Genomic DNA, 47,459 nt, shown 5'->3' with positions numbered 1-47,459 from the left:
ACGGCTATGACAAGTCGGTGGATGCAGACGCCATGGAGGCATACTGCGCCGGATATAAGGTTTATCTGGACCGGTCCAAGACAGAACGGCTCTGCGCTGCTGAGACGGTCCGGATGGCGGAGGAGAAGGGGTATCGCCCCTATGTCCGGGGAATGGACCTGAAGCCGGGAGATCGGGTGTATCTGTGCAACCGGGGGAAGAGCGTACTGCTGGCTCATATCGGGAAAAAGTCCCTGGCGGAGGGCACCCAGATCGCCGCGGCACACATTGATTCTCCCCGGCTGGATCTCAAGCCCAATCCCCTGTACGAGGACAGCGAACTGGCCTATTTCAAGACCCATTACTATGGCGGCCTGCGTAAGTATCAGTGGGTCACCATTCCGTTGGAGCTCCATGGCGTGGTGGCGCTGAAAGACGGTACGACGGTGGAAGTTTCTGTGGGGTCCGACCCGGGAGATCCCCGCCTGGTCATCACCGACCTTCTGCCCCACCTGGGAATGGAGCAGAACAAGAAGCCGCTGGGAGAAGCGATCCCCGGTGAGACGCTGAATCTGCTGCTGGGCAGCCGTCCCATCGGTGATGAGGAGGACACCAACCGGGTGAAGGTGGCTGTGATGCGGCTGCTGCACGAGAAGTACGGCATCGTGGAGGATGACTTTACCTCCGCGGAGCTGGAGGCTGTGCCGGCGGTGAATGCCTGCGACATCGGTCTGGACCGCAGCCTGATCGGTTCTTACGGCCACGATGACCGGGTCTGCGCCTATGCGGCGCTGAAGGCCCTGCTGGATCTGGAGGAGACGCCGGAGCGGACGGCGGTGTGTGTGCTGGCGGATAAGGAGGAAATCGGCTCCGACGGTGTGACGGGCATGCAGTCCGCGGCCTTTGATACCTTCCTGGAGGATCTGTGCGAGGGACAAAGCGTTCCTGTCCGTGCGTGCCTGGAGAAATCGTTCTGCCTCAGCGCGGATGTGACGGCGGCCTTTGACCCCAACTTTGCCGACGTGTTTGAAAAACGCAACGCCGCCTATGTCAACTACGGCATTGGCCTTTGCAAATATACCGGGGCCCGAGGCAAGTCCGGTGCCTCTGATGCCTGTGCCGAGACGGTGGCCTATGCCCGCAGACTCTTTGACGAGGCCGGGGTGATCTGGCAGATCGCGGAGCTGGGCAAGGTGGACGCCGGCGGCGGCGGCACCGTGGCCGTGTATATGGCAAACCGCAACATCACCACGCTGGATGCCGGTGTGCCGGTGCTCTCCATGCACGCACCCTTTGAGGTGGTGTCCAAGCTGGACTGCTACGAGACCTACCTGGGGATGAAAGCGATTTATCAGGCAAAATAAACAACAAGAGGAGCGGGGCCGCCTCAAAGGGCGGCCCCTTTTCTGCGGTAAAAGGCGGATATCCCCTGGACAGGCGGTAAAATTCGGTCATTTTGACCACGGATGGCGGACAAATGCCTTTTAGATTTCCTGTTTTCCCCAAAGGAATTTTTGGTATTTTCGTTGCATTGCCACAGAATGTATGGTAATATGGACGACATACAAAGACAAATGACCGTAGGAGGCGGACGTAATGGCGAGAGAAATCAAGTACTACATCGTGGCAGCGGACGCTCTGCCGGAGGTTTTCATCAAGGTGGCAGAGGCCAAGCGGATGATGCAGACCGGGGAAGTGGATACGGTGGGTGCGGCCACAAAGCTGGCCGGGATCAGCCGCAGCGCGTTTTATAAGTACAAGGATTCTGTACAGCCGTTCAATGATATGAAGTCAGAGCATATCCTGACATTTTACGGCATGCTCAAGGACAATACCGGCGTGCTCAGCCGGGTCCTTTCGGTGTTTGCCACTTCCGGAGCCAATATTTTGACCATCAATCAGAGCATCCCCACCAACGGCTGTGCGGCGGTGACCATTTCCGCCGAGACCAGCGAGATGGAGGAGAGCCTGGAGCAGCTCCTGACAGCTGTTTCCACGCTGGAGGGTGTTGTAAAGTTTGAGGTCCTGGCGGGCTGAGGGAGAGGAAGCATTGACATGGTACAGATCGCGATCATGGGGCTGGGCACGGTGGGGACCGGCGTAGCCAGGGTAGTGGAGGAAAATGCCGAACAGATTGCTCACAAGCTGGGAGAGCCCCTGCGGGTTAAAACGGTCCTGGTGCGGCATTTTCACGATGGTCCCTACCGTCATCTGATGACGGACGATTTCCGAAAAATCGAGGAGGACGAAGAGATCCGCGTGGTGGTGGAGACCATCGGCGGTGTGGGTGCGGCCTATACGTATACCAAGCGGGCGCTGGAAGCCGGGAAGCATGTGGTGACGGCCAATAAGCAGTTGGTGGCGGAAAAAGGCTGCGAACTGCTGGCAGTGGCAAGAGCGCACCACGTGCATTATCTTTTTGAGGCCAGTGTGGGGGGCGGTATCCCCATTCTGCACCCGCTGACAGAGTGCATGGCGGCAAACCGTATCGATGAGGTATACGGGATTCTCAACGGCACCACCAATTACATCCTCACCCGCATGGTCCGAACTGGAGCATCTTTTGCGGATGCGCTGCGGGAGGCCCAGGAGAAGGGCTACGCGGAGGCGAATCCCACTGACGACGTGGAGGGGATTGACGCCGGACGAAAGATCTGTATTCTGGCGGATCTGGCCTTTGGCCATCAGGTGGACCCGGGACGGGTCCCGATGGAGGGGATCTCCCGGATCTGTCTGCAGGATGTGGAGATTGCCCGGCAGGCGGGATACCGCATCAAACTGTTGGGACGGGCAGTCCGCGTGCCGGACGGCGGATGCAGCGCCTATGTGGCGCCGCACCTGATCCCGGCGGAATGGCCGCTGGCCAGCGTGGGAGATGTGTTCAACGCAGTGGTGGTCAAGGGAAATGCCACCGGTGAGGTCATGTTTTACGGGAAAGGCGCCGGAAGGATGCCGACCGCTTCTGCCTGCGTGGCGGATGTGATGGAGGCACTTCAGGCTGGCCCGGGCCGGGACGTCTCCTGGGAGCCTTCCGGCAAGTTCACAGATCCGCTGGAACTGCGTTCCCGGTACTACTTCCGTGTAGAAAGCGGCTCCCGGCATGACGCAGGACTCGGAACGGTGGAATCCCTCTGGGAGAAGGAGGGGCAGGCCGCCTTCCTGACAGACCGTATCAGCGGACAGCAGGCGGAAGAACTTTCCCGCGCCGTGCAGGCATACGCCTGCCTGCGGGTGATGGACTGAGGCTCCAAACGGAGGATTCCCGCGTATGATGAAGCGGGAGGGCAATTCAATCTGAGGCAAAGAAGGATTATACTATGAGTTTGATCGTACAGAAATTCGGCGGCAGCTCCGTCAAGGATGCCAAACATATCCGCAACGTTGCCGGCATCATCGCCGAGACCTACCTGCAGGGCAACGATGTGATCGTGGTTCTCTCCGCCCAGGGCGACACCACCGACGATCTGATCGCCAAGGCGGAGGAGATCAATCCCCACGCTTCCAAGCGGGAGATGGATATGCTGCTGTCCACCGGTGAACAGGTTTCCGTAGCCTTGTGTGCCATGGCGCTGGAGGCAATGGGGCTTCCCTGCGTGTCTCTGGCGGCGTGGCAGGTGAGCATCCAGTCCACCTCCGTGCACTCTGACGCCCGCATCAAAAAGATCGACAGTGAGCGGATTCAGGCGGAGCTGGACCAGCATCGGATCGTGATCGTGACCGGATTTCAGGGCGTGGACCGCAACGGTGACGTTACAACGCTGGGCCGCGGCGGCTCCGATACCAGTGCCGTTGCGCTGGCGGCGGCATTCCGGGCGGATCTGTGCCAGATCTATACGGATGTGGACGGCGTGTATACCACCGATCCCCGTCTGGTGCCCAATGCCCGAAAACTGGATGAGATTACTTATGATGAAATGCTGGAACTGGCCAGCCAGGGCGCGCAGGTGTTGCATAACCGCAGCGTGGAGCTGGCCAAGAAGTTCAGAGTGAATTTAGAAGTGCTGTCCAGCTTGGAGCGCAAGCCGGGCACGAAAGTGAAGGAGGTCACCAAAGTGGAAAAAACCAATATCGCCGGTGTTGCCAAGGATACCAGTATTGCCCGGGTCGCTCTTGTCGGGCTGGAGCATAATCCCGGCGTTGCATTCCAGGTGTTTGATCTGCTGAGCAAGCATAACATCAATGTGGACGTGATCCTGCAGTCCATCGGACGGGAAGATACCAAGGATATTTCCTTTACGGTACATAAGAAAGACCTGGAGGAGACGGTGAAGATCCTCAGCGACTCCAAGCAGACGCTGAAGTTTGACCATATTGCGGCCGACGATAAGATCGGCAAGGTCTCCATTGTGGGTGCGGGCCTCATGAGCAACTGCGGTGTGGCCGCCAAAATGTTCGAGGCGCTGTACGAGGCAGGCATCAATATCCAGATGATCAACACCTCCGAGATCCGGGTCTCCGTACTGCTCAATGAGGAAGATGTGAACAGAGCCGTAAAGGCGGTTCATGCTAAGTTCTTCGACGAGACCTGACTGCGTTTTGTAAAAGCGGTCCGTGTTTGGGAACATGTCGCGGGGCGGGGCGGGGGGGTCCTCCCGAAGCCCCCGCCTGTTCTGTCTCTTTGCCTTTTGGAATAGGGTGGAGAGAGGTGAATGGCACGATGAAGGACCACTTTGCATCTTTTGCCGCACGATATCTGACGGCCTTGCTGACAGGGCTGTTGCTGATGATGCTCCATGGTACGGTACAGCACGGCGTCTTGACGGCGGTTGTCCCCCAGTCGGACACTCCCTGGGAGCTTTCCAAGATCGTGTTCTGGCCGTTGGCAATCTGCGCGGCGGGACGGCTTCGTCATGGTTTCCGGGCGGTCTCCCGGGATTTGCCGGCCCTGGTACTGGCACCACCGGCAGCAGCACTGTTGTGCCGCGGCATTCAGATGCTGGGGGGCGATGGGCGGTCCTTTCTGGCGGTCTGGGCGGCAGTGCTGGCGGCGGCGCTGGCCTATGGCCCGGATGGAGGGCGGCTTTTCTATGTCTGGTCGGCTTTGGCGGTGATCCTGGCGGGAGCCTATGTCCTGCTGACACTCCAACCACTGCTGTGGCAGCCGCTTCTGCTGCCGGGCATTGCTTCCGCTGTCTTGTTTCTGGCGGATTGACGGTTTACTTTTTTGTGAAAGTGTGCTAAAATTTAAAAATTACAGCGATCAGGCGCTGCCGCCGAAGAAGGCTGAGCGGCCTGCAAGGAGGAGCATTTTTATGAACGCGATTGTCACTGTCGTGGGCGAGGACAAAGTGGGCATTATTGCCGCCGTTTGTGCCCTGCTGGCTGAGAACAACGTCAACATTCTGGACATTTCCCAGACCATCCTCCACGGTGCCTTTACCATGGTTATGGCTGTGGATGTGGGCGGTTCCAATGCGTCGATCGGTGAACTGCGGACGATGCTGGAGGCGCTGGGCGGAAAAATGGGCATCTCCATCCGCATTCAGCGGGAGGAGATTTTCGACGCGATGCATCGGATCTGAACAGGGGGCGGAGCTCCGTCTCAGGTTCAGATGTGCTCTGGCAGCGTTTTCTACCGGCGTGCATGCCGCTGGGAGCAGCTGCTGGAAAAGTCCGGCAGGACGATACAAATGTTCCCCCATGTGCGGGGGTTGCTTTGGAGGCAGTTTATGCTCAATCAGAAGGAAATTCTCTCCACCATTGAGATGATCGATCAGCAGCACTTGGATATCCGTACCATCACCATGGGCATCTCGCTGCTCAGCTGCTGTGACCCGGACCCCAAGCGGGCCTGCGAGAAGATCTATGAAAAGATCACCCGCTATGCGGAGAACCTGGTCAAGACCGGCGAGGACATTGAGCGGGAGTTTGGAATTCCCATTGTCAACAAGCGCATCTCTGTTACGCCCATGGCGCTGGTGGCCGGAGCCAGTGAGACGGAGGACTATGTTCCCTTCGCTCTGGCGTTAGATCGGGCAGCCAGAACCTGCGGCGTGAATTTTATCGGCGGCTATTCCGCCCTGGTACAGAAGGGAATGACGGTGGCCGACGAACGGCTGATCCGCTCCATTCCTGAGGCGCTGTCCCGGACGGAGCTGGTTTGCTCCTCTGTGAACGTGGGGTCCACCAAGGCGGGCATCAATATGGATGCGGTGGCCCTGATGGGCTGTATCATCAAAGACACCGCCAAAGCCACGGAGGCCCAGGATGGCCTGGGCTGTGCCAAACTGGTGGTCTTCTGCAACGCAGTGGAGGATAATCCCTTCATGGCCGGCGCCTTCCACGGTGTGGGCGAGGCGGAGAAGGTCATCAACGTGGGAGTTTCCGGTCCCGGCGTGGTGCACTCTGCACTGCAGGCGGTGAAGGGACAGCCCTTTGACGTGGTGGCGGAGACTGTGAAAAAGACAGCCTTCCGGGTGACCCGCATGGGCCAGCTGGTGGCCCAGGAGGCCAGCCGCCGGCTGGATACGCCTTTCGGCATCGTGGACCTGAGCCTGGCTCCCACGCCGGCGGTGGGGGACAGTGTGGCCCGGATTCTGGAGGAGATGGGCCTGGAGGTCTGCGGCACCCACGGTACCACGGCAGCGCTGGCCCTGCTCAACGACGCGGTGAAAAAAGGCGGCGTGATGGCGTCCTCCAGTGTGGGCGGCCTCTCCGGAGCTTTTATTCCCGTCAGTGAGGACGAGGGCATGATCGCCGCCGCCAAGGCGGGAACGTTGTGCCTGGATAAGCTGGAGGCTATGACCTGCGTCTGCTCTGTGGGCCTGGATATGATCGCCGTTCCCGGTGACACGCCGGCGGAGACCATTTCCGCCATCATTGCGGACGAGGCAGCCATCGGCATGGTCAACTGCAAGACTACCGCTGTGCGTCTGCTGCCGTCTCCCGGCAAGCAGGTGGGCGATACGGTGGAGATGGGCGGCCTTTTGGGCAGTGCGCCGGTGATGCCGGTGCATCCGGAGTCCAGTGCCGCATTTATCGCCCGGGGCGGCCGGATTCCCGCACCGCTGCACAGCCTGAAAAACTGAGAAATAAATGTGTGACAGGTTCAAATACTTGTCACGCGTTTCATGTACGGTCTGGATAAAACAGCACCCTCTGCGGAAGATCCACAGAGGGTGCTGTTTATTCTGCGAATTTTGCCTTGTCCCGGTCGATCTGCTTTTGATAGCGGTCAGCCTCAGAAAAAACGCAGCCGCAGTATTTCTGCATATAAAATCCAAGTTCCCGGGCCCGCTGGTTTCCGGCCCGGAAATTCGGGCGGAAGTCCCGGTAGAGGAATGTGACGCCGTACTGCCTGGCATAGCGCTCCGCCGCTTCAGCGATGGCCTCATGATTTTGATAGGTACTGGCCAGAAGTGTGGTGGTAAAGGCAGAAAAGCCATGCTCCGCAGCATATTTGGCGGTGCCTTCCAGCCGGTGGGAATAGCAGTAGGTACAGCGGTGATCGATGTCATCAGCCACATGACAGACAAATTCCCGCAGGCCGTAGTCCTCCTGAACCCGGACCTCCATGCCGATGGTGGGGGCGTATTCCAGCAGGCAGTCCCGCCGGGCCTGATATTCCTTCCAGGGGTGGATGTTTGGGTTGTACCAGAACGCCACCGGTTCGATGCCCTCTTCCCGCAGCGGGTCGATGCAGCTCAGGGAGCAGGGGGCACAGCAGCAGTGCAGCAAAACAGATTCCATAGTCAGTCTTCGCCTCATTTTTCTTTGAATGGGTCAAGTATATCATAAAAATGGCAGAAGGCAACCCTGGGAAAAACAGGAACCTTAACATTTTCTTTACATTCTTTCGGAATTTTGCCGATTGCACATTCGATTGGAAAAGAGTATCATACCAGTTAATATGGTATCTTGTGGGTTATTGGCGAAATTCGCCTCGTAACCGTTTTCCCAAAGGAGGAAAGAGCTTTGAAAGTAGGTCTCGACGTGGGGTCCACGACCATAAAATGTGTGGTTCTGGATGACACGGGCAATATCGTATACAGTACATATGAACGGCATTTCAGCCATATTTTGGAGAAATCGGAAGAACTGCTGCGCCGGATGGCGGAGCAGTACGTTCCCGGCGGACGGGCGGAGTTTGCCATCTCCGGTTCCGCCGGCATGGGCATGGCGGAGAGTGTGGGCGTCCCCTTCGTGCAGGAGGTCTTCGCCACCCGCGTGGCTGCTAACCGTCTGGTGCCCGGCACGGATGTAATCATTGAGCTGGGCGGTGAGGACGCCAAGATCTTGTTTTTGACCGGCGGAACGGAAGTGCGGATGAACGGCTCCTGTGCCGGTGGTACCGGCGCCTTCATCGACCAGATGGCGACGCTTTTGAAAATGAGCGCCGACGAGATGGACGCTGCCGCGCAGCAGGCAGAGAAGACGTACACCATCGCCTCCCGCTGCGGCGTGTTTGCCAAGAGTGACGTGCAACCCCTTATCAACCAGGGCGCCCGGGCCGAAGACATTGCCGCCAGCATCTATCAGGCGGTGGTGAATCAGACCATCGCGGGCCTTGCGCAGGGCCGGCCCATCAAGGGCAACGTCCTCTATCTGGGCGGCCCGCTGACGTTCTCCCGCTGCCTGCGGGAGAGCTTTGACCGCACGCTGGGCGTGACGGGCACCTGCCCGGAGAATAGTTTGCTGTTCGTGGCGCTGGGCGCCGCCTATTACTCCGACCAGAGCTTCAACCTGAAAGAAGTGGCGGACCACCTGCAGGAGCGGGGGGCCTCGGAGACCTATCGGTCTCAGCCGCCGCTGTTCAGCAGCCAAGAGGAGTATCAGGCATTCCGGGCGCGGCACGCCAAGGCAGCGGTGCCCCGGATGCCTTTCGGCGCGGACTATGCCGCGCCGGTGCACATCGGTATTGACTCCGGTTCCACCACGGTAAAAATGGTGGTCATTGACGAGCAGGCCCGGATTCTGTTCACGGATTACCGTCCCAATCTGGGCAATCCGGTTCCGCTGATCCGGGAGGTGCTCCAAAAGCTCTATGCGGAGCACCCCGCCCTCCATGTGGCCTCCGTCACCACCACCGGCTACGGTGAGGATCTTGCAAGGGCTGCGTTCCACGCCGATTACGGTGTGGTGGAAACGGTGGCTCACTTCACTGCCGCCCGGCATTTCCTGCCCAACGTGGACTTTATCATCGACATCGGCGGTCAGGACATGAAGTGCTTCAAGATCGAAGACGGCGCCATCAGCAACATCTTTCTGAATGAGGCATGTTCTTCCGGCTGCGGCAGTTTCCTGCAGACCTTTGCTCAGGCGCTGGGCTATGACGTCAAGGAGTTTGCCAAGTTGGGCCTCTTTGCGGACCGGCCGGTGGATCTGGGCAGCCGCTGCACCGTGTTCATGAACTCCTCCGTCAAGCAGGCCCAGAAGGACGGGGCCACCATTGAAAACATCTCTGCGGGCCTTTCCATCTCCGTGGTGAAAAATGCCATTTACAAGGTGATTCGGGCCTCCTCTCCCGAGGAGCTGGGCCGGAACATCGTGGTCCAGGGCGGCACGTTTTACAATGAAGCGGTCCTCCGGGCCTTTGAGAAGGAGATGGGGGTGGAGGTCATCCGCCCGGATATCGCCGGCCTCATGGGCGCCTATGGCGCCGCTCTCTTCGGACAGAGCAAGGCCCAGAGCGGACAGACCAGCACGCTGATCTCCCGGGAGGCGCTGGAGACCTTCCATCATGAGACCCGCAGCGAGGTTTGTGGCCGCTGCGGAAATAACTGCCAGCTGACCATCAACACCTTCTCCGATGGCAGCACCTATATCAGCGGCAACCGCTGTGACCGGCCCATTACCGGCAAGGCCAACACCGGCGGCCGGAACCTGTACGAGTATAAGCGCAAGCTGATTTTGAGCTATAAGCCTGTCCCCGGCAAGCGGGGCAAACTGGGCATCCCGCTGTGCCTGAATATGTGGGAACTGCTGCCCTTCTGGCATACGTTCTTTACGAAGCTGGGCTTTGCGGTCTATCACAGCCCCTTCTCCAGCCGGGATCTGTATCTGAAAGGACAGGGGACCATCCCCAGCGACACGGCCTGCTTCCCGGCCAAGCTGGCTCATGGCCATATCCACTTCCTTTCCAAGCTGGGGCTGGATGCCATCTTCTATCCCTGCATGACCTACAATCTGGATGAGGGGTTGGGCGACAATCATTACAACTGCCCGGTGGTAGCCTATTATCCGGAGGTCATTGCCGGCAACTGTCCGGAGATCCAGAACACCAAGTTCATCTATGACTATGTGGGTCTCCACCGGCCCAAGGACTTCACCAAGAAGATCTTCACCATCCTGCGCAAATATTTCCCTGATATCTCCAAGCAGGAGGTCCGTGACGCTGCCGATGCGGCTTATGCCGAATATGCCCATCACATGTCCCTCATCCGCAAGGAAGGGGAACGGATCATAGACCAAGCACGGTCGGAGGGCCGCCGTATTATCGTGCTGGCAGGCCGGCCCTATCACGTGGACCCCGAGGTGAACCACGGCATCGACACCTTGATCACCCGCTTCGGCGCAGCAGTGGTGACGGAGGACTCCATCTCCAACCGGGTGAAGAAATTCCCCACCACGGTCCTCAACCAGTGGACCTACCATGCCCGGCTGTATGCCGCAGCGAAGTACTGCTGTGAGCAGCGGGACATGGACCTGGTGCAGCTGGTGAGCTTTGGCTGCGGCGTGGATGCCATCACGTCCGACGAGACCCGGGAAATCCTGCAGGCAGGCGGAAAGCTGTACACCCAGCTGAAAATCGACGAAATCACCAACCTGGGTGCGGTGCGCATCCGGCTGAGAAGTTTGTTTGCCGCCCTGGATGAACAGGATGAGCGGCGGAAGAAGGAGGCGTGAGCGCAATGGAACTGGAATATATGAACTACCCCAAATTCACGCCGGAGATGAAAAAGACCCATAAGATCCTGATCCCCAATATGGCGCCGGTGCAGTTCCGCATTCTGGCCGCCGTGATGAAGCAGGCGGGCTACACCTGTGAGCTGCTGGAAAACTGCGGCAGCCAGGTGTGCGAGCTGGGCCTCAAGTATGTCCATAATGACACCTGCTATCCGGCCCTGCTGGTCATCGGGCAGTTTCTGGACGCTCTGGGGTCCGGCAAGTACGATCTGGACCACACGGCCCTGATCATCACTCAGACCGGCGGGGGCTGTCGGGCCTCCAACTATATCCACCTCCTGCGCAAGGCACTGGTGAAAGCCGGCTATCCCCAGGTACCGGTGGTGAGTCTGAACTTCTCCGGCCTGGAGAAGGACTCCGGTTTCCCCATGACGGTGCCGCTGATGCGCAAGCTCCTGGCCTGCATCTATTACGGCGATCTGCTGGTGACTCTCAAGGCCCAGACGGAACCCTATGAGACCCACAAGGGCGACGCCGCTGCCTGTCAGGAGAAATGGCTGGATACCATCTGCGGCTGGGTGCTGGAGGACAAGGGTTGGTCCGGCCGGGAGATCAAGGCCGCCATGCCCAAGATTGCCGCGGACTTTGCCGCCATCCCCGTCCACCGGGTCCCCAAGGTCAAGGTGGGCGTGGTGGGAGAGATCTACGTCAAGTACTCCCCCCTGGGCAACAATGATCTGGAGAAGTTCCTGGCCTCCCAGGACTGCGAGGTGAATCTGCCGGGCCTGATGGGCTTTGTGCAGTACTGCGCCTATAATCCTTCAGAGACTGCCCGCCTCTACGGTGGTACTTTCCTGGAAAAGCATGTCTCCGACGTGATCCTCAAGTATATCGAGAGCATGGAGAGCGTGATGATCCGTGTCCTGAAGGACAATGGTTTCCACGCACCGCTGCCGTTCCGGGAGCTGGTGAAGCTTACCGACGGCATCATCTCCACCGGTGACAAGATGGGGGAGGGCTGGCTCCTCACCGCCGAGATGATCGAGCTGGTGCGGGCCGGATATGAGAATATCGTCTGCGCCCAGCCCTTTGGGTGCTTACCCAACCACATCTGCGGCAAGGGCATGATCAACAAGATCCGGGAGCTGTATCCCCAGGCCAATATCACGCCCATTGATTACGATCCCAGTGCCACCCGGGTGAATCAGGAAAACCGCATCAAGCTGATGCTGGCGGTGGCCCGGGAGCGGCTGATGGAGAAGTCCGCGGCAGCTCAGCAGGCGGAGCTGCCCCAGGAAAATGACGCACAGCCGTCCGACTCGGCGGTGCCCGTATAATAAGCATTAAAAAAAGCGGCAGTCTCTGCGGGGACTGTCGCTTTTCTGTGCCCTGGAAGCCCTTCCAGTATTTGTGGCTTGAGATGCGTCGGAAGCCCCGGTAAAATGGAACACAAAGAGCGCATGCCATGCCATGTGACACCAACAACCAGAAAAGGAGCGTTTTTGAAGTGCGAACAGGATTCAAACGCGCCGCTGCAGGTCTGGCTGCGATGTGCCTGACATTGCTGGCGCTGAGCATCCCCACTGAGGCCGGCCTGAAGCGCGGTACATACGAGTTCAGCGGGGAAGTGGTGGGCTACTACGCGGGGTGGGCCGCTTACCAGGGGTTCACACCCGACCAGATTCCGGCAGAGGAACTGACCCAGGTCAACTATGCGTTTGCCCAGATCGATCCGGACAGCGGGACCATCATGCTGGAGGACCAGACTCAGGACAAAAAGAATCTGGCGGCGCTGCGGAAGCTGCGGACCCGGAATCCTCAGCTCAAGCTGCTGATCTCCGTGGGCGGATGGTCGGATTCCAAGTATTTTTCTGATGTTGCGTCCACCAAAGCCCGGCGGGAGACCTTTGCCGCCAGCTGTGCAGCTTTTGCAGCGGAATACGGCCTGGATGGTGTGGATCTGGACTGGGAGTACCCCGTCTCCGGTGGTGCGCCCGGGACCATCCATCGGCCGACGGACAAGCAGAACTTCACGCTGCTGCTCCGGGAGCTTCGCACCCAGCTGGACCGGCAGGGCCGCAGGGATGGCAAGACTTATTCTCTCACCATTGCCGGTGCCGCCGGCGCCTGGTATCTCAACCAGATTGAGGCGATGCAGGTAGCGGACATCGTAGATCACATTTTCCTTATGGGCTATGATCTGCACGGAACCTGGGACACGTACGCCGACCTCAACGCCCCACTGTATACGCCCTCTGCCGCATCTCCCCAGAGTAAAACCAGCATTTCTGCATGTGTTCAGTCCTACCTGAACAAGGGAATCCCGGCGGAAAAGATCGTGCTGGGGATGCCTTTGTACGGGTATGCGTATCAGGGTGTCAGCAGCAAAAACAACGGCCTGTACAGTGCCTATACCGCAGGAAGATCCGTCAGTTATAAAATCATCAAAAAAAGCTATCTGAGCCAGAGCGCCTACCGTCAGCTGCGGCATGAGGAGGCACAGGTGCCGTATCTGTACGGGAAGAACACATTTGTCTCTTATGATGATGTAACTTCCATTACCGCCAAGGCGGAGCTGGCCCGGTCTTTGGGCCTGGGCGGCATCGGCTTTTGGGAGCTCTCTCAGGATGACGGAGGAGAGCTGGTCTCTGCTGCCGGTCAGGTGATGCGCAGCACCTGGGAGAATCCCTTCCGGGACGTAAAGCCCGGCGTTTGGTATGAGGATGCGGTACAGTACGTCTATGAGAATGGGCTGATGCAGGGAACAGCGGGCAATGTATTCTCTCCGGCTGCTGCCTCCAACCGCGGCATGATCGCCGCCATTTTGTACCGGCTGGAGGAAAGCCCCAAAGTCGGAACACCGCCGTTTACCGATGTACCGTCGGATGCCTACTGTGCCGATGCCGCGGCCTGGGCGGCGAAGAAGGAAATCGTCCAGGGATATGAGGATGGGACCTTCCGCCCCAATACCCCCGTCACCCGTCAGCAGCTGGCGGCGATGCTGTTCCGGTATGCCGTCAGCGTGGATGCAGCGGGAAATGGCCGGGCGAATCTGACTGGTTATCGGGACGGCCATCTGGTAGAGTCCTACGCCCGGGAGGCCATGGAGTGGGCAGTGGATGCGGGACTGTTCCAGGGGCGCACCGACGGCCGTCTGGACCCGGGGGGATATGCCACCCGGGCGGAGCTGGCGGTGATTCTCCATCGGTTTTGTGAGTCCGCAGGAAAGAAATGATATGCAGACAGAGGGAGGCTGCCAAAGGGCGGCCTCCTTTTGCTTGAAAACTGGTGTGAAGCCCTATGGAAGAGCTCCCGGCATATCTGTGCCGGGAGCGCTTTGCATGATCGGCCGGGTTCCCTGTGGGAAAGCAGGTTCCGAGCGGAAAAGGAATTGACGAACCTGCCTGCAAAGAGGTATAATATCATGTATTTTTATGTAGACAGCACAATGGAGGAATGGCTATGTGGATCGCGGAGGATTGGAAGGACTACGAGCTTCTGGACTGCGGCGGAGGAGAAAAGCTGGAGCGTTGGGACAAGCAGTTCCTGGTACGGCCGGACCCGCAGGCAATCTGGGAGACGCCCCGGAAAAATCCGGCTTGGAAGCGGGCAAATGCCCGGTATCTGCGCAGCCAGACCGGCGGTGGACACTGGGAGAAAAAGGCGTTGCCGGAGAGCTGGAAAGTTCATTATAAAGACCTGACCTTCCAGGTCAAGCCCATGAACTTCAAGCACACGGGACTCTTCCCGGAGCAGGCGGTGAACTGGGACTTCGCCATGGAGAAGATCCGCTCCGCCGGGCGGCCCATCCGGGTGCTGAATCTCTTTGCCTATACCGGCGGTGCTACGGTGGCCTGCGCCAAGGCAGGGGCCAGCGTGTGCCATGTGGATGCGGCCAAGGGAATGGTGGCTTGGGCGAAGGAAAACGCCAAGCTCTCCGGCCTGGAGGACGCCCCCATCCGCTGGATCGTGGATGACTGCGCCAAGTTTGTGGAGCGGGAGATCCGTCGGGGCAAGACCTATGATGCCATCATTATGGACCCGCCCAGCTATGGCCGGGGGCCCGGCGGAGAGGTTTGGAAACTGGAGGACAACCTGTACGGCTTCGTCAAGCTCTGTGCCAATGTCCTCTCGGACAAGCCCCTTTTCGTGCTCATCAACTCCTATACCACAGGTTTGGCACCCTCGGTTCTGGGGTATCTGCTGCACCTGCTGGTGGCGGAGAAGTACGGCGGAAGATGTACCTGGGACGAGCTGGGACTCCCTGTCACGGAGACCGGCATGGCCCTGCCCTGCGGCGCCACCGGCCGCTGGATGAGTGAGTAACGCCCATGGGGCACACGGGAGCCTATCTTGTGACCATGCTGGCAGGAGCCCTTCCCGCACTGGCGGTGTTTGGGGGTCTGCAGTTCCGGCGAAAGCGCCGCCTCGCGGCGGTGGGAAGGAGCAGCCCCGTACTGCGAACTGCGGCAGAGGCCCTCTTCTGGATGTTCTGCGGCGGCATGGCGGCGGTAACGCTGACGCCCCGGTGGGTGATCTGGTCGGTGGTGGATCTTCTCCACGGATATGGCTGGAACGCAGCCGGGTATCCCTTTTTTGAACGGGGAACAGTAAATCTGATCCCGTTTCAGACCTTTGCCCCGGACGGCCATTCCCTGTACATCCTGGCTGGCAATCTTGTGATGTTCCTGCCGTTCGGATTTTTTACCGGCCTGCTGCGCAGCGCCTGCAGCTGGAGATGGGTGCTGGCGGAGGGCTTGTGCATCACGCTGGGAATCGAGTGCTGGCAGCTCCTGATCGGCCGGGCCTTTGATGTGGACGACCTGCTTTTGAATACGCTGGGCGTCCTCTGCGGCTATGGATTGGTACGGCTGCTGGGCCGCCTGGCACCGGGATTTGTACAGCGGTTTCATCCGCAAGACGATCTTCATGAAAAGCGAGAATGAACAATGACAACGATGATCGAAACGGAAAATCTGAAATATGCCTATCCCGCCGATGAGGACGGGAAAACGGTGTTTGCCCTGCGGGGCGTGGACCTGTGCATCGAGAAGGGAACCTTTGTGGTGGTACTGGGGCATAACGGCTCCGGCAAGTCTACCCTGGCCAAGACCTTCAACGGCGTGTTGCTGCCGGCCGGCGGCCGGGTGTATGTGGAGGGGATGGATACCTGTGACCCCAATCTGCTGCTGGCCATTCGCCAGCGGGTGGGCATGGTGTTTCAGAACCCGGATAACCAGATCGTGGCCAACGTGGTGGAAGAGGACGTGGCCTTCGCACCGGAGAATCTGGGTGTGCCCAGTGAGGAGATCCGAAAACGGGTGGATGATGCCCTGGCTGCCGTTGGAATGAGCGAATTCGTCCGCCATGCGCCCCATCTGCTCTCCGGCGGTCAAAAGCAGCGCATCGCCATTGCGGGCGTGCTGGCCATGGAACCGGCGTGCATCGTGCTGGACGAGGCCACGGCCATGCTGGACCCGGTGGGCCGGCGGGAAGTGCTGGGCACCATTCACCGCCTCAACCGGGAAAAAGGGATCACGGTGGTACTCATCACCCACCACATGAATGAAGCCGAGGAGGCGGACCGGGTGGTGGTGATGGACGACGGTCAGGTGGCTATGGACGGCACCCCGCAGGAGGTCTTTACCCGAGTGGAGGAGCTGCGGGCCATGGGGCTGACGGTGCCGGACACGGTGGATCTGCTGGATCGTCTGCAAAAGGACGGATTCAACGTACCTCTGACGGCCCTGACAGTTGAGCAGTGTGCCGATACCATTGTACAGGCCATGCGGGGAAACTAATGTGGAGGGACAGGAAACATTGGAACCGATTTTAGAAGTCAAACACCTGACCCATACTTACGGCGTAGGCACGCCCTTTGAGCGCAGCGCCGTGGAGGATATGAGCTTTGAGGTGGAACGGGGAGAATTTCTGGGGATCATCGGCCATACCGGCTCCGGAAAATCTACCCTGATCCAGCATCTCAATGGCCTGCTCAAGCCTACCTCCGGACAGATCCTGCTCAATGGGCGGGACATATGGGAGGACCCCAAAAAGATCCGCAGTGTCCGTTTTCAGGTGGGGCTGGTGTTCCAGTATCCGGAGTATCAGCTCTTTGAGGAAACCGTCTACAAGGACATCGCCTTTGGCCCTGCCAACATGGGAAAGACCGGAGACGAGCTGGACCGCTGTGTACGGGAGGCTGCCAAACTGGTGGGTATCCGGGACGACCAGCTGGACAAATCCCCCTTTGAACTCTCCGGCGGACAAAAGCGCCGGGTGGCCCTGGCGGGCGTCATCGCCATGGAGCCTACGGTGCTGATCCTGGACGAGCCCTCGGCGGGACTGGACCCGGCGGGCCGGGAAAACCTGCTGGCCAACATCCGAGATATCCACCGCAACCGGGGCACCACCATTTTGATGGTCAGCCACAGCATGGACGAGGTGGCCCAGAACGTGGACCGTATCCTGGTGCTCAAGTCCGCCCATGTGCTGATGAGCGGCACTCCTAAGGAGGTCTTTGCCCGGGCGGATGAGTTGCTCTCCGCCGGACTGGACGTGCCCCAGGTGACGAGAGTTGCCATGCGGCTGCGCCAGCAGGGACTGCCCATTGACCCGGCCGTTTACACGGTGCAGGATCTGGAAAAGGAGCTGCTGGCGGTGCGGAAAGGCGGTGCGGCATGCTGAAGGATATCACGCTGGGCCAGTATTTTCCCGGTGACACCGTTGCTCATCGGCTGGACCCCCGGACCAAGATTTTGCTGGTGACGCTGTACATCATCGCCCTGTTCTGCGCAAAGAGCATCGTGACCTATGCTTTGCTGGCTCTGGTGCTGGCGGTGTGCGTGCGGATTTCCAAAGTGGGCATCCGGTCCCTGGTGCGGGGCCTTAAGCCGGTGCTGTTCATTATTATTTTCACCGGCATTTTGAACCTGTTCTTTACCCCCGGCGACCGCTATCTGGTGGAGTGGGGGGCTCTGCGCATTTCGGATGCCGGCGTACGCAACGCCGTCTTCATGGTGCTGCGGATCATGCTCCTCATCATGGGGACCTTCCTCATGACGTATACCACCAGCCCCATCAGCCTGACTGACGGACTGGAGCGGCTGCTGGGCGGACTGAAAAAACTCCATGTGCCGGTCCATGAGCTGTCCATGATGATGTCGATTGCCCTGCGGTTTATCCCTACCCTTATTGAAGAGACGGACAAGATCATGTCTGCCCAGAAGGCCCGGGGCGCGGATTTTGAAAGCGGCAACCTGATCCAGCGGGCCAAGGCCATGATTCCCATTCTGGTGCCGCTGTTCATCAGTGCCTTCCGGCGGGCTGACGAACTGGCCACCGCCATGGAGTGCCGCTGCTACCACGGCGGTGAGGGCCGCACTAAGCTGCATGTGCTGAAATATGCTCCACGGGACTGGATGGCCCTGACGGCAGGCATCGTCATTACGGTGGGTGTCATCGTGCTGGGTCGGTTTGGACTGTGAAGCAAAAACACATTACAATTATTGCTGTATGTCTGTTGCTGGCGATTTTGCTGCTGACAGCCCTGGACTCCAGACTGCGGATCGTTACATATGAAATCTCCAGTGAAAAGATCCCAGCGCCGGTGCGTCTGGCAGTTTTGACAGACCTCCACAGCTGTGATTACGGGGAAGGGCAGCGCGATCTGCTGGACGCTGTGGCAGCGCAGAACCCTGACGCTGTAGCTCTGGTGGGGGACATCGTGGACGATGTACTGCCGGAGGAGAATGCCTGGACGGCGGTGTCTGCGCTGGCGGCAGAGTGGCCCTGCTTTTATGTGACCGGCAACCACGAGTGGTGGTCCGGAGACGCGGAGCGCATCTGCAGGCAGATGGAGGCACTGGGCGTACAGGTGCTGCGGGGCGATCAGGTGACTGCGGATCTCAACGGACAGCAGATCACATTTTGTGGGATCGATGATCCGGATTCCGGCAGCAGTACGCAGCAGTTGTTACAACTTGAGACGAGAGAAAAGGAGAATAACTTTACAGTTTTTTTGGCACATAGGCCTGAAGAAATTGATTCGTATTTGAACGGCTCTTTTGATCTGATTCTCTCCGGCCACGCCCATGGCGGGCAATGGCGGATTCCCGGGATTCTCAACGGGCTGTACGCCCCCAATCAGGGACTGTTTCCGGCCTATGCGGGGGGAGAGTATGGATTGGATGGCACTGTGTTTCTGGTCAGTCGGGGCCTTGCACGGGAGAGCACCCGCATTCCCCGGATCTTCAACCGGCCGGAAGTGGTAATTGCGGACATCGTGCCGGAGAACCGGTGAGTGTATTTGTCCCGCAGAAGAGAAGAAAGTGTAGGAAGTTTGTATGCGCAACATTGCCCTGAAACTCATGTATAACGGTACTGCCTACCACGGCTGGCAGGTGCAGAAAAACGCGGTTACCGTCTGCGGGACACTGGAGAAGGCCCTGGGTGAGATTACCGGAGAGCGGGTACATCTAACCGGCTGCGGCCGGACGGATGCCGGCGTCCACGCGGAGTACTACGTGGCCAATTTCCGCACGGAGTCCCGGATTCCCCTGGACCGGCTGCCCTTTGCCATCAACACCCACACGCCGGAGGACATTGCCGTGCGGGAGGCACTGGAGGTGGACGAGGGGTTCAACGCCATCGGCTCCTGCCACAAAAAGGAGTATACGTACCGGATCTATAATTCCCGCTTCAAGAATCCCTTCTATGTCAACCGTGCCTACTTCTATCCCAAGCGGCTGGACGAGGAGTTTCTCAACCGGGCGGCTCATATGTTTGTGGGGACTCATGATTTCCGGGCGGTCCGTTCCGTGGGAACGGAGACGAAAACCACGGTCCGTACGATCTACTGGTGTGATGTGACCCGGAACGGGGACCTGCTGGAATTGAAGGTCTGTGCCAACGGATTTTTGTATAACATGGTACGGGCCATCACAGGCACGGTGCTCTATGCGGCGGAGGGAAAGTTCCTTCCTGAGGATATTCCCGCCATCCTGGAGAGCGGGGACCGGACCTTGGCGGGACCGACGGTGCCCCCCGGCGGATTGTACCTGACAAGACTTTGGTATGAGGATGAGCGACTCAATGGCTGATACGACAAAGGACATCTGGAATGATGACGACGGCGAGGAAGCACTGCAGAAGAAGAGCCATCGGTTCCGCCGCTTTTTGATCTTCTTTGTGGTGCTGGTAGTGGTGCTGGCAGTGGTTCTGCTGGCTGCGTACCGGGATGGCACCGGCTTTGATGTGCTGCGCCGCTATTTTACGTATGGGGAAACCAAGGCGGAAAGCGATTCCGGGTACCAGTACGATGCGTCTTCCAACAACCGCTTCGCGGTGCTGGGGGACCGGCTGGTGGTACTGTCCAATACGTCTTTGCAGGTCCTCTCGGCGGATGGCGGTGAGATCTGGTCCACCAGTGTAAAGATGAACACACCGGCGCTGGCAGTGGGCGGCGGCCGGGCCGTTGCCTACGATGTGGGGGGCACGGAGCTGCATGTGGTGGACAGTGACGGGGAGCAGATGAACCTGACGGCAGACCCGGCAGAGCCGTTTCTGGCCGCGACGCTCAACGATAACGGGTGGCTGGCGGTCACTGCGGAGCGGGACAACTGCAAGGGGGCCGTGGACGTATACAACGCCAAAGGCGAGCTGATGTTTACCTTCCGCTCCTCCCAGCGGTTCGTGACCGATGCCTATGTGACGGATGACGATGCATACCTGGCGGCAGTAACACTGGGACAGGAGGAGAGCGTTTTTGTCAGCAACATCGTTCTCTACGACCTGACAGAGACGGACCCCGTTGCAGATTATGATGTTTCGGACGGCCTGGTGCTGGAGATCAGCGAGCAGGACGGAAAGATCGTGACCGTATCGGATACGGCGCTGACACTGGCGGACTCCAAGGGCACGGTGGAGGGAAGTTATTTCTACGGCGACGAGTATCTCCGAGAGTATGACACCGCCGGAGATGACTTTACCGTGCTGCTGCTCAACCGTTACCAGTCCGGCAGCCTTGGCCGGTTGGTCACGGTGGATGAAAAAGGGGAGGAGATCGCCTCTCTGGACATCAGCGACGAAGTTGTGGGCCTGTCGGCAGCCGGACGCTATATTGCGGTGCTGTACATCGACCATCTGGAGGTGTACAATCAGGACCTGCAGACTTATGCGACGCTGGAGGATACCGGATATGCCCGGGATATCCTGATGCGCAGTGACGGCTCGGTTTTGCTGCTGGCATCGGAATCTGCCCGGCTGTTCCTGCCATAAGCGGCAGAAATTGAACAGACGTTCACAAAAAGTTTTCACGGCAAAAGGTAGGCAAGTATGACTACATCTGTTATAATGGACATGATCGTGGCAATCGTTTTGGTCACTTTCACGATATTTGGTGCCCGCCGGGGATTGTTTCGGGCTCTGGCAGGGCTGGTTGCAGTGATTGTGGCTCTGGTGGGGGCTGGGATCATTGCCAATACGCTCTCGGCACCGGCGGCCAAACTGATTACGCCGCTGATCCAATCCCATATTGAGGAAAAGGTGGATGACGCCGTAGCGGTACAGGCCGGTGAGGCTCCTCAGGTGGACGGGGTGCCCACCGACCCGACAGACGAAGAAGTGGACGGAGATGCGTTTGGCATTGAAGACCTGCTCAGTCTGATGGGACTGGATCAGGATGTGCGGGAATCCCTGGCGCAGCAGGCACAGAAGAAGGTACAGGACACTGGAGTGTCCATCGCGATGGCCGTGGTGGAGAGTATGGCCCAGTCCATGATCTACAGTGTTTTGTATATGCTCTCCTTCACGCTGTTGCTGTGGGGGCTGAAGCTGCTGATCCGAGCGACGGACCTGGTTTTGAAGCTGCCGGGACTGCACTTTGCCAACAGTGTCGGCGGCGGAGCCATCGGCTTGATTGAGGCCGCATTGCTGGTGTTCCTCGTGATCTGGGTTGCCCGTCGGCTGGGGATTTCCTTTGAGACGGACACCGTGGCCGCGACACATCTTCTCAGATTCTTTACGACCCACACGCCTTTGAGCGCGTTGTCGTTTCTGCAATGACGGGCGGAGAAACCAGACCGCCCGGCCGGCGGGCAGCGCCGGCTGACCTCCCGACAGGGAGAGCTGAAATTTCGAAAGGCGCCGAGGGCGCATGGAGGTTACACAATGCAGCCTACACTTTGTTCCAGATGTAAGAAAAATGTGGCGGTGGTCTTTATTTCCAAAATAGAAGGAGACAAGACCATCAACGAGGGCCTGTGCTTAAAGTGCGCCAAAGACCTGGGACTGCCTCAGGTAGACGATATGATGAAGCGGATGGGCATCTCCGACGAGGATTTGGATACGCTCAATTCCGAGATGATGCAGGCCATGAACGGCGTGGAGAACATTGAGGATCTGCCCGGCGGAGATGCTGAGGGCAGCGACGAGGAGGAAGACGGCAAGACCGCCACTTTCCCGTTCCTCAACCGGCTCTTCTCCGGCGAGAGCGGCCGGGAATCCGCCGGCGGGGAGGAGGGAACTTCCCGTGGCCGGGAAAAAGAACCCCGGAAGGACCCCAAAAACGGCAAGCGGAAATACCTGGAGAATTACTGCATCTCTCTGACCCAGAAGGCCAAAGAGGGAAAGCTGGACCCGGTGATTGGCCGTACCGAAGAGATCGAACGGGTGGTGCAGATCCTCAACCGCCGCCAGAAGAACAACCCCTGCCTGATTGGTGAGCCCGGCGTGGGCAAAACTGCCATCGCTGAGGGACTGGCCCAGCGCATTGCGGACGGCAACGTGCCCTTTAAGCTGCGGGATAAGGAAGTGCATCTTCTGGACCTGACGGCACTGGTGGCCGGCACCCAGTTCCGGGGCCAGTTTGAAAGCCGTATGAAGGGATTGATCGATGAGGTCAAGCGGCTGGGCAATATCATCCTCATGATCGATGAGGTCCACAATATCGTGGGAGCCGGCGACGCCGAGGGCAGCATGAACGCTGCCAATATTTTGAAGCCCGCCCTGAGCCGGGGGGAGATCCAGGTGATCGGCGCCACTACGTTCAATGAATACCGCAAGTCCATTGAAAAGGACACGGCCCTGGAGCGCCGTTTCCAGCCGGTGACGGTGAACGAGCCCTCCATTGATGATACGGTCCAGATCCTCAAGGGCATTGCCCCCAAGTACGAGCAGTACCACGGCGTGAAGATCTCCGATGGGATTCTCCGCCAGGCGGTGGTGCTCTCTGAGCGCTACATCACAGACCGTTTCCTGCCGGATAAGGCCATCGATCTGATCGACGAGGCATGCTCCGATTTGAATTTGAAGGATGCGGACATCTCCCGCCGCATGGAAATCCAGCGGGAACTGGACGACTACGAAAAAGAGCGGACCATGCTGGAGGAGAAAGAGGAGAAAGCTGAGGGCGATTATGCCCGTATGGCGGAACTCAAGAGCAAGGAACTCCAGCTCAATACAGAGCTCAACGCTTTGCTGGAAAAGGGCGATCCCCAGCTGTCCATGGAGAATCTGGCCCATGTCATTGAGCTTTGGACCAAGATTCCCGCCTCCAAGATCCGGGAGCAGGAATTCCAGCGCCTGAGCCAGCTGGAGACCCGACTCAAGTCCCATATCATCGGTCAGGATGAGGCCATTGCAGCGGTGTCGGCGGCCGTCCGCCGTAACCGGGTGGGCATCAGCCCCAAGCACAAGCCGGTCAGTTTCATTTTCGTGGGTCCCACGGGCGTGGGCAAAACGGAGCTGGTCAAGCAGCTGGCCAGTGACCTTTTCAACACCCCGGATGCACTGATCCGGCTGGATATGTCGGAGTTTATGGAAAAGCACTCCGTCTCCCGCATCGTGGGTTCACCTCCGGGCTATGTGGGCTATGACGAGGCCGGCCAGCTGACGGAGAAGATTCGCCGCAAGCCCTATGCCGTGGTGCTCTTCGACGAGATCGAAAAGGCCCATCCCGATGTTTTGAATGTCCTTCTGCAGATCCTGGATGACGGTGAGATCACTGATGCCCATGGTCGGAAGGTGAATTTTGAAAATACTATCATCGTCATGACCTCCAATGCCGGCAGTGCCACCAAAGAGGGTACTGTGGGCTTTGGCCGGACCGCCAACGAGCAGGATGCAGACCGGGCTATGAAAGCATTGCAGCAGTTCCTGCGGCCGGAATTCATCAACCGGGTGGATGCAGTGATCACCTTTAACCGGCTCAGTGAGGAGAACTTCCAGTCCATTGCCCGGATCATGCTGGGCGAGCTGGTCGACTCTTTGAAGGACAAGGGCATCGCATTTACCTATGACGATGCACTGGTGGTCTGGCTGACCCAGAAGTCCTTCTCCCGGACCTATGGCGCCCGCAATCTGCGGCGTACTATCCAGAAGGAGCTGGAGGACCCCATGGCCACCAAGATCATCGACAGCTATGAGTCACCCATCACCCAGATCCGGGCCACCGTGGAGGACGACAAGGTCCAGCTCTACGGAATGTGAGCATGGTGTGTTTGAGGGGGAATTGGAATGCTGTTTCGCAAAAACATTGAGCCTCGGTGTGCATACTGTCAGCGGGGCCAGCAGATCAATGAGCGGGAAGTGGCCTGCGTGAAACGAGGGATCATGCCGGTAGAGGATCATTGCCGGTCTTTCAAGTATGATCCCATGAAACGGGTGCCGCCCCGTCCGGCATCTCTGGATACCGGAAAATTGAACGAGGCTGACTTTTCTCTTTAAAAAACGCAGGCGTCCTGCCGGGGCGCCTGCGTTTCCTGCATCTATACAAAAGAGAGGGAGAGAGCGTATGGAGATTCAAAAGGTCTGGGCGGTTTACTGGAGTCCCACCGGTGGCTGCCGCCGTGTGGTGGAGACGGTGGCGGAAGCCGCCGCTGCACAGCTGGAGGTAGCTTGGGAGAGTGTGGATACCACGCTTCCTGCAGCGCGTGAACAGGTTTATCACTTTACAGAAAAAGACTTGGTGGTGGCAGGGACGCCCACCTATGCGGGCAAGGTTCCCAACAAGTTGCTGCCCTGGCTGCAAAACGGTCTGCGGGGAGACGGCACTCCGGCGGTAGCTGTGGTGGCCTTTGGCAACCGCTCCTATGACAACGCTCTGGCAGAGCTGTGTGCCACGCTGGTGGGAGACGGATTCCGTCCTCTGGCAGCCGGTGCCTTTGTGGCCCAGCACGCTTTTACGGACGAACTGGCCTACGGGCGCCCCGGCTGGAGCGACCTCTTCGAGGCCAAGGATTTCGCCGCCCAGGCAGCGGACAAGGTCCGGCAGGCGGCGGGCGTCCCGGAGATTGTTCAGGTGCCCGGTGACCCGGCGGCGCCCTATTACGTGCCCAAGGGAACGGACGGTCAGCCTGCCAAGTTTCTGAAGGCAAAGCCCAAAACAAAGGCCAGCCGCTGCAACGGTTGCGGAGCCTGCGTCCGCATGTGTCCCATGGGGGCTATTGATCCGAAGGACCCGTCCAGCGTACCCGGTACCTGCATCAAGTGCCAGGCCTGTGTCCGCAAGTGCACCAAGCAGGCCAAATACTTTGATGATGAGGCGTTTTTGTCGCACGTGGCCATGTTGGAGGCTAACTTCACCGACCCCAAGGAGAATGACACGTTCCTGTAAAGAAATCAGGATTGAGAGGGGGAGAGAGATGGGCTGTGTTTCTCTCTTCTGGTGATGCTGACTGTGTCCAATCTGGTGGCGAAAAAGGCACGCGGATTTTAATAAATGCAAAGCGGACGTCTCTCCTGGGGAGACGCCCGCTTTTTGCACGGTATACGCGCTGTACCGGTAATCAGGGCCGGTGGGAATTACCTGTCGGGGAAATGCAGATCAGATGGATTACACCAGAGGTGCAAATGCGTGCAGAATTCCCAACCAGATCTGCTTGAGCCATCCGATACGGCCCAGATCTTCCGGGTGCATTTCCTGGCTGACCGCCTGCGTTTGCAGAAAATCTTTTTTGACGTCATGGACGGCGCTGCTGCGGTACATCCACACCGCATCCTCCACGTGCAGATAGAGACTGCGGTAGTCCAGGTTGATCGTCCCTACGATAGCGTATTCGTCATCGCAGACCATAGTCTTTGCATGGATGAATCCGGGGGTGTATTCATAGATGTGGACACCGGCTTTCTGCAGCGGTGCGTAATAGGACCGGGTCAGGAAAAATACCGTCTTTTTGTCTGGAATATGAGGCGTAATGATTCGTACGTCAATGCCGGCTTTGGCGGCGGTGCACAAGGAGGTCATCATCTCATTGTCGATGATCAGATAAGGCGTGGTGATATATACGTATTTTTTTGCCCGGTGAATGAGGTTCAGATAGGCGGTTTCGCCTACCAGCTCATCATCCAGTGGAAGGTCCGTGTAGGGGAGAACCACACCATCATGCGGAATGGATTCCGCCCATCCGATGGTAGGACGGTAATGGGAAAATGCATCCACACGCCCACTGGCAAATCCCCACAAAGCGAGATACTGCACAGTCATGCCCCATACGGCACTGCCCCGGAGACACACACCGGTATCTTTCCAGTGGCCATGCTTTGCATAGGCATTGATATATTCATCTGCCAGGTTGATGCCGCCTGTGAACCCGGTCTTGCCGTCGATGATGCAGATCTTACGGTGATCCCGATTATTGAACCGAGGGGAGAGAATGGAGTTGAAGGGATTGAAAACGCAGACCTGCAGTCCCTTTTCCCGCAGCTGGCGGTCGTAGTGGCGGGGCAGAGTGAGCAGGCAGCCCAGGTCGTCATACATCAGCCGGACTTCCACGCCCTGCTTGATCTTCCGCTCCAGAATCTCGAGGATGGTGTTCCACATGGTGCCTTCCTCAACGATAAAATACTCCAGAAAGATAAAGGACTCCGCTTTTTCCAGCTCCCGCAGGAGTGCAGCAAAGAATGTCTCACCAATCGGAAGATATTCTGTTTGGGTATGGCCGCTGGGCGGAGACCCGGAGGCACGCAGAAGATAACGGACCTGGATGGCCGCATCTGGCACCTGCAGTCCCAAACCTTCCATAGCGGCGTGTTCCGGTTCCATGATAGAGGTGATCTGTTCGCGTATTGCCCGGCTGGCGGCGCGCTGTTTCCGGGTCATCCGGTATTTTCCAAACAGCAGATACAGCAATCCGCCGAAGATGGGGAAGAGGAGAATGGGAATCAGCCAGGCAATTTTGTAGGCAGGGTTGCTGGTGGTGTTGTTCAGAATGTGAATCGAGGCTCCCAAGGAAAGAAGCATGCAGACAATATAGAAATAGGCGAACTGATCCCGGAAGAAGAGAAACATAACGATCAGTGCCGCTACTTGGATCGTGACAAACAGTGCCACGTACAGGAGCTTTCCCAGAATCCGATACAAACGCTTGCCCATGATGAACTCCTTTTGGTTGAGATAAAATAATTGTACCCTTTTTTGACAAAAAGCACAAGGAGGGAAACGCGAGTTTCCATCAAGCGGTTTTTTCGGGAACTACAGGAAAATTTGATGGTGTCCCCACATCATCTTGAACAGCTTTTTGGGGTGCAGCCTGCAATTACCAAACGGCGGACATTTCCCGGCGCGGGGCAGAAAATGGCATAAAATAGTACGGCCATCCTACGCAGCGCAGAAGGGATGGTCTGTGGGCTTTTTCACCGCTTACAGCTCATTTGCATCATGCTCTGTATGCAGTAAGTGATGAGACAGCTCACCAAGAGGCTTCTTGAGAAATTCACTGTACAGGGCTTGTACATCCGGATTTTCATGTGAAAAGCGAATTTCTGATTTGGCGTCCAGCTTCCAGAGCAGGTTTCCCCGGGATGTAGCAAGCTCTGCTCCCTCGCGGATGGGCTGCCCTCCGCCGCCGGCACAGCCGCCGGGGCATGCCATAACTTCTACAAAGTCATAGTCTGCCTTGCCGGAATCCACGGCCTCCATCAATTTGCGTGTATTGGCAAGGCCGCTGACAACCGCGACGCGGATATCACCGGCACCAGGAATTGTGAATGTTGCTTCTTTCCAGGGTTTGCAGCCGCGAATCTTGGAAAAAGCATCCGGGTTCGGGTTTTTTCCGGTTACCAGATAGAATGCGCTCCGCAAGGCGGCATCCATAACACCGCCGGTGGCGCCAAAGACCGCAGCTGCGCCGGAACTGGTTCCCAGGGGGCTATCAAATTCCTGCTCCTCCAAATCTGATGGAATCATGAGGTCGCTTCGGAAGAGCCGGTTCATTTCCCGTGTTGTCAGCACAACATCCACGTCGGGGTCTCCGCAGGCATCTTTCATGGAGGAAAGCTCACTTTCTGCTTTTTTGGCAGAGCAAGGCATGATGGAAACGACGAAGATCTTATGCGGGTCGAGATTCATCTTTTCTGCAAAATAGCTTTTCACGACCGCACCAAACATTTGCTGCGGGGATTTTGCAGTGGAGAGATTTCCTGCATAAGACGGATATTGTGTTTTTACAAACCGCACCCAACCGGGACAACAGGAAGTAAACATCGGCCATCGGTACTTTCCACGGTGTGTAAACCGCTCGACAAATTCACTGGCCTCTTCCATGATGGTCAGATCAGCGGCAAAGTTGGTATCGAACACATAGTCAAACCCAATCCGCTTGAGAGCAGCGACAAGGCGTTTGGTGGTAGCCAGTTTGGGGGAGAGGTTAAACGCTTCTGCCCAAGCGGCCCGGACGGCAGGGGCAACCTGGACAACCGTTGTCATTTCAGGATCGGCGAGTGCTCTCAAGACGCGGTTGGTATCATCCCGCACGGTCAGGGCGCCCGTGGGACAATGGGTCACGCACTGTCCGCAGTAGGTGCAGCTTGTGCTTTTCAGCGTGCGGTTATAGGATACATCCACAGTCGTCCGGGAACCGGTGCCGGTAACGTCCCAGATGTTCATTCCCTGGATTTTATTACAGACCTGGACACACCGCATGCACTTGATGCATTTGCTGGCCTCCCGGACGATAGGAGCCGTCAGATCCACATGTGATCGTTCCAAATGAACCGGATAGGGCTGAAAGTGAATGTTCAGGTCATGAGACAGTTTTTGAAGCTCACAATTTCCGCTACGGACACAGACGGTACAGTTTGAATTGTGCTGAGAGAGGATTAAACGTAAGTTGGTTTTTCGGGCTTGGCGGACCCGGGGAGAGTTGGTGTGAATGACCATACCTTCCATGGCCTCTGTGTTGCAGGCGGGGACGAGCCTTTCTGTTCCCTCAACTTCTACAACGCACATTCTGCAGGCTGCGATCTCATTGATCTCTTTTAGAAAGCAAAGATGCGGAATTGGAATCCCGGACTGTTCCGCTGCTTTCAGGATCGTAGTACCGCTGGTTACGGACAGGTCTTTTCCGTTCACATTGATGTTTACCATTTTTCCACTCGACCTCCCTTAAAACTACCATATCCGAAATGATCACAGCGAAGGCAGCGGGAGGCTTCCTGTGTTGCTTCTTCCTCGGTCATGCTGCACTCAATGCACTGGAAGTCACCTTTCCGCTCATACGCATCCCGTTCATTGGCGTTGACACGGCCTCTGGGGCGTAAATCTGCAAAGCTGGGGACAGGAACCTGGACGCTTGTCTCGATATCGTGGTGAAAGCCCAAGTATTCATCAATATTGGCAGCGGCAACTTTACCTGCCGCAATCGCCCGGATCACGGTAGCGGGGCCGGTGACACAGTCGCCACCGGCAAATACGCCATCCACGTCCGGCATCTGTGTGTCAGGCGCGGCTTGCAATCTTCCGCCGCGCTGGATTTTAATGCCGCTTTGTTCGAACCCGTGGGTTTCGATTCCCTGCCCGATCGCCACGATAATGGTATCTGCCGGGATTCGCGAGGGAGCCTCAGAAGAAGCGGTTGGACGCGGGCGGCCCTGCTGGTCCATTTCACCGGCGATTTGCGGCTGTGTCCAAAGAGCGGTTACGTGTCCTTGCGCATTTGCCTCAATTCGCAGGGGGGCTTGCAAGGTTAGAATAGCGGCGCCCTCAGCGATGGCCCCTTCCACTTCCTCCTTTTGGGCGGTCATATCTTCCGTCCGGCGCCGGTAAACGCAGGTAACCTTTGCGGCACCCAAGCGAATGGAGCTGCGTGTTACATCCATAGCGACGTTCCCGCCGCCGATGACGACAATATTTTGACCGGTGAAATCCGGCATTTCATCATCTCCGATTCTACGCAGCAGTTCTACGGCAGAGATGACACCCTGACTGTTTTCCCCTTCTATGCCGGTTTTTTTGTCCGTATGGGCGCCAATGGACAGATACAGGCAGTCGTATTTTTCTTTCAGCTGATCAAAAGAAATGTCCGCGCCTACGGTAATGTTTGTGTGGACCTCAATTCCCAGAGATAGGATGGAGGAGATCTCCGCGTCCAGCTTTGCACGGGGAAAGCGATAGCTGGGGATGCCGTAGCGCATCATGCCTCCCAGTTGTTTTTGCTTTTCATAAACCGTTACCTTGTGCCCCATGATTGCCAGATAATATGCGGCCGAAAGTCCCCCCGGTCCACCGCCGATGATGGCAACGGACTTTCCGGTGGGAGCCATTGGCTTTGGTTGAGGAACATCGCCGGCGTGATCTACCGCATATCGTTTCAGTCCCCGGATGTTGATGGCGTCATCTACCATGCTGCGTCTGCAGCGGGCTTCACAGGGGTGCTCGCAGATGTAGGCACATGCGGTGGGGAAGGGATTGTCCTTGCGAATCAGCTGCACTGCGTCAGTGTATCTGCCTTGGCGAACCAGTGCAATGTAACCCGGAATATCCACACCGGCGGGACAAAGTGCCACGCATGGTACCGGATTGTGCAGGCTGCCCAGACAGCGATGGTGAGAAATATGTTCTTCATAGTCGCTGCCAAATCCATGCAGCCCCATGAGAACCAATTGGGCGGCGTCGATTCCGATGGCACAGTCCGCGGTATCTGCGATGACCTGAGCCGTTGTTTCGATTCGGCGCAGAATACTGAGGTCCGGTTCTCCGTCCAGTACCTCACGCAGCATGCCGGACAGCTGCGCCAATCCGATGCGGCAGGGGACGCATTTCCCGCAGGTCTGTGCCTGGCACAGGTTCAAGAAATTCAGTGCCATATCTACCGGGCACAATCCGGGAGGGCTGGCAGAAATGCGGCGTTCCATATTCCGGTACAGCTGCTCAACAACTTCCTGAGCATGCCCTGGTATTTTTACTTCCAATCGACTCATCGTGCATACTCCTTTGCCAAAGTCTGTGGATTATCGGCTCAATTCCATGGGAGAGACATCTTGCTGGCGTGTGTTCTGTGCAGCGAATAGGGCATCTTCCCATACCTGCTGGAAGGGGACGGATGTCTGGCGCGCAGCGTTTGCAACATCCTCATACTCCGGCTTTTCCCGGTGGATTCCCGCTCCATCCGCACATTTTATGCGGATGGAGCCGTAGTTTGTTTCGATTGTACGAATGGAGGGGGTTAAAATGTACTTGCTGCAATGACGAACACGGATGCCGCTGGTGCTGGTTTCCCGCAAAACTGCGTGTGCGATCCGTTCCTCATCTGCCGGCTTGCAGAGGACCGTGAACAGGATACCGGCGCGGCCTTTTTTCATCACTAGGGGAGCGGATGTGACATCCAGAGCGCCCAAAGCAAGAAGCCGTTCACCAGCATAGGCCAGTGCCTCTGCTGTCATATCATCAATATGGCAGCACAACTCTACAATCGCCGGCCTGCCCTGATCGTTGCGTTCTCCCCAAAAGGCGCGGACACAATTTGCTGCGGGATATTTCCTTGTCCCCATACCGCAGCCGGTTGAAAGCAGCGTCATTGGGGGCATGGCGCAGAATTCTTTTCCAAACCGTGCCAGCAGAGCGGCACCCGTCGGGGTGCAGAGCTCCCCCTGAATGTCTCCGCAGTAACAGGGAATTCCCTCCAGCAATTTCACGGTGGCCGGCATGGGGACAGGAACCATGCCGTAAGAAGTACGTACCTGTCCGTTTCCAAGGTGGATGGGGGAGACGACAATACCGCCCAGCACCAACCCTGCTCCCGGAGAGATCATGGACTTCAACTCCACCATCTTTGCAGCCATGGTTGCGGAATTTGGCGGGGTCCCCAAGGTATACCCCATTACGAAAGACTGTCTGGAGGAGATCCAGCGCCGCGTGGAGCAGGCGGCACAAGCGTGCGATATCGTACTGCTCAACGCCGGTTCCTCGGCCGGACGGGAGGACTACAGTTGTCAGGCCATTGAGAACATCGGGAAAGTCGTGTGCCATGGAATTGCCATCAAACCCGGGAAGCCTGCGATTTTGGGGTTGAAGGGAGCGGTTCCCATTTTGGGTGTTCCCGGATATCCCGTTTCGGGGATTCTGATTCTTCGGGAGATTTTGCAGCCGCTGATGGAACACCTGACCGGACACAGTCAGGTACAGAAGGACCGGGTGGAAGCCGTGCTGTCGCGAAGTGTGTTGTCAGGGCTCAAATACCAGGAGTTTATCCGGGTTCGCATGGGAAATGTAGGAGGGAGGCTCATGGCTTCGCCGCTGAACCGGGGAAGCGGTGTGGTGACGTCCTTTGTGAAGGCGGATGGGATCTTGGAGGTGCCTCAGGGAACAGAGGGCTATGAGGCCGGCCAGACGGTGGAGGTTCAGCTTCTGCGGCCCATGGAGGAGTTGCAGCGGACACTGGTGGCCATCGGCAGCCACGATCCTCTGTTGGATGAATTGGCAGATTTGTTCCGACAGGATGGGGCATGCTTTTTGAGCTCCTCGCATGTGGGTTCCATGGGAGGCATTATGGCTGTCCGCCGGGGAGAAGCACATATGGCTGGAGTACATTTGCTGGATGAGCGTGACGGCTCCTACAATTCGTCCTTCATCAGAAAATACTTCCCTCAGGGCGGCGTTCGTCTTGTGGAGTGCGTGGGACGTACGCAGGGGCTGATGATTCCGGCGGGCAATCCCAAAGGCATTGAGAGATTCTCTGACCTGGGGCGGGACGGAATCTCCTATGTCAACCGTCAGAAGGGGAGCGGAACCAGAATCCTGTTTGATTTTCTCTGTAAGAGAGAGGGGCTGGAAGGTAAAACGATATATGGATATGACCGGGAAGAATTTACACACACGGCTGTGGCGGCGCAGATCGCATCCGGAAGCGGAGATGCTGGTATGGGCATTTGGTCGGCGGCCAAACTATATGCCTTGGAATTCCTTCCCATTTGTACCGAGCAGTATGACCTGCTGATTCCGGACAGTGCGTGGGATACGCCAATGGTTCAAAAGCTGATTGCCTTACTTCGGAGCGAGGAATTTCAAAGAAGACTGGAATCGCTGGGGGGATATACCATTGATCGCCCCGGTACGGTGCGGGAGCGGCTGGAAGTGCGGTACTACTGGAACTTTCGCATGGGCTATTCCTATTACTATCTGGATCAGGAGGGCAGGGCTCTTCGTTACTTTGAAAAGGCATTGGAGGCCCGCCCAGGTGACGAGGACACCATGGAACTGATCGACTCGTGCAAGAAGGGCATCTCCCTGCCGCAGTTTTCGGAGTGCTTCCGGGAGCGGACAGAGAACTGGTGGGAAACCTTTGCCGAGATGGAAGCAGAATTGCGCCAGATGATGGACGAGGACAAAGACCATACCCGCGGCGCAGAACTCGTGGCCCAAATGCAGGAAACCCTGAATCTGGTTTTTGATGAAATCTCTTTTGAGATGGGCTTCAACGGCGAGAAGTACGAGCTGATCCTCACCCCGGAGGGTGACAAGGTCAAGCTGTTTGAGCTGGTCTACTTCCAGAAGCACGCCACCAAGGAGGTGCTGGAGCACTGGAACATCCTTGTGGGCCGTCAGCCCTCCCAGAACATCGGCCTTCGCACCGACGATGGCTGGGACATCTCTGGAGATGATGTGCAGATCTGGCTGGAGGAACAGGGCGAAAACAGTTTCAACATCTCCGCCTACTGTGAAAAGCTGCTGCCTATGCTCCGGGAGGCGGAAGGCCGAGTCTGGTGGATGCTCACCACCCTCACCGATCAGATACTGGGCGAGATTCCCCACATGAGATAGTGAAGGGTATTTTAAGACCCTTCTGAAAATCAAACGCTGAAACTGGCACTGATCAAGTGTACCTCGAAAATTAAATATCCGACAGCGAACAACATCAGTTTGCGGGCCCCCTGATAAAAAAGGGGGGAAGCGATGCGGCGGGTGCGCGAAGACCATCTGTAGAACAGCAAAAGATTTTTTCCTCTGCCTGTTCTATAAACGACGGCAAAAAGGTGCAAAGCGGGTCCACCCAGCCAAAAACAACCTTGGCAAGTTGTCTTGCAATGACCCCGCAAACCTATAATGGTACTCTATGTTCATCCAGAAATGGTGGCATCTCGGAGCGATCCTCGGAGGGGTGGGATTCCCGGAGGGCGGAGCCAACCGCCGGTTCGTACGTCGCCCGCAGCTCGGGGAGTAGTGTCGAATAGGGCTGAATTGCATGTTACATAATTCCATTCAGTCATGATCAGATCAGGAAGTGTAATGAAACTTCAAAAAAATTACGGTCATGGCTGAATGTTATCAAAGGGGCGAGGAACCCTTGTTCCTCGCCCCTTGAAGTATGGCATATGAAAATGAACGATTGAATGAAAAAGAAGGGAGCTGGGCAGCTTGTCAAATCAATGCTACAAGTCCATCGATGAATTACCGATTATGCTTACGATTCCGCAAGTAGCTTCGGCCCTCAATATCTCCCGCTCCAGTGCATATGAGCTCGCGCATCAAAAGAAATTTCCTGCCATGCTGGTCGGCAGCAGAATTGTAGTTCCCAAGGACAGGCTCCTTTCATGGATCGATGAAAGAGTTACCTTGGGAGTCTTTTAAAGACTAGGAGGCTGAAACAATGGCAAGGAGAAGAGCTCGGGGAGAAGGAAGCATACGAAAACGTAAAGATGGGAGATGGGAAGGCCGATATACAGTCGGAAGAGACGAAGAAACCGGAAAGTTCATATATCGGAACGTCTTGGCCAAGACACAGACTGAATGCAAAAATAAGTTGCGTGAAGCGATGCAATTGCAAGAACAGCAACAAAGTCAAGAGGAAGTGCCGGCTGAAAAAAAGATAGCTTCACAGCAAATGCAGGAGACTGCTGATCATGGATTGGTCGAGAAAAAATCGTACACAGTAGGTGAGTGGCTGGATCTCTGGTATGAGATCTATTCAAAACCAAACCTTCGGAAGAGCACCCAAATTCAATACAAATACTTTCTGAAAGATATTGTGTCTCCAAGAATTGGAGATTTGCCAATTGAGCAGCTCACCGGACTTCGGCTCCAGCAGCTCTATCAGGATCTGCGAATAAACGGCAAAATCCGCAAGCCGGGAAACTTTGACCCCGGATTAAGTTCCAAGACCGTCAGAAGCATTCATATGCTGCTGCACTGTTCTTTCAGTCAGGCGGTAAGGGAAGGAATCATTCCAAAGAACCCTACTGATGACTGTAAACCGCCCAAGATTGAAAAAAGAGAGATGAAGGTCATTCAGCCAGACCAAGTTTCATCTTATCTACATGCAGCAGCAGAGCACCATGTATTACCCATGTTTTATCTGGAGTTGACCAGTGGGCTGCGCAGGGGAGAGTTACTTGCGCTTCTGTGGAGTGACCTGGATGTCAAACAATGCAGCATCTCAGTGACAAAATCAGTCTCCAGAAGAGATGGAGAAATCGAGGTGGCTCCACCGAAGACCCGTAACTCTATTCGCCGAATTGTGGTCCCCAAGCAAGCCGTAGACTTATTGCTGGAGGAACACAGTCAACATCCCAAAAACCCATATATGTTTCCGTCGCCTGTAACCGGAACCATGTACGATCCGGATGCAGTTGGCAGAATCCACAAAAAACTGCTGAAAGAAGCTGGTTTGGAAGACTGCCGGTTTCATGACCTGCGGCATACATTTGCCACGCTTGCTCTGCAAAATGGTGTAGACATCAAAACATTGTCTGGAATCCTGGGACACAGTTCATCAGGATTTACACTCGACACATACACACATGTCACGACGAAGATGCAGCAGGAGGCTGCAAATAAAATGGGTCAATTTATGAAAATGAAGCTGTAGTTCCAGGCTTAAATCGTCCGATAGTTCCGGCTGGATTTTTTCGCGAATGGGTCATTGAATGGGTCAAAAAAATCGAAAGACTCAAAAAAGTTGCAAAAAACCCGCCGATTTCAAAGAAATCAGCGGGTTTTCTGGTACGCCCTGAGGGATTCGAACCCCCGGCCTTCTGGTCCGTAGCCAGACGCTCTATCCAGCTGAGCTAAGGGCGCGTACCGCATGTCTTACAGACAGCTTAATTATAATAGCATGCCTTGTTTTGAAATGCAAGCTTTTTTTGAAAAAATTTGAAAACTTTTTTCGGATTTTTGCAAGGCTTGTAAATAGACCCATTCTGTGCTAAAGTGACTTTGAAATATCAACTGGAAGAAAGCGGTGGATCAATGGAGAACAACACCTTTAAAAGTGTCGCCTTTGGCGGATTTGCCAAGCAGGACGTCATCAATTATATAGAGGAGGCCGCCCGCGAAGCAACTGCGCAGCAGGAGCGGCTCCAGCAGGAAAATGACAGCCTCCATACGCAGCTTGAGGATTTGCGGACACAGCTGGAGCAGGCACAGGCGCAGGTGCAGGAGCTGAGCGCTCAGCGGGATCAGATGGAAGAGGCGCTTGGGCGTGAGTGTGCGGCCCGAGAGGCGTTGGAACCGCTCAAGCCTGAGGTGGAACAGTTGAGCAGGGAAAAGGATCAGTTGGAAAAAGAGGTGCAGGCGCTGCGGCCTGACGCCGAGGCATATGCTCAGTTCCGGGAACAGATCGGTGCCATTGAGTGCGAGGCCCGGAAACGAGCCGCTGATCTGGAAAGTGAGACCGTTTCCAGGCTGGAGCGGATCACAGAGGATTTCCGCCGCCGGTATCAGGAATTGATGACCATCTTCGATGCCACGGCGACCCATGTGACCGGGGAATTGCGGAAGGTCGAGGTCAATCTCACGCAGCTTCCCAGGGCCATGGATCAGGCGGGGAAAGAGCTGGAGGCATTGGCTGCGGAATTGGAACGGTCAAAACAGCAGGATTGATATGCGGGCGGTTCAGGGAAGCTGAGCCGCCCGTTTTTTCCAATCCTATGGTATGAGGCCTGTGGGAGCGGTTACAATAGCAAATGCACCAGCCTGAAAAACAGAAAAATTTTTTATAACCAAAAAATTTTTTTATTTTTGTGAAAAAGATGGATTTCCGTAAAGGAGACGCAAAAATTTCTTGCATTGGTTACTGGGCTGACCTATACTAAAACCATACGGGGAGCTGGCAGACTGAGGTCGGCGGCTGGCTGCCGGCTGATTCCTGGGATAAAAGGACTTTCCACGGAATCAGGGTGACAACGCATCAACAATCAAAACAGAAGATTTGCATGGCGGGAGAGAAGGTGAGAACAATGTCCCTGAAAGCAGTCGAGAAAGTTACGGAAGTCGAGCGGAAAAACAAGGAGCGCAGGGCTGCCGCGGAAACTGAGGCAAAGCAGATGCTGGCCTCGGCCCAGCGGGATGGTCTTGCGCTCTTGGAACAAATGCGCGCAGAGGAGGCCGCCAAAGGAGCGGAGCTTCTGCGGCAGGCGGAGGAGCGAGCTGCACAGCGGTCCGCGCAGATCGCCGCTTCTGCGAAGGAGGACGGCGACGCCCTGCGCCGGGCAGCAGAGAGCCGTTTGCAATCTGCCGCCGAGTTTATTGTCGGAAGGATAGTGGAGGACTGATATGGCCATTGTAAAAATGAAAAAGCTCCGCGTCATGGCCATGGCGGACCGGCGGGAAGCGCTTTTGCGGGCGCTTTTGCGTTTGGGCTGCGTGGAGATCAGCGAACCGGACGGCCTCCTGGAAGACCCGGCCTGGTCCGCACTGCTGCAGCGAGGCTCCTCCCGTCTGGCGGACACCAAAAGTGAAATCAACGATGTGAACACTGCATTGGATGCCATCCGACGCTATGCCGGGCTGAAGGACGGACTGTTCATCAAGCGCCATCCCATCTCGGAAGAGGCGTTTCTCAGCGCCGGGACGGCGGAGCGGGCCCAGGCGGTCAGCCGGGAGGTCGGGGAGCAGCTCCAGACGCTGACCCGCCTCCAGAGCGAGGAAAACCGTCTGGTTGCACGACAGGCGTCTCTGCTGCCGTGGCAGGCCATGGACATGCCGCTGGAGCTGTCCGGTACGGAGCATGTGTTGTTCCGCCCGGGTGTGGTGCCTGCGGGTGTCAACGTGGGTGAGCTTCAGGTGTCTTTTGGAGATCTGGCGGCGGAGCTGCTGGAGATCAGCAGCGATAAGCAGCAGAAGTACTGTTTGTTGGTGTGTCTCCGCCAGGATGAGGAGGCCGTGATGGAGTGTTTGCGGCCCTTCAGCTTTAGCGCCGTCTCGTTCCAGGGGCTTACCGGTACGGCGGACGCAAACCTGACGTCTGTGAGCCAGGCACTGGCGGAAAACCGCAAAGCACAGGAGGATGCGGCGGCGGCTATCGCCGCAAACGGTGAAGCGCGGGACGCCTTGCGGGTGTATGCAGATCGTCTGGCGGCGGAGGCGGCGGAGGAGACTTCCGCCCAGCGGATTCTGACGGATGGAACGATCGCTTTCTTTGAAGGATGGGCACCTGCGGCCAGCATGCAGAAGGTGCAGGCCCTGCTGGAAAAGGAGGGATGTGCCTGGGAGGCGGAAGACCCCACCCCGGAGGAGTATTCGGAGGTTCCGATACAGCTGAAAAACAACTGGCTGACCCGCCCGCTGAATATGGTGACGGAGATGTATTCGCTGCCGGCTTACGACAATGTGGACCCCAACCCGCTGATGGCGCCGTTTTTCATTTTGTTCTACGGCGTGATGATGGCAGACATGGGGTATGGATTGTTGATGATTCTGGCCGGAATTCTTATTACCCGCACTTACCGGCCCAAGGGAACTGCCGGGAATCTGTTCAACCTGATGACGCTGTGCGGTGTTACCACATTCCTTATGGGAGCGGTCACCGGCGGCTTTTTCGGAGACTTCCTGACGCAGCTGGTGAAGCTGGCCACCGGACGGGATTTTGCATTGCCGGCGCTGTTCACACCGCTGGATGATACGCTGATGATTCTGGTGGGTGCCATGTGCCTGGGCTTTGTACAGATCGTCACCGGCATGGTCATCAGCTTCGTACAGAAGCTGAAAAAGGGCCAAGTCCTGGACGCAGTTTTTGAGGAAGTCACCTGGTGGGTGGTGTTTGCGGGCATCGCTCTGATGGTTTTGAAGGTCACGAACCTGGTGCTCTATGCCGGCCTTGTGCTGGTGGTGGCGGGACCGCTGATCACCGGCAAGGGATTTGGTAAGATCACGGGAATCTTTGCCTCGCTGTATAACCATATCACCGGGTATTTCGGAGACATTTTGTCCTACTCCCGTCTGATGGCACTGATGCTGGCGGGCAGCGTCATTGCCCAGGTGTTCAACACTTTGGGCGCCATTCCCGGCAACATCGTGGTGTTCATTATCATCTCCATGGCGGGCAACGCTTTGAACTTTGCTCTGAACCTGCTGGGCTGCTACGTCCATGACCTGCGGCTCCAGTGCCTGGAGTATTTCGGAAAGTTCTATGAGGACGGCGGCAAGCCCTTCCGTCCCCTGGCAATCAATACAAAATACGTGGACATTGAAAACGTCTGAGGAGGAAATTCATCATGGGATTCTTTGAGGCATTCGGTGGTTTGGCTCTGGCGCTGCTGGGCGCTGGTTTGGCGGCGGTCCTCTCTGGTATCGGTTCCGCAAAGGGCACCGGCATCGCCGGTGAGGCGGGCACTGGCCTTTTGTGCCAGGACCCCAGCAAGTTCGGTAAAGTTATGATCCTGCAGGTGATTCCCGGCACCCAGGGCCTGTACGGCCTGGTGGTGTGGTTCTTCGCCATTTACAGCATGGGCCTCCTGGGCGGCAACGGCCTGCCGGATCTGACCGTGCAGCAGGGACTGCAGTACTTCGCGGCGTGCCTGCCCATGGCACTGGGCGGATTGTTCTCCGCCATTGCCCAGGGCCGTGTGGCTGCCGGTTCCATCAACATCCTGGCCAAGAAGCCGGATGACTGGTCCAAGGGCATGGTGCTGTGCATCACCGTGGAGTTCTACGCCATTTTGTCCCTGCTTGCATCTATGCTGATGATCATCAATATCAGCGGCTGACCCCGGGGAAAGGGGAGACCACAATGAACGGAATCGAAAAAATCACGGCCCGGATCGACGCGCAGACCCAGGAGGAGATCGACCGTCTGCTGGCGGATGCCAAGGAGCAGGCGGAGCAGATCACCGCGCAGTACCGTGCCCAGGCGGAGACGGAGCGGGCAAGCCTCACAGCCCGCAGCGAGAAAGCCGCCGCGGAGCGGGAGGAGCGTCTCGTGAGCGTGGCCCAGATGGAGGCCCGGAAGGTGACGCTGGCCGCCCGCCAGGAGATGGTGGAGCAGGCTTATGAACTGGCTCTCAAGACGCTTTGCACGCTTCCCCAGGAGCAATACACAGATGTGCTGGCGGATCTGCTGGTAAAGGCGGCACCGGACGGCAAGGGCAGCGTGATCTTTGCCCCCGGGGACCGGGAGCGGGTGGGCGCCGCTGCGGTGAAGGCGGCCAACAGCCGTCTCAAGAACGGTGCGCTGACCCTGGCAGAGGAGACCCGGCCCATTCAGGGTGGCTTCATCCTGGTCAATGGCCGGGTGGAAATCAACTGCACCTTTGATACCCTGGTGCGCCTGCAGCGGACTGAGACCGCGGGCGCAGTGGCGAAGAAGCTGTTTCCGGAGGGATGACGAGGAGGGTGTTTCTTGTCTAAGAAAATCAAAGACACCGATTACCTGGTGATCTCCGCCCGGGTGAAAGCGATGGAGAGCGGCCTGCTGACCCGGGAGCGGATGGAGCAGGTGCTGGAGGCCAAAAGCAACGAGGATGCGGTGAAGATCCTGCAGGAGTGCGGGTATCCGGAACTGGACCCGGCGGACCCGGCGGCAATGGACGCCGCCCTCTCCGCCGCCCGGGAGGAGACGCTGAAGGATCTGGCCGACGGTGCGCCGGACCCCAGGTATATCGACAGTTTCAAACTGAAGTATGACTATCACAATGTAAAGGCTCTGCTGAAGGCGGAGGCCATGGGCACCGATGCCGATTCCATGCTGATGGATCTTGGCCGCGTGCCAGTGGCGGAGTTGAAAGAGGCGGTGCGCACCGGGCAGCTGGATGCTCTGCCGGCCATTCTGGCGGAGGCGGTTACTGAAGCCCGGGAGGTACTGAACACTACCCAGGACCCGCAGCTGAGCGACATCGTGCTGGACCGCTGGTGCTACCGGGATCTGGCCGAGGTGGCGAAATCCACCGGCAGCGCCTTCCTGGAAGGCTACGTCCAAACCCAGATCGATGCCGCCAATTTGCGAACGCTGGTGCGGACACTGCGAATGGGCAAGGGTCCGGAGTTTTTGCGGGGTGTTCTGCTGGAGGGCGGCGAGCTTTCGGCAGATCAGCTGCTGGAGGTCTCCGCCAACCGGGGCGCGGGCCTTACGGAGCTGTATGGCCCGACCCGCTTCCAGAAGGCGGCGGAAGTTGCTGCGGAAGCTGTGAAGGGCGGAAGCTTGACAGAATTTGAAAAGCTTTGCGATGACGCCGTTTCAGATTATCTGGCGGACGCCCAGTTTGTCCCCTTTGGAGAAGCGCCGCTGGTGGGATATCTGGCGGCCCGGGAGACGGAGTATACCAACCTGCGCATCCTGCTGATGGGACGCGGGGCGGGGCTGCCCGCCGAGGTCATCCGTTCCCGGCTGCGGCAGAGCTACGTGTAAGGCGGTGTGCGTATGGCAAAAACGTATCAGATCGCCGTGGTGGGCGACTGGGAGTCCGTAATGGGGTTCCGGGCGCTGGGCCTGAGCACCTATCCCGTCACTTCTGTGGAAGAGGCGAAGAAAACGGTGCACGACCTGGCCAAGGCTGACTGCGCGGTGATTTATCTGACAGAACAGCTTGCAAAGGATATGCCTGATGTGCTAGAGCGGTATAAGGACGACCTGCGGCCGGCCATCATCCTGATTCCGGGCCGGGAGGGTTCCCTTGGCATCGGCCGGGACAATATCCAGCGGGCTATTGAGCGTGCTGTGGGCGCGGATATCCTGTAAGAGAGCAGAGCCGCCGATGCCTGTTTGCGGGCATTTTTCTGGCGGCAGATCCACAGAGGAAAGCAGAGGGCCCCGGCTGTAGTGGGGGGAGAGCCGGCTTTCCGATTCCTTCTGGCGAATTTATCCTGAAAGAAGGTCGAATCAATTTGAGCGGTAAAGTTGTGAAAGTATCCGGACCGTTGGTGGTTGCCACGGGCCTGGCGGACGCCAATATGTCCGACGTGGTCCGTGTCGGCCCCCAGCGGCTGATTGGCGAGATCCTGACCATGAAGGGGGATTCCGCTTCCATCCAGGTATATGAGGAAACCTCCGGACTGGGCCCCGGCGCCGAGGTGGTCACCACCGGCGCCCCCATGAGCGTGGAGCTGGGCCCCGGCATGATCGAAGGCATTTACGATGGCATCCAGCGTCCGCTGGAGAAGATCGTGGAGAAGGTGGGCCCCAATATCACCCGCGGCGTGGAGGTTCCGGCCATTGACCATGACAAGAAATGGCCCTTTACACCTGTTGCGAAAGTCGGAGATAGGGTCATCGGCGGTGACGTTTTGGGTACGGTTCCCGAGACCGAGGTGGTGCTCCATAAGATCATGGTGCCTCCCACGATGCACGGCACCATTACCAAGATTGCCCCGGCGGGGGATTACACGGTTCTGGAGCCCATCGCTACCTTGACCACGGATGACGGCCGGGAAGTGGAACTGCCCATGATGCAGAAGTGGCCTGTCCGCGTGGGCCGGCCCTATCAGCATAAATATCCCCCCAAGCGGCCGCTGTGCTCCGGCCAGCGGGTCATTGACACCATGTTCCCCATTGCCAAGGGTGGTACCGCAGCCGTGCCTGGCCCCTTCGGTTCTGGCAAGACGGTGGTGCAGCATCAGCTGGCTAAGTGGTCCGACGTGGATATCGTGGTCTACATTGGCTGCGGCGAACGCGGCAACGAGATGACCGACGTCCTGCGGGAATTCCCCGAACTGAAAGACCCCCGTACCGGAGAGTCTTTGATGAAGCGGACAGTTCTGATTGCAAACACCTCCGATATGCCTGTGGCTGCCCGTGAAGCCAGTGTGTACACCGGCATCACCATCGCCGAGTATTTCCGGGACATGGGCTACGACGTGGCCGTTATCGCCGACTCTACCTCCCGCTGGGCTGAGGCCCTGCGTGAGATGTCCGGTCGACTGGAGGAGATGCCCGGTGAAGAGGGTTACCCCGCTTACCTTGCTTCCCGCCTTGCGCAGTTCTACGAGCGCGCCGGCTCTGTGGAGTGCATCGGTTCTGACGAGCGCCGGGGCAGCCTGACCGCTGTGGGTGCCGTATCCCCTCCGGGCGGCGACCTCTCTGAGCCGGTCTCCCAGGCCACCATGCGAATCGTCAAGGTGTTCTGGGCGCTGGATTCCTCCCTTGCCTACAAGCGGCATTTCCCCGCCATCAACTGGCTCAATTCCTACTCGCTGTATCTGGACTCTCTGAAGCCCTGGTTTGATGAGAACTTGGGACCGGAGTTTATGCAGAACCGCACGGCGGCCATGAGCCTGCTGCAAAGCGAGGCCAGTCTGAATGAGATCGTCCAGCTGGTGGGCAAGGATGCCCTGTCTCCCTCCGACCAGTTGACGCTGGAAGTGGCCCGGATGGTCCGGGAGGACTTTTTGCAGCAAAACGCCTTTATGGATGTGGACGGCTATTCCAGCTATGACCGGCAGGAGAAACTGCTGGCCATGATCCTCCACTATGAGAAGCTCTGCCGGGACGCCATCGCCAAGGGCGCACCGGTGATGGCCCTCTTCCAGATCCCTGCACGGGAGAAGATCGGCCGTGCCAAGAGCGTGGAGGCCGAGGAGTACCCGCAGGTCTATCAGCAGATTGAGCAGGAGATGGCCCAGGAGATCGAGGCCGTGGTTGCCCAGGGAGGTGAGGAAGCATGATTCGAGAATATCGCACGGTTGAAGAGATCGTCAGCCCTCTGATGATGGTCCGTCAGGTGGAGGGCGTCACCTATGACGAGTTGGTGGAAGTTCAGCTCCACGACGGCTCTATTCGCCGGGGCAAGGTGCTGGAGGTCAACGGCGACACCGCCGTGGTTCAGCTCTTTGAATCCGCCGCCGGCATCAACCTGGCCGATGCCAAGGTCCGCTTCCTGGGGCACCCCCTGCAGCTGGGTGTGTCCGCCGACATGCTGGGTCGTGTGTTCAACGGTATGGGCGAGCCCATCGACGGCGGCCCGGAGATCATCCCGGAGGAGTATCGGGATATCAATGGCCTGCCCATGAACCCGGCAGCCCGTGACTACCCCAATGAATTCATTCAGACCGGTATCTCCACCATTGATGGTCTGAATACCCTGGTCCGCGGGCAGAAACTGCCCATCTTCTCCGGTTCTGGTCTGCCTCATGCCAATCTGGCAGCCCAGATCGCCCGGCAGGCCAAGGTGCTGGGAGACGACAGTTCCAACTTCGCCGTGGTGTTTGCCGCCATCGGCATCACCTTCGAGGAGTCGGAGTTCTTTGTCAGTGAGTTCCGCCGCACCGGCGCCATCGACCGGACGGTGCTCTTCTCCAACCTGGCAAACGACCCCGCCGTGGAGCGCATCTCCACGCCCCGTATGGCGCTGACCGCCGCGGAGTATCTGGCCTTTGAGAAGGACATGCACGTGCTGGTCATCATGACCGACATCACCAACTACGCTGAGGCGCTGCGGGAAGTCTCCGCCGCCAAGAAGGAGGTCCCCGGCCGCCGCGGATTCCCCGGCTACCTGTACACGGACCTGGCGCAGATGTACGAGCGTGCCGGCCGCCAGCTGGGGAAGAAGGGTTCCATCACCCTGATCCCCATTCTGACCATGCCGGAGGACGACAAGACCCACCCCATTCCCGACTTGACCGGCTATATCACCGAGGGACAGATCATCCTCTCCCGGGCGCTGTACCGCCAGGGCATCCATCCGCCGGTGGATGTGCTGCCCAGCCTCTCCCGTCTGAAGGACAAGGGCATCGGCGCCGGAAAGACCCGGGAGGATCACGCGGGCATCATGAACCAGCTCTTTGCAGCCTACTCCACCGGTAAGGACAACAAAGAGCTGATGAGCATTCTGGGCGAAGCCGCCCTGACACCTACGGACCTTCTGTATGCCAAGTTTGCCGACGAGTTTGAAAAACGCTACGTCAACCAGGGCTACGAGGAGAACCGCTCCATTGAGGAAACGCTGGATCTTGGCTGGGAGCTTTTGAGCATCCTGCCCAAGAGCGAACTCAAGCGGATCAAGCCGGAGTATATTGAGAAATATTGGCCGAAAAAAGACCAGCAGGCGTAAGGAGGGGTGACCAATGGCCAACATCACGGTAAACCCCACCCGAATGGAGCTGACCCGCCTCAAGGGCAAGCTGCGCACCGCTCAGCGGGGCCACAAACTGCTCAAGGACAAGCGGGACGAGCTGATGAAGCAGTTTCTGGATACCGTGCGGGAGGTCCGTACCCTGCGGGCAGAGGTGGAAGAGGAACTGATGACGGTTCACAAGTCTTTTACCGTGGCTTCCGCCCTGATGAGCTCCGAGGCCATGGAGCAGGCGCTGCTCTATCCCAAGCAGAGCGTGGAGCTGACGATGACCATGAAGAACATCATGTCCGTCAATGTTCCCATCTATGATTTCCAGACGAAGACCAAGTCCGATGCGGATATCTATCCCTATGGCTTTGCGGCCACCTCCGGTGAGCTGGATACTGCCGTAGACGCGCTGGGCAAGGTGTTTCAGAAGATGCTCAAGCTGGCGCAGATCGAAAAATCCGCCCAGCTCATGGCGGAGGAGATCGAAAAGACCCGCCGCCGGGTTAACGCGCTGGAATATGTGATGATCCCGAACACCCAGGAGGCGATTCGGTATATCACCATGAAGCTGGATGAAAATGACCGCGCCACCACGACGCGGCTGATGAAGGTGAAGGATATGCTTCTGAAAGAAGCTATCGAGGAACAGCGTGCCCGTGATGAGGCTGCCATGTCCCGTTTCACCGCACAAGAGACTTAACAAAATCGGCAAAGCGGTGTAGAATAGAACTACACCGCTTTGCCGTGCGTAGAGTAGAAAGGAAGAAGAAACATATGCATTGTGTAGCCAACATTCATGACGATCTGTACTGGCTGGGAGCATCGGACCGCCGGCTGGCCAAGTTCGAAAATGTATTTCCCGTCCCCCGGGGCGTCAGCTATAACAGCTATCTGGTACTGGATGAAAAAACGGTCCTGATGGACACCGTGGACAAGGCCGTGGGGGAGCGGTTCTTTGAGAACCTGGAGTTTGCCCTGGCAGGCCGTTCTCTGGACTATGTGGTGGTGAACCACATGGAGCCGGACCACTGTGCCACACTGGGCGATCTGCTGCACCGCTGGCCCCAGGTACAGGTGGTGGGAAATGCCAAGACCATCACCATGATCGGACAGTTCTTTGACTTTGATCTCACCGGCCGCACGGTGGTGGTCAAGGAAGGGGACACCCTGACCACCGGCCGCCATACTTTCACCTTCCTCATGGCGCCCATGGTTCACTGGCCGGAGACCATGGTGACTTATGACAACGTGGACAAGACCCTCTTCTCCGCCGACGCATTCGGCACCTTCGGTGCCCTCAATGGCAACATCTTCGCCGATCAGGTGAATTTCGAGCGGGATTGGCTGGATGATGCCCGCCGGTATTACACCAACATCGTGGGCAAGTACGGCACGCAGGTCCAGTCCCTGCTCAAGCGGGCGGCGGAGCTGGAAATCCAGTGCATCTGCCCCCTCCATGGTCCCATCTGGCGGGAGAATATCGCCTGGTTTGTAGAGAAGTACCAGCGCTGGAGCACGTACACTCCGGAAGAGAAGGCTGTGGCTATTTTCTGCGGCTCCATCTACGGTCATACGGAAAATGCCGCTGAGATCTTGGCGTTCCGGCTTGCAGAGCGGGGCGTGAAGAACGTAGTTCTGTATGACGTGTCCCATGTGGATGTCTCTGAGCTTGTGAGCGAGGCATTCCGGTGCAGCCACCTGGTGCTGGCCTCTGCTACATACAACGGCGGCATTTATACCCCCATGGAGGACTTCCTGCGGGATCTGGAGTGCCACGGCCTGCGGAACCGCTCTGTGGCTATCATCGACAATGGCACCTGGGCCGCCCGGGCCGGCATGCTGATGGGCAAGATCCTGGAGGACATGAAGGAGATGCGGGTGATGGAGGGTTCCGTGTCCCTGAAGTCCTCGGTGAAGGAGCCCCAGCGCCGCAGCCTGGAGGCACTGGCAGACGCCATTGCGGACGAGATCCTGCACTGAGTTGCCAAGAAAAAACCGAAAAGAAACAGGACCGCCGAGAAATTTCGGCGGTCCTGTTTTTTTAAAAGATGAAAAAATCAATATTATTCGCCGTTACAGCAGCGTGATGCCGGCTTTCTCACATGCGTCGATAGTTGCCTGATCCCACAGGCTGGCCCCGGCCCCGCCCACGT

41 protein-coding genes and 1 tRNA gene are annotated in these 47,459 nt (G+C 57.6%); 36 read left to right on the top strand and 6 right to left on the bottom strand.

Annotation, left to right across the window (positions count from 1 at the left end):
• The 7 genes from QZL67_RS11190 to QZL67_RS11160 all read left to right on the top strand — a co-directional run.
• Positions 1–1,343, top strand: a 1,343-nt coding sequence (locus QZL67_RS11190) for an aminopeptidase (RefSeq protein ID WP_292920335.1), incomplete at its 5' end; no start/stop codon positions are given.
• A gap of 232 nt (positions 1,344–1,575) precedes the next feature.
• Positions 1,576–2,016, top strand: a complete 441-nt coding sequence (locus QZL67_RS11185; protein WP_022290804.1) for an ACT domain-containing protein — start codon at positions 1,576–1,578, stop codon at positions 2,014–2,016.
• An 18-nt stretch (positions 2,017–2,034) separates the two neighbouring features.
• Positions 2,035–3,222, top strand: a complete 1,188-nt coding sequence (locus tag QZL67_RS11180; protein ID WP_022290803.1) for a homoserine dehydrogenase — start codon at positions 2,035–2,037, stop codon at positions 3,220–3,222.
• Between the two features lie 74 nt (positions 3,223–3,296).
• Entirely contained in the window at positions 3,297–4,508 is a 1,212-nt protein-coding gene (locus QZL67_RS11175; protein ID WP_022290802.1) for an aspartate kinase, read from the top strand.
• A 128-nt stretch (positions 4,509–4,636) separates the two neighbouring features.
• Entirely contained in the window at positions 4,637–5,131 is a 495-nt protein-coding gene (locus QZL67_RS11170) for a hypothetical protein (RefSeq protein ID WP_022290801.1), read from the top strand.
• Between the two features lie 100 nt (positions 5,132–5,231).
• The gene (locus QZL67_RS11165; RefSeq protein ID WP_022290800.1) at positions 5,232–5,501 is read left to right on the top strand and encodes an ACT domain-containing protein; all 270 of its coding nucleotides are present in this window, start codon (positions 5,232–5,234) and stop codon (positions 5,499–5,501) included.
• Between the two features lie 147 nt (positions 5,502–5,648).
• Entirely contained in the window at positions 5,649–7,007 is a 1,359-nt protein-coding gene (locus tag QZL67_RS11160) for a PFL family protein (protein WP_022290799.1), read from the top strand.
• Positions 7,008–7,104: 97 nt separating this feature from the next.
• Here the strand turns inward: QZL67_RS11160 and QZL67_RS11155 are convergent, their stop codons facing one another.
• Complete coding sequence (locus tag QZL67_RS11155; RefSeq protein ID WP_022290798.1) at positions 7,105–7,668, bottom strand: epoxyqueuosine reductase QueH; 564 nt, start codon at positions 7,666–7,668, stop codon at positions 7,105–7,107.
• Between the two features lie 225 nt (positions 7,669–7,893).
• On the opposite strand from QZL67_RS11155, the gene QZL67_RS11150 reads away from it, so the two are divergent.
• The 15 genes from QZL67_RS11150 (at position 7,894) to QZL67_RS11080 (ending at position 25,438) form a co-directional block, all read left to right on the top strand.
• Positions 7,894–10,824: an acyl-CoA dehydratase activase gene (locus QZL67_RS11150; RefSeq protein WP_022290797.1), complete on the top strand. Its 2,931-nt coding sequence runs from the start codon at positions 7,894–7,896 to the stop codon at positions 10,822–10,824.
• Positions 10,825–10,835: 11 nt separating this feature from the next.
• The gene (locus QZL67_RS11145; RefSeq protein ID WP_292920351.1) at positions 10,836–12,161 is read left to right on the top strand and encodes a 2-hydroxyacyl-CoA dehydratase; all 1,326 of its coding nucleotides are present in this window, start codon (positions 10,836–10,838) and stop codon (positions 12,159–12,161) included.
• 170 nt (positions 12,162–12,331) lie between these two features.
• Entirely contained in the window at positions 12,332–14,059 is a 1,728-nt protein-coding gene (locus tag QZL67_RS11140) for a glycosyl hydrolase family 18 protein (RefSeq protein WP_022290795.1), read from the top strand.
• A 227-nt stretch (positions 14,060–14,286) separates the two neighbouring features.
• On the top strand, positions 14,287–15,150 hold the full coding sequence (locus QZL67_RS11135; RefSeq protein WP_022290794.1) for a class I SAM-dependent methyltransferase: 864 nt from the start codon (positions 14,287–14,289) through the stop codon (positions 15,148–15,150).
• Positions 15,151–15,155: 5 nt separating this feature from the next.
• Positions 15,156–15,770 carry a VanZ family protein gene (locus QZL67_RS11130; RefSeq protein WP_022290793.1) on the top strand — a complete coding sequence of 205 codons (615 nt, stop codon included), beginning with the start codon at positions 15,156–15,158 and terminating at the stop codon, positions 15,768–15,770.
• A gap of 3 nt (positions 15,771–15,773) precedes the next feature.
• The gene (locus QZL67_RS11125) at positions 15,774–16,625 is read left to right on the top strand and encodes an energy-coupling factor transporter ATPase (RefSeq protein ID WP_022290792.1); all 852 of its coding nucleotides are present in this window, start codon (positions 15,774–15,776) and stop codon (positions 16,623–16,625) included.
• Between the two features lie 19 nt (positions 16,626–16,644).
• Entirely contained in the window at positions 16,645–17,511 is an 867-nt protein-coding gene (locus QZL67_RS11120; protein WP_022290791.1) for an energy-coupling factor transporter ATPase, read from the top strand.
• Positions 17,505–18,311: an energy-coupling factor transporter transmembrane protein EcfT gene (locus QZL67_RS11115; RefSeq protein WP_022290790.1), complete on the top strand. Its 807-nt coding sequence runs from the start codon at positions 17,505–17,507 to the stop codon at positions 18,309–18,311. Before QZL67_RS11120 ends, QZL67_RS11115 begins: the two co-directional genes overlap by 7 nt.
• Positions 18,308–19,126: a metallophosphoesterase gene (locus QZL67_RS11110; RefSeq protein WP_022290789.1), complete on the top strand. Its 819-nt coding sequence runs from the start codon at positions 18,308–18,310 to the stop codon at positions 19,124–19,126. Before QZL67_RS11115 ends, QZL67_RS11110 begins: the two co-directional genes overlap by 4 nt.
• A gap of 43 nt (positions 19,127–19,169) precedes the next feature.
• Positions 19,170–19,925 (top strand): tRNA pseudouridine(38-40) synthase TruA, encoded by a 756-nt coding sequence (gene truA, locus QZL67_RS11105; protein ID WP_022290788.1) that lies wholly within the window; start codon positions 19,170–19,172, stop codon positions 19,923–19,925.
• Positions 19,918–21,102, top strand: coding sequence for a DUF5711 family protein (locus QZL67_RS11100; RefSeq protein WP_022290787.1), 1,185 nt, complete (start codon positions 19,918–19,920; stop codon positions 21,100–21,102). Before truA ends, QZL67_RS11100 begins: the two co-directional genes overlap by 8 nt.
• A 57-nt stretch (positions 21,103–21,159) precedes the next feature.
• Entirely contained in the window at positions 21,160–21,888 is a 729-nt protein-coding gene (locus QZL67_RS11095; RefSeq protein ID WP_022290786.1) for a CvpA family protein, read from the top strand.
• Between the two features lie 105 nt (positions 21,889–21,993).
• A complete protein-coding gene (locus QZL67_RS11090) occupies positions 21,994–24,312 on the top strand; it encodes an ATP-dependent Clp protease ATP-binding subunit (protein ID WP_022290785.1) in 2,319 nt (772 codons plus the stop codon).
• A 27-nt stretch (positions 24,313–24,339) separates the two neighbouring features.
• Positions 24,340–24,549 carry a hypothetical protein gene (locus QZL67_RS11085; protein ID WP_022290784.1) on the top strand — a complete coding sequence of 70 codons (210 nt, stop codon included), beginning with the start codon at positions 24,340–24,342 and terminating at the stop codon, positions 24,547–24,549.
• Positions 24,550–24,616: 67 nt separating this feature from the next.
• Complete coding sequence (locus tag QZL67_RS11080) at positions 24,617–25,438, top strand: 4Fe-4S binding protein (protein ID WP_022290783.1); 822 nt, start codon at positions 24,617–24,619, stop codon at positions 25,436–25,438.
• Positions 25,439–25,657: 219 nt separating this feature from the next.
• Here the strand turns inward: QZL67_RS11080 and cls are convergent, their stop codons facing one another.
• The 4 genes from cls to QZL67_RS11060 all read right to left on the bottom strand — a co-directional run bounded on the left by cls (position 25,658) and on the right by QZL67_RS11060 (position 31,851).
• Positions 25,658–27,196: a cardiolipin synthase gene (gene cls / locus QZL67_RS11075; protein WP_022290782.1), complete on the bottom strand. Its 1,539-nt coding sequence runs from the start codon at positions 27,194–27,196 to the stop codon at positions 25,658–25,660.
• Between the two features lie 267 nt (positions 27,197–27,463).
• Positions 27,464–29,188, bottom strand: coding sequence for an NADH-dependent [FeFe] hydrogenase, group A6 (locus QZL67_RS11070; RefSeq protein ID WP_022290781.1), 1,725 nt, complete (start codon positions 29,186–29,188; stop codon positions 27,464–27,466).
• Positions 29,182–31,020: an NAD(P)-binding protein gene (locus tag QZL67_RS11065; protein WP_022290780.1), complete on the bottom strand. Its 1,839-nt coding sequence runs from the start codon at positions 31,018–31,020 to the stop codon at positions 29,182–29,184. Before QZL67_RS11065 ends, QZL67_RS11070 begins: the two co-directional genes overlap by 7 nt.
• Positions 31,021–31,050: 30 nt before the next feature.
• Positions 31,051–31,851: a nickel insertion protein gene (locus tag QZL67_RS11060; protein ID WP_292920333.1), complete on the bottom strand. Its 801-nt coding sequence runs from the start codon at positions 31,849–31,851 to the stop codon at positions 31,051–31,053.
• Here QZL67_RS11060 and QZL67_RS11640 point away from each other — a divergent pair.
• From QZL67_RS11640 to QZL67_RS11040, 3 genes are all read left to right on the top strand, one after another.
• Positions 31,850–33,859 (top strand): substrate-binding domain-containing protein, encoded by a 2,010-nt coding sequence (locus QZL67_RS11640; protein WP_022290778.1) that lies wholly within the window; start codon positions 31,850–31,852, stop codon positions 33,857–33,859. The genes QZL67_RS11060 and QZL67_RS11640 overlap by 2 nt on opposite strands.
• Before the next feature lie 636 nt (positions 33,860–34,495).
• A complete protein-coding gene (locus QZL67_RS11045; protein ID WP_292920349.1) occupies positions 34,496–34,666 on the top strand; it encodes a helix-turn-helix domain-containing protein in 171 nt (56 codons plus the stop codon).
• Between the two features lie 19 nt (positions 34,667–34,685).
• On the top strand, positions 34,686–35,903 hold the full coding sequence (locus tag QZL67_RS11040) for a site-specific integrase (RefSeq protein ID WP_022290777.1): 1,218 nt from the start codon (positions 34,686–34,688) through the stop codon (positions 35,901–35,903).
• A 132-nt stretch (positions 35,904–36,035) separates the two neighbouring features.
• Here QZL67_RS11040 and QZL67_RS11035 read toward each other — a convergent pair.
• A tRNA-Arg gene (locus QZL67_RS11035) sits at positions 36,036–36,112 on the bottom strand.
• Between the two features lie 171 nt (positions 36,113–36,283).
• On the opposite strand from QZL67_RS11035, the gene QZL67_RS11030 reads away from it, so the two are divergent.
• The 11 genes from QZL67_RS11030 (at position 36,284) to QZL67_RS10980 (ending at position 47,286) form a co-directional block, all read left to right on the top strand.
• Positions 36,284–36,916 (top strand): hypothetical protein, encoded by a 633-nt coding sequence (locus QZL67_RS11030; protein ID WP_022290776.1) that lies wholly within the window; start codon positions 36,284–36,286, stop codon positions 36,914–36,916.
• A 356-nt stretch (positions 36,917–37,272) separates the two neighbouring features.
• Positions 37,273–37,587 carry a hypothetical protein gene (locus tag QZL67_RS11025; protein WP_022290775.1) on the top strand — a complete coding sequence of 105 codons (315 nt, stop codon included), beginning with the start codon at positions 37,273–37,275 and terminating at the stop codon, positions 37,585–37,587.
• Between the two features lies 1 nt (position 37,588).
• Positions 37,589–39,514 (top strand): V-type ATP synthase subunit I, encoded by a 1,926-nt coding sequence (locus tag QZL67_RS11020; RefSeq protein ID WP_022290774.1) that lies wholly within the window; start codon positions 37,589–37,591, stop codon positions 39,512–39,514.
• Positions 39,515–39,528: 14 nt separating this feature from the next.
• A complete protein-coding gene (locus tag QZL67_RS11015; protein ID WP_022290773.1) occupies positions 39,529–40,020 on the top strand; it encodes a V-type ATP synthase subunit K in 492 nt (163 codons plus the stop codon).
• A gap of 23 nt (positions 40,021–40,043) precedes the next feature.
• Positions 40,044–40,637 carry a V-type ATP synthase subunit E gene (locus QZL67_RS11010; protein ID WP_022290772.1) on the top strand — a complete coding sequence of 198 codons (594 nt, stop codon included), beginning with the start codon at positions 40,044–40,046 and terminating at the stop codon, positions 40,635–40,637.
• Positions 40,638–40,652: 15 nt separating this feature from the next.
• A complete protein-coding gene (locus QZL67_RS11005; RefSeq protein ID WP_022290771.1) occupies positions 40,653–41,657 on the top strand; it encodes a V-type ATPase subunit in 1,005 nt (334 codons plus the stop codon).
• Positions 41,658–41,669: 12 nt separating this feature from the next.
• Complete coding sequence (locus tag QZL67_RS11000) at positions 41,670–41,987, top strand: V-type ATP synthase subunit F (RefSeq protein ID WP_022290770.1); 318 nt, start codon at positions 41,670–41,672, stop codon at positions 41,985–41,987.
• Between the two features lie 146 nt (positions 41,988–42,133).
• Entirely contained in the window at positions 42,134–43,909 is a 1,776-nt protein-coding gene (locus QZL67_RS10995) for a V-type ATP synthase subunit A (RefSeq protein WP_022290769.1), read from the top strand.
• Positions 43,906–45,294, top strand: coding sequence for a V-type ATP synthase subunit B (locus QZL67_RS10990; RefSeq protein ID WP_022290768.1), 1,389 nt, complete (start codon positions 43,906–43,908; stop codon positions 45,292–45,294). Before QZL67_RS10995 ends, QZL67_RS10990 begins: the two co-directional genes overlap by 4 nt.
• 13 nt (positions 45,295–45,307) lie before the next feature.
• Positions 45,308–46,006, top strand: coding sequence for a V-type ATP synthase subunit D (locus QZL67_RS10985; protein ID WP_022290767.1), 699 nt, complete (start codon positions 45,308–45,310; stop codon positions 46,004–46,006).
• Between the two features lie 74 nt (positions 46,007–46,080).
• On the top strand, positions 46,081–47,286 hold the full coding sequence (locus tag QZL67_RS10980) for an FprA family A-type flavoprotein (RefSeq protein ID WP_022290766.1): 1,206 nt from the start codon (positions 46,081–46,083) through the stop codon (positions 47,284–47,286).
• Positions 47,287–47,459 lie beyond the last annotated feature (173 nt).

Source organism: Oscillibacter sp. CAG:155 (assembly GCA_000436875.1).
Taxonomy (GTDB): Bacteria; Bacillota; Clostridia; order Oscillospirales; family Oscillospiraceae; genus Oscillibacter.
The sequence above is the reverse complement of the archived record's forward strand: the minus strand, read 5'-3'. Positions and strand labels throughout refer to the sequence as shown.

What these genes read in the sequence shown, in the direction of transcription:
- QZL67_RS11015 (WP_022290773.1), top strand. Translation starts at nt 39,529, where the DNA reads ATGGGATTCTTTGAGGCATTCGGTGGTTTGGCTCTGGCGCTGCTGGGC.
- QZL67_RS11000 (WP_022290770.1), top strand. Translation starts at nt 41,670, where the DNA reads ATGGCAAAAACGTATCAGATCGCCGTGGTGGGCGACTGGGAGTCCGTA.
- QZL67_RS11185 (WP_022290804.1), top strand. Translation starts at nt 1,576, where the DNA reads ATGGCGAGAGAAATCAAGTACTACATCGTGGCAGCGGACGCTCTGCCG.
- QZL67_RS10985 (WP_022290767.1), top strand. Translation starts at nt 45,308, where the DNA reads ATGGCCAACATCACGGTAAACCCCACCCGAATGGAGCTGACCCGCCTC.
- QZL67_RS11130 (WP_022290793.1), top strand. Translation starts at nt 15,156, where the DNA reads ATGGGGCACACGGGAGCCTATCTTGTGACCATGCTGGCAGGAGCCCTT.
- QZL67_RS11170 (WP_022290801.1), top strand. Translation starts at nt 4,637, where the DNA reads ATGAAGGACCACTTTGCATCTTTTGCCGCACGATATCTGACGGCCTTG.
- QZL67_RS11135 (WP_022290794.1), top strand. Translation starts at nt 14,287, where the DNA reads ATGTGGATCGCGGAGGATTGGAAGGACTACGAGCTTCTGGACTGCGGC.
- QZL67_RS11125 (WP_022290792.1), top strand. Translation starts at nt 15,774, where the DNA reads ATGACAACGATGATCGAAACGGAAAATCTGAAATATGCCTATCCCGCC.
- QZL67_RS11010 (WP_022290772.1), top strand. Translation starts at nt 40,044, where the DNA reads ATGAACGGAATCGAAAAAATCACGGCCCGGATCGACGCGCAGACCCAG.
- QZL67_RS11060 (WP_292920333.1), bottom strand. Translation starts at nt 31,851, where the DNA reads ATGATCTCTCCGGGAGCAGGGTTGGTGCTGGGCGGTATTGTCGTCTCC.
- truA (WP_022290788.1), top strand. Translation starts at nt 19,170, where the DNA reads ATGCGCAACATTGCCCTGAAACTCATGTATAACGGTACTGCCTACCAC.
- QZL67_RS11160 (WP_022290799.1), top strand. Translation starts at nt 5,649, where the DNA reads ATGCTCAATCAGAAGGAAATTCTCTCCACCATTGAGATGATCGATCAG.
- QZL67_RS11180 (WP_022290803.1), top strand. Translation starts at nt 2,035, where the DNA reads ATGGTACAGATCGCGATCATGGGGCTGGGCACGGTGGGGACCGGCGTA.
- QZL67_RS11155 (WP_022290798.1), bottom strand. Translation starts at nt 7,668, where the DNA reads ATGGAATCTGTTTTGCTGCACTGCTGCTGTGCCCCCTGCTCCCTGAGC.
- QZL67_RS11115 (WP_022290790.1), top strand. Translation starts at nt 17,505, where the DNA reads ATGCTGAAGGATATCACGCTGGGCCAGTATTTTCCCGGTGACACCGTT.
- QZL67_RS11090 (WP_022290785.1), top strand. Translation starts at nt 21,994, where the DNA reads ATGCAGCCTACACTTTGTTCCAGATGTAAGAAAAATGTGGCGGTGGTC.
- QZL67_RS11080 (WP_022290783.1), top strand. Translation starts at nt 24,617, where the DNA reads ATGGAGATTCAAAAGGTCTGGGCGGTTTACTGGAGTCCCACCGGTGGC.
- QZL67_RS11100 (WP_022290787.1), top strand. Translation starts at nt 19,918, where the DNA reads ATGGCTGATACGACAAAGGACATCTGGAATGATGACGACGGCGAGGAA.
- QZL67_RS11165 (WP_022290800.1), top strand. Translation starts at nt 5,232, where the DNA reads ATGAACGCGATTGTCACTGTCGTGGGCGAGGACAAAGTGGGCATTATT.
- QZL67_RS10980 (WP_022290766.1), top strand. Translation starts at nt 46,081, where the DNA reads ATGCATTGTGTAGCCAACATTCATGACGATCTGTACTGGCTGGGAGCA.
- QZL67_RS11095 (WP_022290786.1), top strand. Translation starts at nt 21,160, where the DNA reads ATGACTACATCTGTTATAATGGACATGATCGTGGCAATCGTTTTGGTC.
- cls (WP_022290782.1), bottom strand. Translation starts at nt 27,196, where the DNA reads ATGGGCAAGCGTTTGTATCGGATTCTGGGAAAGCTCCTGTACGTGGCA.
- QZL67_RS11065 (WP_022290780.1), bottom strand. Translation starts at nt 31,020, where the DNA reads ATGAGTCGATTGGAAGTAAAAATACCAGGGCATGCTCAGGAAGTTGTT.
- QZL67_RS11025 (WP_022290775.1), top strand. Translation starts at nt 37,273, where the DNA reads ATGTCCCTGAAAGCAGTCGAGAAAGTTACGGAAGTCGAGCGGAAAAAC.
- QZL67_RS11085 (WP_022290784.1), top strand. Translation starts at nt 24,340, where the DNA reads ATGCTGTTTCGCAAAAACATTGAGCCTCGGTGTGCATACTGTCAGCGG.
- QZL67_RS11030 (WP_022290776.1), top strand. Translation starts at nt 36,284, where the DNA reads ATGGAGAACAACACCTTTAAAAGTGTCGCCTTTGGCGGATTTGCCAAG.
- QZL67_RS11175 (WP_022290802.1), top strand. Translation starts at nt 3,297, where the DNA reads ATGAGTTTGATCGTACAGAAATTCGGCGGCAGCTCCGTCAAGGATGCC.
- QZL67_RS11640 (WP_022290778.1), top strand. Translation starts at nt 31,850, where the DNA reads ATGGACTTCAACTCCACCATCTTTGCAGCCATGGTTGCGGAATTTGGC.
- QZL67_RS10990 (WP_022290768.1), top strand. Translation starts at nt 43,906, where the DNA reads ATGATTCGAGAATATCGCACGGTTGAAGAGATCGTCAGCCCTCTGATG.
- QZL67_RS11020 (WP_022290774.1), top strand. Translation starts at nt 37,589, where the DNA reads ATGGCCATTGTAAAAATGAAAAAGCTCCGCGTCATGGCCATGGCGGAC.
- QZL67_RS11040 (WP_022290777.1), top strand. Translation starts at nt 34,686, where the DNA reads ATGGCAAGGAGAAGAGCTCGGGGAGAAGGAAGCATACGAAAACGTAAA.
- QZL67_RS11045 (WP_292920349.1), top strand. Translation starts at nt 34,496, where the DNA reads ATGCTTACGATTCCGCAAGTAGCTTCGGCCCTCAATATCTCCCGCTCC.
- QZL67_RS11070 (WP_022290781.1), bottom strand. Translation starts at nt 29,188, where the DNA reads ATGGTAAACATCAATGTGAACGGAAAAGACCTGTCCGTAACCAGCGGT.